Annotated in this window: 51 protein-coding genes and 1 riboswitch (1 of these 52 running past the window's edge); of the genes, 8 read left to right on the top strand and 43 right to left on the bottom strand. The window is 31.7% G+C overall.

Annotated features, from left to right (window positions below; genetic code table 11):
• From FYJ26_RS05955 to FYJ26_RS05940, 4 genes are all read right to left on the bottom strand, one after another.
• A protein-coding gene (locus tag FYJ26_RS05955) for a MalY/PatB family protein (protein WP_154540625.1) crosses the window boundary here: on the bottom strand, nt 1–379 show its start. The gene continues 830 nt to the left of window position 1, outside the view; only the first 379 of its 1,209 coding nucleotides appear in the window; the start codon lies at nt 377–379; its stop codon lies beyond the left edge, outside the window.
• The gene (locus FYJ26_RS05950) at nt 369–578 is read right to left on the bottom strand and encodes a hypothetical protein (RefSeq protein WP_154540623.1); all 210 of its coding nucleotides are present in this window, start codon (nt 576–578) and stop codon (nt 369–371) included. Before FYJ26_RS05950 ends, FYJ26_RS05955 begins: the two co-directional genes overlap by 11 nt.
• Before the next feature lie 319 nt (nt 579–897).
• Nucleotides 898–2,169, bottom strand: coding sequence for an amidohydrolase family protein (locus FYJ26_RS05945; RefSeq protein ID WP_154540621.1), 1,272 nt, complete (start codon nt 2,167–2,169; stop codon nt 898–900).
• Between the two features lie 8 nt (nt 2,170–2,177).
• Nucleotides 2,178–3,599, bottom strand: coding sequence for an NCS2 family permease (locus tag FYJ26_RS05940; RefSeq protein WP_154540619.1), 1,422 nt, complete (start codon nt 3,597–3,599; stop codon nt 2,178–2,180).
• Between the two features lie 52 nt (nt 3,600–3,651).
• A riboswitch (purine riboswitch) is annotated at nt 3,652–3,749 on the bottom strand.
• 176 nt (nt 3,750–3,925) lie between these two features.
• Here FYJ26_RS05940 and FYJ26_RS05935 point away from each other — a divergent pair.
• Nucleotides 3,926–4,744, top strand: a complete 819-nt coding sequence (locus FYJ26_RS05935; RefSeq protein ID WP_195837851.1) for a tryptophan-rich sensory protein — start codon at nt 3,926–3,928, stop codon at nt 4,742–4,744.
• Between the two features lie 102 nt (nt 4,745–4,846).
• On the opposite strand, the gene FYJ26_RS05930 is transcribed toward FYJ26_RS05935, so the two are convergent.
• Genes FYJ26_RS05930 through deoC form a run of 4 tightly spaced genes read right to left on the bottom strand, consistent with a single transcriptional unit; the run spans nt 4,847 to nt 9,211 of the window.
• Nucleotides 4,847–6,148, bottom strand: a complete 1,302-nt coding sequence (locus FYJ26_RS05930; RefSeq protein WP_154540615.1) for a pyrimidine-nucleoside phosphorylase — start codon at nt 6,146–6,148, stop codon at nt 4,847–4,849.
• Nucleotides 6,149–6,157: 9 nt separating this feature from the next.
• The gene (locus FYJ26_RS05925) at nt 6,158–7,360 is read right to left on the bottom strand and encodes a NupC/NupG family nucleoside CNT transporter (protein ID WP_154540614.1); all 1,203 of its coding nucleotides are present in this window, start codon (nt 7,358–7,360) and stop codon (nt 6,158–6,160) included.
• A 4-nt stretch (nt 7,361–7,364) separates the two neighbouring features.
• Nucleotides 7,365–8,549 carry a phosphopentomutase gene (locus FYJ26_RS05920; protein ID WP_229771218.1) on the bottom strand — a complete coding sequence of 395 codons (1,185 nt, stop codon included), beginning with the start codon at nt 8,547–8,549 and terminating at the stop codon, nt 7,365–7,367.
• 11 nt (nt 8,550–8,560) lie between these two features.
• Nucleotides 8,561–9,211, bottom strand: coding sequence for a deoxyribose-phosphate aldolase (gene deoC, locus FYJ26_RS05915; RefSeq protein WP_154540613.1), 651 nt, complete (start codon nt 9,209–9,211; stop codon nt 8,561–8,563).
• 214 nt (nt 9,212–9,425) lie between these two features.
• Here deoC and FYJ26_RS05910 point away from each other — a divergent pair, with 214 nt between their 5' ends.
• Nucleotides 9,426–10,202, top strand: a complete 777-nt coding sequence (locus tag FYJ26_RS05910; RefSeq protein ID WP_154540612.1) for a DeoR/GlpR family DNA-binding transcription regulator — start codon at nt 9,426–9,428, stop codon at nt 10,200–10,202.
• A gap of 263 nt (nt 10,203–10,465) precedes the next feature.
• Here the strand turns inward: FYJ26_RS05910 and FYJ26_RS05905 are convergent, their stop codons facing one another.
• Nucleotides 10,466–13,186 (bottom strand): lamin tail domain-containing protein, encoded by a 2,721-nt coding sequence (locus tag FYJ26_RS05905; protein ID WP_154540610.1) that lies wholly within the window; start codon nt 13,184–13,186, stop codon nt 10,466–10,468.
• 186 nt (nt 13,187–13,372) lie between these two features.
• Here FYJ26_RS05905 and FYJ26_RS05900 point away from each other — a divergent pair, with 186 nt between their 5' ends.
• Nucleotides 13,373–14,224 (top strand): pirin family protein, encoded by an 852-nt coding sequence (locus FYJ26_RS05900; RefSeq protein WP_154540608.1) that lies wholly within the window; start codon nt 13,373–13,375, stop codon nt 14,222–14,224.
• A 553-nt stretch (nt 14,225–14,777) separates the two neighbouring features.
• Here FYJ26_RS05900 and FYJ26_RS05895 read toward each other — a convergent pair.
• Both FYJ26_RS05895 and FYJ26_RS05890 read right to left on the bottom strand, forming a co-directional pair.
• On the bottom strand, nt 14,778–16,019 hold the full coding sequence (locus FYJ26_RS05895) for an MFS transporter (RefSeq protein WP_154540606.1): 1,242 nt from the start codon (nt 16,017–16,019) through the stop codon (nt 14,778–14,780).
• A 74-nt stretch (nt 16,020–16,093) separates the two neighbouring features.
• A complete protein-coding gene (locus FYJ26_RS05890; RefSeq protein WP_154540604.1) occupies nt 16,094–16,522 on the bottom strand; it encodes an ArsR/SmtB family transcription factor in 429 nt (142 codons plus the stop codon).
• 571 nt (nt 16,523–17,093) lie between these two features.
• Between FYJ26_RS05890 and FYJ26_RS05885 the strand changes: the two genes are divergently transcribed.
• Nucleotides 17,094–17,237: a hypothetical protein gene (locus tag FYJ26_RS05885; RefSeq protein WP_154540602.1), complete on the top strand. Its 144-nt coding sequence runs from the start codon at nt 17,094–17,096 to the stop codon at nt 17,235–17,237.
• A gap of 430 nt (nt 17,238–17,667) precedes the next feature.
• Here FYJ26_RS05885 and FYJ26_RS05880 read toward each other — a convergent pair whose 3' ends face one another.
• The 29 genes from FYJ26_RS05880 to dpaL form a co-directional block, all read right to left on the bottom strand.
• Nucleotides 17,668–17,988 (bottom strand): PTS sugar transporter subunit IIB, encoded by a 321-nt coding sequence (locus FYJ26_RS05880; protein ID WP_154540600.1) that lies wholly within the window; start codon nt 17,986–17,988, stop codon nt 17,668–17,670.
• Between the two features lies 1 nt (nt 17,989).
• Nucleotides 17,990–19,084: a DUF871 domain-containing protein gene (locus FYJ26_RS05875; RefSeq protein ID WP_154540598.1), complete on the bottom strand. Its 1,095-nt coding sequence runs from the start codon at nt 19,082–19,084 to the stop codon at nt 17,990–17,992.
• A complete protein-coding gene (locus FYJ26_RS05870; protein WP_154540596.1) occupies nt 19,081–20,412 on the bottom strand; it encodes a PTS sugar transporter subunit IIC in 1,332 nt (443 codons plus the stop codon). Before FYJ26_RS05870 ends, FYJ26_RS05875 begins: the two co-directional genes overlap by 4 nt.
• Nucleotides 20,412–20,744 (bottom strand): PTS lactose/cellobiose transporter subunit IIA, encoded by a 333-nt coding sequence (locus tag FYJ26_RS05865; RefSeq protein ID WP_154540594.1) that lies wholly within the window; start codon nt 20,742–20,744, stop codon nt 20,412–20,414. The genes FYJ26_RS05870 and FYJ26_RS05865 overlap by 1 nt, the downstream gene beginning before the upstream one ends.
• A gap of 16 nt (nt 20,745–20,760) precedes the next feature.
• Entirely contained in the window at nt 20,761–22,722 is a 1,962-nt protein-coding gene (locus FYJ26_RS05860; RefSeq protein ID WP_154540592.1) for a BglG family transcription antiterminator, read from the bottom strand.
• 367 nt (nt 22,723–23,089) lie between these two features.
• Complete coding sequence (locus FYJ26_RS11445) at nt 23,090–23,272, bottom strand: transposase (protein ID WP_176270147.1); 183 nt, start codon at nt 23,270–23,272, stop codon at nt 23,090–23,092.
• A gap of 634 nt (nt 23,273–23,906) precedes the next feature.
• Nucleotides 23,907–24,047, bottom strand: coding sequence for a hypothetical protein (locus tag FYJ26_RS11035; RefSeq protein ID WP_229771217.1), 141 nt, complete (start codon nt 24,045–24,047; stop codon nt 23,907–23,909).
• 33 nt (nt 24,048–24,080) lie between these two features.
• A complete protein-coding gene (locus FYJ26_RS11030; RefSeq protein WP_229771216.1) occupies nt 24,081–24,350 on the bottom strand; it encodes a hypothetical protein in 270 nt (89 codons plus the stop codon).
• A gap of 8 nt (nt 24,351–24,358) precedes the next feature.
• Nucleotides 24,359–25,531, bottom strand: coding sequence for a M20 metallopeptidase family protein (locus FYJ26_RS05845; protein WP_154540590.1), 1,173 nt, complete (start codon nt 25,529–25,531; stop codon nt 24,359–24,361).
• Nucleotides 25,525–26,517, bottom strand: coding sequence for a molybdopterin-binding protein (locus FYJ26_RS05840; protein WP_154540588.1), 993 nt, complete (start codon nt 26,515–26,517; stop codon nt 25,525–25,527). The genes FYJ26_RS05845 and FYJ26_RS05840 overlap by 7 nt, the downstream gene beginning before the upstream one ends.
• An 8-nt stretch (nt 26,518–26,525) precedes the next feature.
• Nucleotides 26,526–27,302, bottom strand: a complete 777-nt coding sequence (locus FYJ26_RS05835) for an XdhC family protein (RefSeq protein WP_154540586.1) — start codon at nt 27,300–27,302, stop codon at nt 26,526–26,528.
• Nucleotides 27,283–28,104: a selenium-dependent molybdenum cofactor biosynthesis protein YqeB gene (yqeB, locus tag FYJ26_RS05830; protein ID WP_154540584.1), complete on the bottom strand. Its 822-nt coding sequence runs from the start codon at nt 28,102–28,104 to the stop codon at nt 27,283–27,285. The genes FYJ26_RS05835 and yqeB overlap by 20 nt, the downstream gene beginning before the upstream one ends.
• A complete protein-coding gene (locus FYJ26_RS05825; RefSeq protein WP_154540582.1) occupies nt 28,091–28,663 on the bottom strand; it encodes a nucleotidyltransferase family protein in 573 nt (190 codons plus the stop codon). Before FYJ26_RS05825 ends, yqeB begins: the two co-directional genes overlap by 14 nt.
• A complete protein-coding gene (yqeC, locus tag FYJ26_RS05820) occupies nt 28,653–29,366 on the bottom strand; it encodes a selenium cofactor biosynthesis protein YqeC (RefSeq protein ID WP_154540580.1) in 714 nt (237 codons plus the stop codon). The genes FYJ26_RS05825 and yqeC overlap by 11 nt, the downstream gene beginning before the upstream one ends.
• A 43-nt stretch (nt 29,367–29,409) precedes the next feature.
• Nucleotides 29,410–32,028 carry a selenium-dependent xanthine dehydrogenase gene (xdh, locus tag FYJ26_RS05815; RefSeq protein WP_154540578.1) on the bottom strand — a complete coding sequence of 873 codons (2,619 nt, stop codon included), beginning with the start codon at nt 32,026–32,028 and terminating at the stop codon, nt 29,410–29,412.
• 3 nt (nt 32,029–32,031) lie between these two features.
• Nucleotides 32,032–33,411 (bottom strand): dihydropyrimidinase, encoded by a 1,380-nt coding sequence (hydA, locus tag FYJ26_RS05810; RefSeq protein WP_154540576.1) that lies wholly within the window; start codon nt 33,409–33,411, stop codon nt 32,032–32,034.
• A 224-nt stretch (nt 33,412–33,635) separates the two neighbouring features.
• On the bottom strand, nt 33,636–34,235 hold the full coding sequence (xdhC, locus tag FYJ26_RS05805) for a xanthine dehydrogenase subunit XdhC (protein WP_154540574.1): 600 nt from the start codon (nt 34,233–34,235) through the stop codon (nt 33,636–33,638).
• Complete coding sequence (gene xdhB, locus FYJ26_RS05800) at nt 34,228–35,109, bottom strand: xanthine dehydrogenase subunit XdhB (RefSeq protein ID WP_154540572.1); 882 nt, start codon at nt 35,107–35,109, stop codon at nt 34,228–34,230. The genes xdhC and xdhB overlap by 8 nt, the downstream gene beginning before the upstream one ends.
• Nucleotides 35,102–37,441, bottom strand: a complete 2,340-nt coding sequence (gene xdhA, locus FYJ26_RS05795) for a xanthine dehydrogenase subunit XdhA (protein ID WP_154540570.1) — start codon at nt 37,439–37,441, stop codon at nt 35,102–35,104. Before xdhA ends, xdhB begins: the two co-directional genes overlap by 8 nt.
• Before the next feature lie 129 nt (nt 37,442–37,570).
• Nucleotides 37,571–38,974 (bottom strand): uracil-xanthine permease family protein, encoded by a 1,404-nt coding sequence (locus FYJ26_RS05790; protein WP_154540568.1) that lies wholly within the window; start codon nt 38,972–38,974, stop codon nt 37,571–37,573.
• Between the two features lie 91 nt (nt 38,975–39,065).
• Nucleotides 39,066–40,439 carry a uracil-xanthine permease family protein gene (locus FYJ26_RS05785; RefSeq protein ID WP_154540566.1) on the bottom strand — a complete coding sequence of 458 codons (1,374 nt, stop codon included), beginning with the start codon at nt 40,437–40,439 and terminating at the stop codon, nt 39,066–39,068.
• A 426-nt stretch (nt 40,440–40,865) separates the two neighbouring features.
• Nucleotides 40,866–41,372 (bottom strand): hypothetical protein, encoded by a 507-nt coding sequence (locus FYJ26_RS05780; protein ID WP_154540564.1) that lies wholly within the window; start codon nt 41,370–41,372, stop codon nt 40,866–40,868.
• Nucleotides 41,373–41,378: 6 nt separating this feature from the next.
• The gene (locus tag FYJ26_RS05775) at nt 41,379–42,101 is read right to left on the bottom strand and encodes a hypothetical protein (RefSeq protein WP_154540562.1); all 723 of its coding nucleotides are present in this window, start codon (nt 42,099–42,101) and stop codon (nt 41,379–41,381) included.
• A 108-nt stretch (nt 42,102–42,209) separates the two neighbouring features.
• The gene (gene ssnA / locus FYJ26_RS05770; RefSeq protein ID WP_154540560.1) at nt 42,210–43,532 is read right to left on the bottom strand and encodes a putative aminohydrolase SsnA; all 1,323 of its coding nucleotides are present in this window, start codon (nt 43,530–43,532) and stop codon (nt 42,210–42,212) included.
• 12 nt (nt 43,533–43,544) lie between these two features.
• The gene (ygfK, locus tag FYJ26_RS05765) at nt 43,545–46,586 is read right to left on the bottom strand and encodes a putative selenate reductase subunit YgfK (RefSeq protein WP_154540558.1); all 3,042 of its coding nucleotides are present in this window, start codon (nt 46,584–46,586) and stop codon (nt 43,545–43,547) included.
• A 278-nt stretch (nt 46,587–46,864) separates the two neighbouring features.
• A complete protein-coding gene (arcC, locus tag FYJ26_RS05760) occupies nt 46,865–47,797 on the bottom strand; it encodes a carbamate kinase (RefSeq protein ID WP_154540556.1) in 933 nt (310 codons plus the stop codon).
• Between the two features lie 91 nt (nt 47,798–47,888).
• Nucleotides 47,889–49,208 carry a YgeY family selenium metabolism-linked hydrolase gene (locus tag FYJ26_RS05755; RefSeq protein WP_154540553.1) on the bottom strand — a complete coding sequence of 440 codons (1,320 nt, stop codon included), beginning with the start codon at nt 49,206–49,208 and terminating at the stop codon, nt 47,889–47,891.
• Nucleotides 49,209–49,239: 31 nt separating this feature from the next.
• A complete protein-coding gene (ygeW, locus tag FYJ26_RS05750) occupies nt 49,240–50,451 on the bottom strand; it encodes a knotted carbamoyltransferase YgeW (protein ID WP_154540551.1) in 1,212 nt (403 codons plus the stop codon).
• A 10-nt stretch (nt 50,452–50,461) separates the two neighbouring features.
• Entirely contained in the window at nt 50,462–51,706 is a 1,245-nt protein-coding gene (gene dpaL, locus FYJ26_RS05745) for a diaminopropionate ammonia-lyase (protein ID WP_154540549.1), read from the bottom strand.
• 187 nt (nt 51,707–51,893) lie between these two features.
• Here dpaL and selD point away from each other — a divergent pair, with 187 nt between their 5' ends.
• The 4 genes from selD to FYJ26_RS05725 are packed head-to-tail and all read left to right on the top strand — an operon-like array spanning nt 51,894 to nt 54,889.
• Nucleotides 51,894–52,913: a selenide, water dikinase SelD gene (gene selD, locus FYJ26_RS05740; RefSeq protein WP_154540547.1), complete on the top strand. Its 1,020-nt coding sequence runs from the start codon at nt 51,894–51,896 to the stop codon at nt 52,911–52,913.
• A gap of 11 nt (nt 52,914–52,924) precedes the next feature.
• A complete protein-coding gene (gene yedF, locus FYJ26_RS05735; protein WP_154540545.1) occupies nt 52,925–53,509 on the top strand; it encodes a sulfurtransferase-like selenium metabolism protein YedF in 585 nt (194 codons plus the stop codon).
• Nucleotides 53,509–53,772 carry a DUF3343 domain-containing protein gene (locus FYJ26_RS05730; protein ID WP_154540543.1) on the top strand — a complete coding sequence of 88 codons (264 nt, stop codon included), beginning with the start codon at nt 53,509–53,511 and terminating at the stop codon, nt 53,770–53,772. The genes yedF and FYJ26_RS05730 overlap by 1 nt, the downstream gene beginning before the upstream one ends.
• Nucleotides 53,759–54,889: an aminotransferase class V-fold PLP-dependent enzyme gene (locus FYJ26_RS05725; RefSeq protein WP_154540541.1), complete on the top strand. Its 1,131-nt coding sequence runs from the start codon at nt 53,759–53,761 to the stop codon at nt 54,887–54,889. The genes FYJ26_RS05730 and FYJ26_RS05725 overlap by 14 nt, the downstream gene beginning before the upstream one ends.
• Nucleotides 54,890–54,946: 57 nt before the next feature.
• Here the strand turns inward: FYJ26_RS05725 and FYJ26_RS05720 are convergent, their stop codons facing one another.
• Genes FYJ26_RS05720 through modA form a run of 3 tightly spaced genes read right to left on the bottom strand, consistent with a single transcriptional unit; the run spans nt 54,947 to nt 57,513 of the window.
• The gene (locus tag FYJ26_RS05720; RefSeq protein ID WP_154540539.1) at nt 54,947–55,990 is read right to left on the bottom strand and encodes a sulfate/molybdate ABC transporter ATP-binding protein; all 1,044 of its coding nucleotides are present in this window, start codon (nt 55,988–55,990) and stop codon (nt 54,947–54,949) included.
• Complete coding sequence (gene modB / locus FYJ26_RS05715) at nt 55,983–56,663, bottom strand: molybdate ABC transporter permease subunit (protein WP_154540537.1); 681 nt, start codon at nt 56,661–56,663, stop codon at nt 55,983–55,985. Before modB ends, FYJ26_RS05720 begins: the two co-directional genes overlap by 8 nt.
• Nucleotide 56,664: 1 nt before the next feature.
• A complete protein-coding gene (modA, locus tag FYJ26_RS05710; RefSeq protein ID WP_154540535.1) occupies nt 56,665–57,513 on the bottom strand; it encodes a molybdate ABC transporter substrate-binding protein in 849 nt (282 codons plus the stop codon).
• Nucleotides 57,514–57,671: the final 158 nt, after the last annotated feature.

Genomic DNA, 57,671 nt, shown 5'->3' with positions numbered 1-57,671 from the left:
AATGAACTAGAACCTTATCTCCTTTTGAACAAAATACATTTAGAGCAGAAATAACACCACCTAAAACTCCATTTTCATATCCTATATGCTCTTTTTTAATATTCTCAATACCTTTTCTATCCTTATGCCAATTTATGATAGAGTTATAATATTGCTTAGATGGAGCAAAATACCCAAAAGCGGGATGCTTTACTCTTTCAATAATTGCATCTTGAATAGAAGGAGCTGTAGCAAAATTCATATCAGCAACCCACATAGGAATTGCATCAAATCCTTCTTTTGGAAGATCAGGACTCATATTAGGTATTGTTCCAAGTCCATCAACAGCCATAGCGTCTTTTCCATGTCTTTCAAGCATTTCATCAAATTTAAATTTCATAATTTCCTCCTAATGTATTTTCAGCTTCTAAGGCTTTTTTAACTACATCTCTTTTATTTTCTTCTAATTTTTCTTTACTTACTGCGCCTTGTTTTAATCTTAACCAAGACAAGAAGAACATAAGCACTAGCATAATAACAGCTATTATAGTTTCTCTAAGATTTAAATCTTTAAATAAATTAAAGGCTACAATATTCAATAAGTTAAACTTGCTTATAAAACATATTTAATATGATATTTGAATAGTTAAGATATTTAATTATTAAAGTATAATTTATGATATCGTTTTTGTCAAATTAATTTTTTACATAAAAAAGGACTATTGCAGAATGAATTAGTCGTTCCAAAATCATTACAAGCTCCCCACAACAATTTGACCTACTTAAGCGTTAGCTATTTCAAATTGTCTATGAGTAACTTGTAATGATAGAACATTAGAAATTCATAATTTTGCAACAGTCCTTATAAGAACTTTTAATATTATCTATTTGTTATATCAAAACAAAATAAATTTTTCTTTAAAATAATCTTTCCCCTCTTACAAACTTAGAAACTACATCTCTATCTTCAGAAATATATATTATCCTTTCAAGTCTTTGTCTGAGTGTGAGTTCATCTTCTTCTAATAAATAGGAATCATCTATTACTATAGCATCAAATTCGTAGTCTTTTTCAAAAGAACCTACTTTTCCAAAGAATTCTCCCCCTCCTAATGTTGCCATATAGAAGGCTTCTTCTATACTTAGGGGTTTTATACTTTCATCAACTAGTCTATATCTTAATTTTGAAACTTTTATGGCATCTGCCATAGCCTTAAATATTGATGAATGAACTCCTCCTGCTATATCTGAACCAAGTCCTATTTTTTGACCATTTCTTAGATATTTCCCTGCTGGAGCTATACCTGATGTTAGGTTGGTATTTGAATCAGGACAGTGTGCTATAAAGACACCATTGTCTTTCATTAGTTTTTGTTCTTTGTCATTTGAATAAACACAATGGGCCATTATTGTTTTATTTTCCTTGCCAAAAAGATCAAAAAGTTCGTAAGCTTCACCATAGAAGTCTGATTTAGGTACTAGGTCTTTTACCCAGTCTATCTCACCCAAGTTTTCTGATAGGTGAGATTGGATTGGAAGTTTGTATTCATTTTTTACTTTTCTTAATTTATTCAAAAGCTCATCACTACAAGATGGGATAAATCTTGGAGTGATAATAGGGTAGGTGTTTTTATATTTTCCTTTTATTTTATCAAGCCAAGATATAGTCGTTTTTATTGACTCATCAGCATCTTTTTCTTCCAATTCAGCTCCACCATTTCTATCCATATTGACCTTTCCTATAAAGGAAACAAGACCTGACTCTTCCATCATATCCATTAGGATAATAGTTGGATCAAGATGAAGAGTTGCAAAAATTGCAAATCTTGTATTAGGTCCTCTTCTTATATAGTCTACAAATCTCTTATAGGATCTTTTAGCATAAGATAGGTCTTTAAATTTTGCCTCAGCTTTAAAGGTATAGGTGTTTAACCAATCTAATAATTCTAAATCAAGTCCCATACCCCTAAAATTGTATTGAGGGGCATGGATATGGAGATCAACTAGACCTGGCATTATTATCTTATCTTCGAAATCAATTATTTCATAATTTATAAATTCTTCAGGAATCCTATTATATACTCCTTGGCTTTTACCATCTTTTACAACTAGGTAAGAAGCTTCGTAAAAATTTATTTCATTTTCATTTTTGCTATAGATTATATTTCCTTTTAGGATAAATTTGTTCATATTTTCTCCTAACCGAGTGTTATAAAGGCATACCTAAAAGCGAAGGTTAGTGCTATTATTAAGGTAAGTGGTTTTATTTCTTTAGCTTGTCCTGTAAAAGCCTTAACTATGCAATAGATTATTAAACCTATGGCTATACCATTTGCTATAGAGTAGGTAAATGGCATAAACACTATTGTACAAAATGCTGGTAAAGCATTTGTAACATCAGCAAAGTCAACTTCTTTTATTCCAGCAAGCATAAGTACTCCAACAAATATCAAGGCTGGAGCTGTAGCTTGAGCTGGAATAATTGATATTATTGGGACAAAGATTATTGATAGTAAGAAGAGTAAGGCTGTAGTTAAGGAAGTAAGTCCTGTTCTACCACCTGCAGCAATACCTGCTGATGATTCTACTACTGTTGTAACTGTACTTGTTCCAACCAAAGCTCCTGCTGCTGTTGATATTGCATCACTCATAAGAGCTTGTTTAAGATTTATAACTTCACCATTTTTATCTACTAAACCAGATTGTTTAGCTGCTGCAAGTAGAGTTCCAAGTGAATCAAACATATTTACTAAAGAAAAGCTTAAAACAAGCATGGTTACAGTAAATATGGAAGACCATAAATTTGGACCTTGGAAAAGACCTGCAAAATCAAGGTTGAAAAATGACACTTCAAAAAAGTCACTAAGCTTTGGACCTATATTTAAGCTAAGGTTTGAAATCTTTGTAAGTCCCATTGGAATACCAATTATAGTTGATGATATTATTGATATAAGGATTGCTCCTTTTACATTTTTATATGTAAGGATTGCTATAATGCAAAGTCCTATAAGGGCAAGAACTGCTCCTAGAATCATCTCAATATTACCATCTGCTCCTCTCCAATTGGCAAAGTCAATTAGAGAAACAAGAGTTGCATCATTTCTTACGACAAGACCTGCATTTTTAAGACCAATTATAGTTATAAATAATCCTATACCAGGTGTCATTGCAAGTTTAATTGAATCAGGTATAGCCCTTATTATTGCCTCTCTTATACCTAGGGCAGTAATTACTATAAATAAAATACCTGATATGAATACTATGACTAAGGCTTGAGAGTAACTATATCCCATGCCAAGCATAGTAGTATAGGCGAAAAATGCTGACAGTCCCATACCTGGGGCTTGTGCAAAAGGTAGTTTAGCATAAAAAGCTACAAGAATTGTACCAATAAAGGCACCTAAACATGTTCCTATAAAAACACCATTTGAAATTTTTTCAGCCATTTGGCCATCTCCCATAATCTCAAAAGGGCTTGATAGAACCTGTGGGTTAATGATCAAAACATATGCAATAGTAATAAATGTTGTGATACCAGCGATAACTTCTGTCTTTACATTAGTATTATTTTCATCAAGATGAAAAAACCTACTTAGAAAACCATTTGTTTTTGAGTCCATACGGATCCTCCTTCATAATATTTTTCTAACTTAAGTAGTTAAGATATAAATTGATTTACATCAACTAAAGAATAGCCACTTATTTACGGTAAGTTGTAGAGACTCTCATCCAGATTATGAGATTATATTACTTTAGTAAAAACATATCAAAGCCGGCTTTTATGATAACGTTTTTATTATTATAACATTTTGCTTCTTCTTAGTCAATAATTTTATATCAAATGTTTCATGTGATATATCATAGAATATATAAGAATATTTTATTACAATAGGTAAGATTTTGGGTAAATATATTACAATAATTATAAAGTTTATATTTTTGATTTATGAAAAATAAGGAGAATAAAATAAAGAAAAAATTTAAAAATAGAGCCTATATTATAGCTTGGATTAGTTTTCTCTTAGTTATAATGCTAAATTATATGGCATATATGGGGATTTTGTTTAAATACAGTCAAATAGAAACCTCAAATATGTATACAAACCTCCTTTCACCACCATCATTTGTTTTTTCAATATGGGTTGTAATATATATTGGTATGATCTTATTCTTAATCATGCCATTGGGTAAAAAGTTATCAATGTCAGATGATGAATTTTATTATGATAAACTCATACCTATTTTTATAGGATCTTCTATTTGTAATGTTTTGTGGACTATAACTTGGAATAATGATTTGATTATGCCAGCACTTATAGCCATAATGGCTTATACTGTTACCCTTGTTCACTTGGTTAAAGCAATTGATAGAAATAAAAAATTTAGTGAAAAATACAAAATCTTTGTCACCATTCCTTCAGGACTTCATGCAGGTTGGCTTTTATTTTCAACATTTACCAATGTCATCACCATTTTAGTAAAAGAAGGAAACAATCCATTTGGAATATTTGGACTTTTTATAACATTAGTATTACTGATAATCTCTTGGACACTTATATTTTACGTCTATAAAGAAAATCCAAATATAGGACTTGTAATACCACTGATATGGGCACTTTTTGGACTTGTTATAAAGCATAAACCAGGTTCAAGCTTTTCAAATCCAAGTCTTGTGGTACTTTTTCTATCAATAATACTATTAATCCTATCTGTAATATGTGTATATATGTTAAAAAGAAACAAACAATTTGTTAAATTCTTCTAAGTTTTTTAAGATTTTTATACATATCCAACTATAAAATTAAACTGAACTTCCTATCCAGATTATGAATTAGGAGGTTCAGTTATAGTAACCATAAATTTCTTATTATTCTAATATTTCTTCAACTATTGGAATTGGTTCAACTTTTTTGTCTGTATAGGTGAATGTATCATAGAAGCTTTCAATCCATTCATCTGTAAGTTCTTTATCATGATATACTGTGCAAAGTAGATCACCTTTTTCTACCTTATCACCTTTTTTGACCTTCATTTCAAGTCCTACTGCATAATTTATTTTATCTTCTTTTCTCTCACGTCCTCCACCTAGCTTCATTGATAGGATTCCAAGGTTCATGGAGTGAATATGGTCAAGATATCCTGCCTCTTTTGATTTCATTTCAGTTTTATATTTTGCTTGTGGAAGTAGACTTGTATCTTCAATTTGTGCAACATTTCCACCTTGATATTCTACCATTTTCTTAAGTTGGTCAAAAGCCCTTCCTGAAGATATAGCTTCTTCTAGAAGTTTTCTTGCGTCTACTTTATTATTTGCTTTTCCAGCTTGGATTAACATAATTTCTCCTGCTACCATTACAAGTTCTGTAAAGTCTTTTGGTCCTTCACCTTTTACTGTTTCTACAGCTTCTCTTACCTCTAGGGCATTTCCTATAGTATTTCCTAAAGGTTGGTTCATATCTGTAATCATAGCCCTTGTGTCACGACCTAGTTTTTTTCCTATGGATATCATTGCACTTGCTAGTTTTTTGGCATCTTCAATGGTGTGCATGAAAGCACCTTCACCATATTTTACATCAAGTAGAATTGTATCTGATCCAGATGCTAGTTTTTTACTCATTATCGATGATGCTATTAGTGGTATAGAATCAACTGTTGCTGTAACATCTCTTAGAGCATAAAGTTTTTTGTCAGCTGGAACTAACTCTCCTGTTTGACCAATTATCGCAAGACCTATATCTCTAACTTGTTTTTTGAACTCTTTTTCTGTTAGAAATACATTAAATCCTTCGATTGATTCAAGTTTATCGAGTGTTCCACCAGTATGTCCTAATCCCCTACCACTCATTTTAGCAAGTTTTAAGCCACAGGCTGAAACTATAGCTCCAAGAGCTATTGATGTTTTATCTCCCACCCCACCTGTTGAGTGTTTGTCAGATTTTACTCCTTCGATATCTGATAAATCCATTACATCTCCAGATTTCATCATAGCTTCTGCAAGTTTAGCAGTTTCATGGCTAGTCATTCCATTTAAGACTATGGCCATAAGAAGGGCTGATGTTTGGTAATCAGGAATACTATCATCTGTAACTCCATCTATCCAATATTGGATTTCAGCATCTGTTAATTCTTCTTTATTTTTCTTTTTTTCAATTATATCTACTATTCTCATATTATCCTCCTAAAATAGCATCCATATTCCAACTATCATTGCTGATAGTAAGCTTACACAAAATCCTCCAATCATCGCCTTAACTGCAAGTTTGGCAAGGGTTGGTCTTTTTTCCGGACAAAGTACCGATATACCTGATATACAAATTCCTATTGATGATACATTAGCAAATCCTGCAAGAGATATTGCAAGCATAAGTCCTGTTCTAGGACTCATTGATGCAAGTTCTGGAGCAAGTTTACCAAAAGCTACAAATTCATTAAGTATAAGTTTAGAGCCTAAAAGTTCTCCTGCTTTGAATATTTCACTCCCTTCTAGTCCCATTAAATATCCTATTGGTGCAAAAAGATATGATAAAACCAATTCAAATGATATGCCAAATATTCCAAGTATACCATTTAAAAGGGCAACTATAGATATGATTGCTATAAGTGATGCACCTATAGCCATCGCCATATTCATACCATCCATAGCTCCTGCTGAAAGGGCATCTAATACATTCTCATTATTACCCTTATTATCCATCTTAATCTCACCTAATTCTTTAACTTCTTCGGTTTGTGGACATATAATTTTGGATATTATAATTGAGCCTACTGGAACAAGAGTTGATGCTATAAGTAAGGACTCCATTGGAATCCCAAGAGCAGTGTATCCCGCTATAATTGATACTGACATAGAACCCATTCCTGATACTAGAACAAGCATAACTTCTGAGTCCGTCATCATCTTTAGGTATTTAGCAACCAAAATTGGTGAATCTGTTTGACCTAAAAACATATTCGCTACCGCTACAAATGATTCCACTTCACTTGTTTTAAATATTTTTCCTATAAGCCAACCTATCTTTGAAACTACAAAGCCTAAAACTCCTGTGTAGTATAAAACTGCAACTAGGGCTGATATAAAAATAATGTTTGTTAGGGTTTGAAAAGCAAAAATCATACCAGTTGGAGCTGTTGGATTTCCCAACGAGCCAAACACAAAACCTATACCCTCAGAACCATATGAAAGCACCCTTTCGACTGCCTTTGATACAGCCGCTATTGCCGCTCTTCCTGCAGGAAGTTTTATCAAAAGTCCTGCCAGAAAAAATTGAACTACTATTGCAAGTCCTACAGTTTTAAAGTTTACTGCCTTTCTATTAATAGATATAAGCCACATTATTCCTAAAACTACTAGGATTCCTATTATATTTAATATTAATTTCATAATATCACCTATCTTTTATTTCCTTATAAAAGCTTTTTCCTTCCGTATTTGCCTTTATTTCAAATATATCTGCTATTGTCTGTGATATATCTGCAAATGTTTTTCTTGTGCCTAAATTCATACCTTTTCTTATGCTTTTCCCATAGGCAAGCATTGGAACATATTCTCTAGAGTGATCTGTAGATGGAGTTGAAGGATCACATCCGTGATCTGCTGTAATTATTACTATATCATTATCCCCTAACTTTTTAAGCATAACTCCAAGCTTTTGGTCAAATTCTGTCATGGCATTGGCATAGCCGTCAACATCATTTCTATGACCATAAATCATATCAAAATCAACTAAATTAACAAAGCATAACCCTTTAAATTTCTTATCCATAAGCTTTATTGTTATATCCATTCCCTCGTTATTATCTTTCATAGGATAGTGTTCTTTTATGGATTCTCCTGCAAAAATATCATAAATCTTTCCTACACCGATTGAATCATAGTTATTTTTCAAAAGTTCATCCATAATTGTAGTGCCTTGTGGCTTTAGAGAAAAGTCGTGTCTGTTTCTAGTTCTTTCAAATGAGCCAAGCTCTCCTACAAAAGGTCTTGCTATAACTCTTCCTACTGCCATATCTCCAATAAGCATTTCTCTTGCAATCTTGCAATATTCATATAGCTTTTCTAAAGGAACTATATCTTCATGAGCTGCTATTTGAAATACTGAGTCAGCCGATGTATAAACTATAAGCGCTCCTGTTTCTAGATGTTCTTTACCATAATCTTCTATAACCTTTGTACCAGAGTAAGGTTTATTACAAAGAATCTTTCTTCCAGTTCTTTTTGAAAATTCATATAAGAAATCTTTTGGGAAACCATTTGGAAAGGTTGGAAATGGAGTTTCTGATATAATTCCTGCCATCTCCCAGTGACCTGTAGTTGTATCTTTTCCATTTGAAGCCTCTTTCATTTTAGCAAAAGATCCTATAGGATTTTCCATCTTTTCTATAAAATCAATCCCATCTATATTAAAAAGACCTAATTTTTTAAGGTTTGGTGTCTTGAATTTTGGACTTTGACAGATAGCTTTGAGGGTATTTGAACCCTCATCCCCATAATTTTTACTATCAGGCATCTCACCTATTCCAAATGAATCCAATACTATTAAAAATACCCTTTTATCTACCATATTTTCCATCTACTTCCTAATTAATGTTTATTTGTTAACATTTTTACAGCTGAAGATGTTCCTATTCTATCACACCCTGCTTCTATGAAAGCTATAAGGTCATCTTTAGTTTTTACTCCACCTGCTGCTTTTATTTTCACATTTTCTCCAATATATTCTTTAAATATAAGAATATCTTCCATTCTTGCTCCATCTGTCCCAAAACCAGTACTTGTCTTAATATAATCAGCACCAGCATTTGTTACAGCCTCACACATGGCAATTTTTTCATTCTTACTAAGATAACATGTTTCTATAATAACCTTGAGAACCTTATCACCGCAGGCCTTTTTAATCTCCCTAATTTCATCTTCTACTTTCTTATAGTTTCCATTTTTAACATCTGAGATATTAACTACCATATCAATCTCATTGGCACCATCAATAATTGCCTCTTTAGTTTCAACAATTTTAGATTTTGTCGAGTTATATCCTAGAGGAAATCCTATAACTGTGCAGATATTTAGGCTAGGGTAGTTTTCCTTGATTCTTTTTATATATGTTTGAGGAACACATACTGATGCTGTTTCATATTCTACTGCTTCATCACAAAGCAACTTGATAGAATCCCATGTTGAGTATGCTTTAAGTAAGGTATGATCAATGTGCTTTAATATTTCTTTATTATCCATATTTACTCCTTTAAATCTTGCAAATATTTTTCAAAATACACGTGTAGTTTTTTATCTACTTATATTTTAACATGATTTGATAATTTGTCAACATTATTTTGTTGTATTTTTATAAAATGTTGTTATTTTACCTTGCATTTTTTGCTTGTTTCGAAGATTTCAAACATATTTATATAAATTATGATACAATAAATGTAAGCGAAAGGGTTTAATTATGAGTAAAAAAGAAGATAGAAGAAATAAGATAATTTCGATAATTAAAGAAAATAATGGAGCCTCAGTAAAGGAACTTGCTACAAAGCTTGATGTCTCTGATATGACTATAAGACGTGATATTAGAATATTAGAAGAGCAAAATATAGTAGAAACTTTCCATGGAGCCATTGTTTACAATTCAAAAATTGATAATCCTATAAATGAAGATAAGTACAGCCTTGACTCCCATTTATTAATTAAGGACAGGGAAAAATTTCTTATCGGACAAAAAGCTGCTTCTATGATAAAAGAAGATGATATAATAATTATAGATACGGGTACAACAACAGAAAAGCTAAGCCAAGCCATGGATGATATAAAATGTACTGCCCTAGTTTTCTCATCAAATAACCTTATCAATCTCTTATTTAAGAAAAATATCGACTTGATTATAGGAGGTGGAAACTTACATAGGGATTCAGGTATGATGGAATCAAACCAAAGTATAGAAATGATGAAAAATATTAGGGCATCTAAGTTATTCCTATCAGCAGCAGGAGTTCACAAAGATTTAGGAATTACTTGTGAGAATTCCTATGAATTAAACAGCAAAAAAATAATAATAAGAAACTCTCTAGAAGTAATACTTTTAGCTGATTCATCAAAGTTTGGAGCAGTAAAATCAACCCACTTTGCAGACTTATCTGAAATTGATACTATAATAAGTGATAAAAATCTAAGCGATGAATGGCAAGATTACCTAAAGGAGATGGATATCAAGTTAATTTTGGTATAAAAATTGGCTCTTTTAAGAGATTATCTTAAAAGAGCCATATCTTTATTTTTCTAAAAGTTTTTCTATATTTTTACTTAGTCTATCAAGTTGTCTAATCATTATATAGTTTTGTAAAACTATACCTTGGATTCCACCTTTTGAATCAATGGAATTATTATAAAAAATTTCTAAGTCTTCTTTGTTTAAGTCTTCAAGACCATAGTCTTTTAAAACTTGTTCGAATACTTTATCATTATTTTTTACCCAAATAAGGAAGATTTTTATTATTTTCTCTTTTTTAATAGTCCAAGTCCTAATATTGAGCCAAGTCCTGTAAGAATGATACTTGATAAAGAAGTAACTCCTGTTTTTGGTGCTTTGTTATCACTTGTTGAAGAAGATTTTTTAATCTTTTTAGCACTTTGTTTTCTTGAAGCTGTTGGAGATTCTTTTTCTTCTTTTTTGTTTTTTGAATCTGATTCTTTTTTATCGTCTTTTTTAGAATCTGAATCAGGGTCTATTTTACTTTTTTCATCTTTAGATTCTTCTGTTTTATTCTTATCATCTTTTGGCTCTTCACTAGAGTTTTCATATATTGGATTTTCTTCTTTTTCGTCTGCTATATCTATTTTTTCAAGTCCTAAGTCAATCATATAAGCCTTGTTTAAAGAAGCTAGTCTTATATCTTCTTTGTTTGTTCCATCCATAAAGTATAGAACATCTCTTGTGTCTTTTTCACTTGATGGAAGAATTACAAAACCTTCGTTGTTAAGTCTTTTATTCATCTCACTTGGAGCAGATACATTTATAACTTTTGGCTTATCTGTTCCATCAAATTGGATAGCTGTGTGGATGTTGTCAAATCCGTCATCTGCTAGAGCCCAAAGTATGTCATTTTCTCTATCATAGTCAAGTCCCATAACTCCACCAAGGTTAGTTGAAAGCTCATTTATAACTTTAGCGCTTCCATCATCTTGAAGAATTAGGGCATAGATATTTCCATTTGCCTCAAGTCCTACGAAAAATACTCCATCTTGGTAGGCGTTTTTATAGTCATTTTTATCAAATGTTTTATTTAAAGATTGGTCAAATAGTCTCTTGTTGATGTGGTCAAATCCAACCCACTCAATTGTTTCAATTCCAAGGTTCGCCCCAACATCTGGTAGGATATTTGTAATATCCCATTCCTTATCTGCAACAAACTTATCTTTTTTATCAAATGGATTTTGAACTTGTAAAATCATATTTTTATTTACGTTCTTATCTCCATTGTCTCTTTCAACTGCAAGATAGATAAATCCATCCTTATCTACTGTTATTCCTTCAGAATCTGGACCTTCAGCTTCTGGATTGTCCTTATCTTTTATGAAAGCTACACTCTTACCCTTGTTGGTAAAGCCTGGAGCAAGTTTTATTTCTCCATTTTCAAGTTTAAAGATTAAGAAGCGCCCTTCTTTATTATTTACTCCATAAATCCACTCGCCATCTTGATCAATTCCTGATAAGTCTGTTAGGTCAAATACAGTCTCATTGTCAAGGATTTTAATATCACCATTTCCAGGAAAGTTTGCTGTTTCAATATCTATAGTTTTTGGAGTAAAAGCTGTGTTTTTTCTTCCCTTACTTGGATTTGTATCTGTAAATTGTCCAAATCCGTCTTTAAGTCTTCCATAAGTTCCTGGTGCATGACTTGTCCATGCGAACTTATCAACTAGATTTCCATCTTTATCATATAGGTTTACTTCATCATTTGAACCAAGGCCAAAGTCAAAGTCTACCCCTTCTTCAAATACGAAAAATCCTAAAGGTTCAATTATTGTTCCTTCTTTTAGTGGGCTTTTTTCGTGGTCTGGGTCATTGTCTAGAATGTACCATCCTGAAATGTCTACTGGATTATCAGAAATATTATAGATTTCTGCATAATCTTTTCCGCCACCTTCTGCTGATGATTCAACCTCATTAATTACAACAGGTTTTTCATCTTTCATCTTTTCTTCATCAATATTATTAGAATATCCCTTAGAAGCTTCACTATCAACAAAGTCTCCCTTGCCATCTTCACCTCTTGCAAGAACACCTTCAGCATGTCCATCCCAAGCAAAAGAATCTATAAGTTCTTTGTCTTTGTTAAATAGGTTAACTTGGTCATTTTTTCCAAGTCCAAAGGAGAAATGTATACCATTTTCAAAAACAAAAAATCCCTTAGCTTTTATAACAGACCCATCAGGAAGTACTTCATGCTCTCTTGTTAGATTATCATCTAGGATAAAGTATCCTGAAATGTCCTTATCTTCATCAGAATCATTGTAAATTTCAACATAGTCAGGGCCATCATTTGGGTCACTTGATTCAATTTCATTAATCTTTATTGATGAATCAGCTTCTTTTATTTCTGTATCGTCTTCTTTATTATTTGGAGCATTTTTAGAAACTTCTCCATCTACAAATTCTCCCACTCCATCAGGATATCTTCCGTAAGAGCCAAATGGATGTGAATCCCATGAGAACTTATCTCTTATATTTCCATCCTTGTCGTATAAAACAACTTGGTCGTTTTTACCAAGACCAAAAGAAAAGTCCTTGCCATTTTCAAGGGTGTGGAAATTTTTACTTTCTATAAAGGTTCCTTCCTTTATTCTTTCAATTTCCCTATCTTCTTTATCATCTTTTATATACCAACCAGAAATATCTTTTCTCTCATCTGCATTGTTATAAAGTTCAACATAATCTTGCTCTGTGTCTACCTCATTTATAACAACATCAGATTCTTCCTTTACTTCGGAATTTTCTGACTCATGAACATTTATATCTGTTGAAACTTCAGTCTTTGTATCAGTTTGTCCAGCATAAGTCGAAATCTCTTTAGCTTCTGTTAAACTTACCTCTTCAATACTTTCTTCTATTTTTATATCTTCATCTAGATTTACAGCTTCATCTGCCTTAGCATTTGAAGGTAGGCTTAAGATAAAACTTGCTGATAGTGCCAATAATAATGTTTTTTTCATTTATATCTCCTCTTATTTTTTTTACATTTGATGTAATCATACCTAAGTACTTTAAGAGCCTTATTAAATGAATGTAAAAGAAATGATAAATATATTATTTAAAAACTAAATTTGTTTATTAATTTAAATTTAGGGAATAAGTTAAATAAGTTAGATTGAATAGTTTTAAAAAAAGAAAGGAATTTTATGAGAAAGATAATAGATATAGTAAAACCTGAAAAGGGCATTGATGGAGCAGGTGTCCACCTTTATCACGTCCTAAGTAGAGAAACAATGCTTGATACAGACCCACTTTTACTTTTAGATGCCTTTGATTCAACTGATCCAAAACAATATGAAGCAGGTTTCCCATTGCATCCACATAGAGGGATTGAGACAATTTCCTATGTATATAAGGGTACTATGGTCCACAAAGACTCTTTGGGAAATGAAGATGCTGTAAATGATGGTGAGGTTCAATGGATGACGGCAGGAAGTGGAATATTTCACGAAGAAATGATGCCTCCTGTAGAAAAACTTTATGGTGTTCAATTATGGCTTAACTTAAAAAGTGATGATAAATTCACAGTTCCTGAGTATTTTGCTATTTCAAAAGATAAAATAGAAGAGATAAAATTTGATAATGGTTACCTTAGACTTCTTGCAGGAAATTATAAAGACCATCAAGGATTTATTTCAAAACATCAGCCTGTAAACTACTACGATATCCACATTAATCCAAATTCTTCCTTTGAACTTGACCTTGAAGATGATGATTCTATAACACTTTTTGCCCTAATTGGAAATTTTACAGTTGGAGATAAGACAGTAGAGAAATTCCATGCAGGATTAGTTGAAAGAAAGGGTGAGAAAATTCTTATAGAAAATAATACAGATAAAGAAATTGCAGTCCTAGCCTTTATTTCAAAAAGAATAGATGAGCCTATAGCATGGACACCAGGCCCAATTGTAATGAATACTCAAGAAGAGTTAGATAAGGCTTACGAAGAAGTAAGAAATGGTACTTTTATAAAAGATGATATTGATATGAATAAGTAAATATAAAAAGGAACGGTCTATAAATAATTTTGTATATCGACCTAAATCCTGATACGATATATACCCCTTTAATGCTTTATCCAGCAAGGGGTATATATCTTATTATTTCTATCTATATCTCTTTTATTAACAAAATATCTAATAAATGTTTTACCATTTTTATCAATTTCTCTAATCTAATAGATCCTAATCCTTGATTTAATGGGGATATAATAATATTCCTAATTAGCAGATATTTTTATCAATTTCTCTAATCTAATAGATCCTAATCCTTGATTTAATGGGGATATAATAATATTCCTAATTAGCAGATATTTTTTTCATAATCAACATAATATATTATTCCAATCCCAATATTTACATCATTTATTGAAATGATAAGTAAATAATTTTCAGTACTACTAAAATATTCTATCGTTTTTAGAATTGAATCAATCTCAATTTTGCTTTCCTTATTTACAGCATTACTATTACAATTGATTCATTATATAAATTATATAAAAACTTAGCATGACTTTTGTCTACATTCGTAAATGAAATTACAACTTTATCATTAATCATAATTAAACGCCTCATTAAAGTTATTAATAGCTGGTAATTTCCTTATGTTTTTATTTATTGTCCAATAAATTGCTACCAAAAGTATGATTACACTTGCTATAAAAATGGCTTTTGAACTTGATAGATATTCCCCTAAATATCCACCCAATAATGCTCCTAGTGGTGCCATAAAGGTAGAAATACCAACCATAGCTGCCATTGCAGAACCAATTCTTTCTGCTGGTACTATAATCTGTACCATTGTTTGAGCATATACATTTACAATTCCTACAACAAACCATCCTAGACCATATAATCCTACTGCAATTTTTATATTAAAATGATAGAAGGATACTCCCATCCAAGATGCAGCTACAATTATTATTCCATAAATATAAAGTTTGCCTAAAGATATATCTTTTAGTTTAGGAAAACCTGCAAATAAGGATCCAATCAAAACTCCAGCACCCATTGTCGCAAGCATTAGACTATAAAATATTTCATCCTTTGCAAATGCAGGCAAGACTGCACTTATCGATGTTGCTGAAAAGTTGATAAATACAACTCCAAAAACTAAAGCAAAGATTCTAGAATCCTTAAATAAGCTAAGCCCCTCTTTAAGGCTATCAAAATGATTTTTAATTACATTTTCTTTGCTAGTTTTTTCACTTTTATTATATTGACTAAGTTTTTTGGACAAGAAACAAAATAAAATCCCAGTTAATAAAAAAGTAACACTATCAACATAAAAAACCATCATAAATCCAAAGGCTGATATTACAAATCCTGCAAGTGTATCAAAAATCGCATTTGAACCTTGGTATGCCATAGTCATTAAAGAATTACCTGTCACTAGCTCATCTTTTGATAAGATTTTTGGCAATAATGATATCTGACCAGGATAAACAAGTTGGTTAATCAAAGAAATTATTGGCATTATTATCATAATATGATAGAAAGTAAGTCTTTCCAAATAATACAAGGCTGGAATAATTAATATTAAGATAGCTTGTATAAGTTGGGAAAGAATCAAAAACTTCTTCATATTAATCTTATCTAAGATTGGACTTAGAAGTAATTGAACAATAGCTGTTGACGAAGTTAGAAATAGGGTTATACCAGAATAGACAGTAGACCCACTCATCTGATAAACCAAGAGAGTAGAGGCTATAGCATATAGACTATCACCAAAATTTGTTATTAATCGTCCTAAGAGTAGAACATAGAAATCTTTATTTTTAATCATTTTAAACATACTCCTTTTATTTAACGTTTTGTTTTATTTGACTGTTGTATATTTTTTTACCAGCAAGGATTAACTTACTGGTTTTAAGATAATTTATATATTTGTACTTGATAGCTTTCATTATCATCGTCAGATTCGCTATATTTTTTTATTAATCCATTTAGTTCTTTTTCAAATGAATCATAATTCTTACTAGGAATTTTGAAAGTAAAGAGTTTTTCTTCTAAGTTTTTATTAAATATTTCGCTATTTGGTATAAAAGCTTTGGCTACTGGCAAGAAATATTTTTGTGTTATGCCATTTATTAATTCTGTATCAACAACTTCTATTATCCCATTTTGTTCAAGTATCTTAAGGTGGTAGTGAATTTTAGACCTACTAACTCCTAAAACATCTGATAAATCTTGGGCTGTTTTTGGCGTAGTTCCTAATGTCATTATTATTTTAAGCCTTGTTGGATCACTTACTATATTTATTTCTTCTAATGAGTTTAGTATATGAACTTCTTTCAAACCACTCGTCCCTTTCTGTTTTATTTAATTATACTATAGCATAAATTTTTTATTCGGTCAATCTTTTTTTAACGTTAAATTAATTGTTTTGTTTTGATTCCATTTTACAATATATAATTAACCTTATCTTATCCTAATGACTAGATATTCAAAATATTGTAAAATAAAATATGAAAACACTAATAATAAAAAAGAAATAGAAAAATTAGATGTTTCAACTAAATCCATACCAAATTGGATAAAAAATATAAGATTTCTTTGATTTCAGGACTTATGAATAAGAAGAGAACTGTAAATAGAGGAATATGAGTTTTGAAGAGAGAAAGAATTTTTAAAACAATTTGAAAAATAGCACAAAGAGTGCAAATAATAACATCTAAGGAAATTGAAAAAGCATATATAGAACTGTTGGTCATTTATTGTAGGAAGTAAGATATATTATGCCCTAAAAAACATGGCTTTAGAAAAATACATCCCAAAAAGGCAAATGAAGAGGCAACAGAATCCTCAAAAAATTAAATCTAAGGCATAAGAGATAGGAAACATTAACGTAAATAGAAAAGCAATAATAATGTTTCAAGATGAAGCAGAATTTGGTCGTATAAATGAGCCTAAATACTGTTGGTGTAATGACAAAATAAGACCATCTGTACCATGGCATCTTATTAGAGAATATAGATATACCTATGGAGCAGCAGATCCAAAAACAGAATAAATTTCCTTTTTAGTACTACCTTTTGTATGAACGTATTCTTAGAAAAGTTATCCAAAGAGTATAAATAAGATAAAATACTAATAGTATGTGATAGAGCAACATGGCACAAATCAAGGAAATTAAAAATCCCAGAAAATATAGAAATAATCCATATTCCACCTTACAACCCATAAATGAATCTCATAGAATAAATTTGGAAGCAAATAAGGTCTATAGGATTTAAGAATGAGCTTTTTAATTCATTATCTAATGTTGTCGATAGACTATATGCAACAATAAATAAATTAACTAAAAAATTGTTAAAAATATTACTCGTAGGGATTGGTTGTGTGAGTAGTGTTTAGTATTAGCCATTGTTTTGAGATTATAGTCTATGTATAATTAATTGAAAATAGCCATTTAATCATCCGATTAAATGGCTATTTTCATATTAGTCTAATAATTTTAAAGCGTCATCTAATATTTTAGCTCCGTTTACCATTCCGTAATCCATCATGTCAATTACACTTACCACTGTTTTTTTATTTTCATAAGTTTGTTTAAGCTCATTAAGTTTAAATCTAACTTGTGGTCCTAATAGTAAAACATCTATACTTTCATCTTCATGAATTTCTTCTACACTTGAGACTGGAACAGCTTTTATATTAACATCGATTCCTTTTTCATAAGCTGATTGTTGCATTTTTTCTACAACTAAGCTTGTACTCATTCCTGCTGAACAACATAGAACTATATTTAATTGTTCACTCATATTATTCTCCTTTAATAATTCTAAATGGATTTTGTTCACATAGCATATTTAATATTAATTGTTCATTCTCATCTAAATAACCTAATAAATTTCTTTCTCCTGTATTTTTAATTTGTTTTTTAACAATTTGGATTTCTCCTTTATAATGAGCTAACTTGTTATTAACAATAAGCACATCACCCCTTTCAAAGAATTCTTTATCTACATTCTTTGCGGGTATGTCACTATCCTTTGCGAAAATTCTTGTAGAGCTACTTCTAATAAAATATTCAGATGAATCGATTCTATCAGCATGAACAAAATCAAATAGTATATTTTCTTCAATATCCATTATATCATTATTTAAATTGATTTTTAAGCTAGGTATAGATAAATCTATTTGACTTAATACTTTAAGTTCATCTTCTGAAGCAAATGCATTTCCAATAATAATATCATTTATTCTTCTATCAGCTATTAAATGTCTTAATTGGTAGTCAATTGCTTTGTACCTATGCTCTTCTAGTGTGCATAACCCCTTGAAAACTGGCCAAGGACCAAAAGTATTCTCATTATTGCTAGAGATGAAAGAATGTACTGGCAAACCCATTTGATAATATTTATCTGTAAAATAATCAAACCTTTTCTTAGATAAGCCTGTATATTCTTGAGGATAGAAGTTATGACATGTAGACATGGCATTTCTATTAGCCCCCTTTTTTATAAGCAAATCTAAAGATATATCAGAAGATGCATTAAATTCAACAGCGATACCATATGGGTTATTTGTCATTAGTATATTTTCCGAGTCTGAAAGAGGCCAGTCTAATCTAATAATGTCTACACCCATTTGTGAAAATACAGAAAGATTATCTGCTTTTGCTCCTAAAAACTCAAATACATGTCCATTTGTGTCTACAGATACAGTGTAACCAAGATTATGAGCTTGACTTATAAAATTTGAAAAATTAGATATAGTTTCTTCTTTACTTTCTTCAACTGACAGTAAGCAAGTAAATATTCTTGTAAAACCGTATTTTGCTGCCATCTTCATATATGCTAAATCATTTTCTTTTGTAGAATGTTCGGGATATATTGATATTCCTAAATTTCTCATTTTACTTCTTCGCTTTCTAGACTTTCTTCTTGAATTAGGTTGTTTTTATCAACTGCTGCTATAAATGGATAGTAAATTAAGCATCCAATTGCAATTAATAATATTTGCAAAACTGCTCCTTGCCAGTTACTTGATAAGAATCCAGATATAATTGGAGGTGTTGTCCAAGGCATGATTATTCCGTTAGTAATAGGTACTAAACCAATACTCATTGTTATATAAGTAATAATGATATTAACAGTAGGAACTAGCAAGAAAGGAATGAATAATAGTGGGTTAAGTACTATTGGAAGTCCGTAAATTACTGGTTCATTAATTCCAAATACTGCTGGAAGTATTGAAAGTCTTGATAATTGTTTTAATCTCTTTGATTTAGAAATTAATACAGCTACTATTAACAGAGATAATGTGGAACCTGCACCGCCAAATGTAGCAAATAAGTTTTGGAATTGTACGTTAATTATATTTTCAGGCATTTGCCCTGCTGTTACTTTTGCTAAGTTTTCTGCTGATAGAGCATATAAAACTGGAAGAAACATAGAGTCTGTAATATTTGTTCCGTGGATTCCTAAAAACCATAAAGCATGAGCAAACAGATATACTAAAATCATAGCTGGAAGTGATCCACCTATATGCTGTAGTGGAAGTTGTAGGACACTATATACAAATGTAAATGCATTCCCCCATTGTGTTAATGAGAATATAAATCTGATTAATACAAAAGTAGTCATTACAAATGCTGTAGGGAATAAAGACGCAAATGATTGACCTACTGTAGGGGGTACACCTGCAGGCATTTTGATAACTAAACCTTTATCAACTATGATTTTATATATTCTTACAGCTAAGAAAGCTGAAATTATACCGATAAATACACCCTTTGAGCCTAGCCAATCTAATGATAATCCGCTAACAGTGAAAGCATCTTCGCTTCCTTCAGGAGTGAAATCAAATTTGAATGGCATTAAAATAAACCAGCCAACTAGCGATACAACCCCACCAAATAGAGGATTTACGCCAAGTCTTGTCGCATAAGCATGGCCAATTCCTATAACTACAAATATTGACATTATTGTAAATGAAGCACTAGTAGCAGCAGAAAAATATGATGAAATAGTATTACCATTAATTTCTGCACTATTAAGTAAATCAATCCATGATTGTATAGGGAAATTAGATATTAACATGAATATTGACCCTATAATTAAAAGTGGCATTGCTAGAGCAAAACCATCTCTTATTGATTGTAAATGTGCATTAGCACTTATCTTTGCCGCTATGGGCATCATTTTTTCTTCGATTTTATCCATAAAACTTTGTTTTTTCATTAGCTTTCTCCTTTATTTTCTAAATTAATAATCCTTTCATATGATTTTATAATTTCTTCGGCTAAAATACATATGGTTTCGCTTGCCATCATTTGATCTTCAGCATGAACCAATAATATAGTTTTCATCGATTCATCTAAATTAAAATTTTCAGTAAACATTTGTTGATGAATTTCATGACATTTAGAATAAGCGTCTTTTCCTTTTGATATTAGATCTCTTGCCCTATCGAGTTCACCGTATCTTGCTTGAGTCATAGCTTCAATATAAGAAGACTTAGCAGAACCAGCAAAAGTTATTAATTGCATGCAAATTTCTTCTAAATTATTCATTTGTATCTCCTTTCATTTATATCAAATTAATCATAACATTTTTGAAATCATCAAAGCTTTTAACATTTATTAGTGATGTAAGAATATCTTCATCTTTAATTATTTTAGTAAACAATCCTAATAAATACTCATAACTTGGAGCAGGCTTTGAAGATGGAGAAATATATATTATTATTCTTACTTTTGTATTATTCTCATCCCAAAATATATCCTTTTTTGAAATATATATGAAAATTTTGGTTTCTTTTTCTATCGGATTTACAGGATGGGGAAGAGCTACCAAATTATTAAAAACAACACTTCCAAAGCTTTCTCTAAGAATTGTTTCAGATCTATATTTTTCTATATCTTTTTTATTATTTGTTAAACTATGATATATAAAATCAAGTATTTGTTCTTTTTTCTTAGATTCATTACTTATACAAAATCTATCAAATAAAAAATATTTATCAATCAGTTTATTTGAATAAGTGTTACTTTTTGTAGATTTCTGAATATCTTCACTAAGTTTTAATTTTTCATCTATAATTTTACAATCATTTTCATCTAAAAATATGCTAACCTTAACATATGGAACAGGAATAACTAAATAATCTAAATCAACAGTTGAAATAATAAAATCTATATTATTTAGATTTTGAGATCCTATTTCATAATAACCTATAACTTCTTTTATATTTATGTTATTTCCATATTCGTTTTCTATTCTGCTTTTTAGCATAAGACCAGTAGATAAGCCCGAAGCACAAACGACTAGAACATTACGTTTAATGTTAGATTTTTTTCTTTCTATAGCTGAAAGAATATATATAACTATATAAGACCATTCATCTTCAGTTAATGAATCGTTTTCAAATATAGAAAACTTTCTGAAACTTTCAACCACTAAATTATAATAATATTTATATTGGTTAGTAATCTTTTTTGTTAATGGATTTGTCACAAATAATCCTGAATAAATCCTATTTTCAAGACTAGATAAATGCTCCATAAAATTATTAATAAATACTTTATCATCTAATAAATTTATGCCTAATTTTTTTGATAGGTAACTAAGCAGTTGTATTATTTTTTTATTAGTAATCAATACAGAATTATATTGCGACTTAGTTTTTGATATTAATTGTAAATAAATATATTCTTGTTCATTTTCAGGCAAAGATATGTCAAAACTTTTTGATATTCTATTTATGATGTTTGATGCAAATCGGTAAATTTTAGGGTTATCTTTTTTTATTAAACTAACATCAGGATTTTCATAATCTTTAATAATACAATTATCTTCAACTCTTTCTATTAGTAAAGCAAGATGAATAACGAGATTTTGAATTGTGTAATCATTAACCGAAATTTTAAATTCTCGAATCTCATCTAGAAGAATAATTAGTATCTGAGATATAGAAGATCTATTAAACAATTCTAGTTCATTTAAATCTTTTATAAAATTATTAGAATATAAGTCTGAAAAGAAATAATCTAGTATAAAATGTCTTTTATTAACCTCCTTGCCAACAACAGATATAATAGAATCTTGATTTTTATCTATATAAAGACCATAATCTTTTAACTTATCTCTTATATTATATATATCTCTATTTAGCGTTGATTCGCTAATATATAGAATGTCTAAGACTTTATAAAAATCTAAATTATTATTCTTTAAGAGTAAATTTTCAAGAATAAACTTCTCTCTACCTTCTTTATCATATATTTGATTAATATTAGAAATAGCATTTTTGTAATTATAGATAAAATCAATATAATCATCGTTGTTAATTATACTGATTTTAAAGCCACTTCCTTTTTTTGATATAATTTTAAATGAATTATGATTAGGTTTTTCAATTATATTATTAATTGATGTCCTTATAGTTTTTTCTGAAACTCCTACATTTTCACCAATTTCTTGGCTTGTACAAAATCGGTGTCTATTACTATATAAAAACTTAATTATTTTTATTTCTCTATCAGATAACATAGCTTTTCCTCATTACTATTATACATAAAAAAGTATATAAACTCCTTTAATTATTTTCCGTTGCCATAACGGAAATAGTGAAATTAAACTATTTGTGCAAATAATATTTATATTTATTAAAAACTTATTAGATTTATACATATATTTTAGCATAAAGGTAGTGTCAAATCATTTTGCAAACTCCCCTATAATATTTTGCTAACATCTACTACTTCTCCCTTTTAAGATAGAAAACTTTTTCATTTTTTTATTTTTCTAATTTATTAAATATTTCTTCTATTTTTATCTTGAATTTTTCCAAATCCTTTATTTATTCTATTATCAAATTTTTCATTGTATTCTAAACATATCATGCAGATTATGCAATCTAATGAGTCTTCATTATTTGATGAAATGTTTTTATATCTTTGTCAACTAGTTTAGATATATTTGATTTTGTGCTTGCTGAATAATAATGACCATACATTCTGGATATTAAAGAAGCTATTTCTCTAGTTGTTATACTATTTTTGTAAATTTTTACGATGGTTGTTTCTAAATCATCATTTATTCTTTTGTATTATAGTAGTGGACCTTAATAAACTCTCTGATTCTATCAGGTGATATTTCTATATTTAGTACTCATATGATGTATTTATTTTGCTATTGTAATACCAATTTATAAAATTTCTGGAAATTGTATCCTATAGGATTATATTTTTTATAATCTAAAAATACTATTAATTCATGCTTTAGTAGTTGACTATCTGATTTTTCAAGTTCACACCTAAAAAATTCTTTAATATTTTACTTTTGCTTGGTGTTTCTATTAATTTTATGGTAAAACATTTCATAATGACCTCCTATTATATGCCTTGCTAACAAATTTTTATAGGTTTTTGTCATTTTTTCTGCTTTTTAATTTGGATGTTTACACCTGATATTTTATATTATGATTTGATTATTACTTTGACTAATATATACAGGTCAAAGTTTTTAATATCCATATTAATTTCAGTACTAAGTATACTCATCGTGTAAATAATCTTAGTTTATATGAGATTGATGTAAATAAATTTGGTGATTTTAAGAGTTTTTCTTTTAACTTTTTTATCCTTATAGGAGGATATATAATTTCAATTTTAATAAAGAAAATAAGATATTTTTTTGATAAAAAATAAGAAGGAGATAAGCTACTAACCTTCTTATTTTTTCATTATATCAAGAGGATCTATTACATTGGGAGATACTGAAAATTTATTTTTGTTATTGTAAAATACAAAAAGTGGGAAGTTTGTTTTTCCTTCTTCTAGGTTTTCTATAAGTGTTTCTAGGAAAAATTTCATGGCTTTTTTGTCAATTTTGCCCTTTGAGTTCTCTTATTTTACTATCCAAAATGGTGATAGGGGCTTTAGCTTGTTTATATCAACTACTATTCCTACTTCTATATCCAAATAGTCAAAACTCGCCAAAAAGGCGTATATTCCCTTATCAAGGTCTGTTTTTTGGTCTATATTTTCTGGAGAATCTGTCACATCGATTTCCATTATTTTTGTAATCTTACCATTGACTTTTTCAAAGTTTTCTATGATGTTGTCTTTTTTAAGCTCAGATAGTATAAGTTTATAATATTCTTTACTTTTTAACATAAATCTCCTTAATTAAAGTAATCTTGTCCATCTATTACTGTATTTGCTATTACTTCTACAGCAGTTTTTATAGCCTTATCTGAGCAGTAAAATTTTCTACTGTGGAGGGCTTCTTTGTTATGACCTTCTTCTCCACTTCCAAACCAGTAGAAAAATCCTGGTACTTTTTTCATATAAAAAGCAAAATCTTCACTTGCCATAGTTTGACCATCTCTTATTATATTGGACTTGTCTAAAGTTTTTAGGACGGATTTTAAGACAAATTCATACATTTTTTCAGGATTATATACTAAGGGAATAAGATCCTCATATTCTATTTTATATTTGCATCGGTAGGATTTTGCAGTATATTCAACTATCTCTTCCATTCTTTTTATAGAATTTTCTAGGCTTTTTTCCGAAAGACTTCTAATAGTTGCACTTAAATCTACCCTATCTACCACAAGATTATCCTCACTTCCTCCATTTATGGAATTTACAGAAAGAACTGTATTATCAAAAGGATTTGTATTTCTTGAAATAATTGTTTGAAGGCTCATTACTATATTTGATGCACAAACTATAGGGTCAATATTAAGTTCTGGCATGGAACCATGTTGACCGTGACCTATTATTTTTATCTTAAAATTTGTCTTTGTAGACATCAAGGCTCCCTTTTTTACAATCACCTTTCCATAATCTATTAAAGGCCAATTGTGAAAACCAAATATATAGTCAATTTTTACTTTTTCAAAAAGACCTAAGTCTATAAGTTCCTTAGCACCTTTAGTAATCTCTTCTGATCTTTGGAAAATAAAAACCACATCGCCCTTTAATAGCTTCTTATTAGATGATAATAATTTTACAAGACCAAGGTTAACAGCGGTATGATAATCATGTCCACAAGCATGCATAAGTTTATCATCTAGGGACTTATAGTCTACTTCTGTTTCTTCCTTCTGTAAAAGAGCATCTATGTCAGATCTAATTGCTATGACCTTTCCATTTTTTCCAGTCTTTAGTCTTGCTACAAGACCTGTTTTTATAGGAAATTCTATTATTTCTATATCTTTAAATTGGGAAATATAATTCCTAATAATCTCTGTCGTTCTGAATTCTTCTCCTGATTTTTCTGGATGCTTGTGTATATCATGCCTTATGTCTGTTATAATTTTTAAATCTTGATTTGATATTCTTAACATTTTCTACCTGCCAAAAGACCACCCTCACCTAGTTCTGTGAAGTCTTCTTTTTTAAGATCAAGTTTTGCAAAAAATCTAGGGAGAAATATATCAAAGCTTGTAAATTTAGAATGTATGGATGCACCAGGAACTCCTACTAGATAAGTCTTATCTTTAATTCCTACTGTAAGCATATTACCTGGTTGAACTGGTATACCTTGTATTATCAACTTATCTGACATATCTTTTATTATTGTTGGTGTAATATCATCTGGGTCTACACTCATTCCACCAGAAAATACTATAAGATCAGCTTTTCTTTCAAGGTAGCCTTTTGCAACATTTTTTATATAATTCATATCATCAGGGCATTTCTCAATTCCTAAAATTTCATGGTCATAAAAAGATAGTTTTTCTCTTATAACCGGTTCAAATAAGTCATCTATCCTAGCTGTATAAATTTCATTTCCTGTAATTATAATTCCTACCCTAAGCTTATGAAATTTCTTTACTTCGAATATAGGTCTATACCTTTGTCCTATTCTCTTTATGTTTTCTACTTCTTCTCTCTTAGTAAAAAGCGGAACTATTCTTCCTCCAACTAGATTATCTCCACTAAAAACCTTAGTATAGGAAGGAATGGTAGCAAAGGTGTAATCACCTTCATTGTTTAATTCAAATAATCCCTTTCTATTTGTAACAAATATTCCATCGCTATTTGCCTTAAATGTGATTTTTCCCTCAGATGGATCTTTGTAGCATATATTTTCCCCAATTAAATCATCTGCAACTTCTTTTATTGCATCTTCTTCGTGAACAAAGCCATAATCAAGCTCCCCTACAAAGAGATTTTCCTTGCCTATATTCTTAAGCTTTTCTATGTCGCTTTCTTCTACTATGTGACCTCTTTTAAAAACAACTCCTTTGAAACCATCTGCCATTATTCCTGTCAAATCATGAAATAGAGGCTTTCCTATTGCTTCTTCAACCTTAACTTTCCTTAGCATATTCTCTCCTACTTATTGATTTCTTTATTGTTTTTTATGGATATTATTTGTGAAATTATTGATATGGCTATCTCTTCCACACTGCCATCATCAATAGGATAACCTACAGGAGCATGGACTTTATCTAGTAGTTTTTTATCCACACCCTTTTCTCTTAGATTATCAAAAACTCTCTTAACCTTTCTTTTTGATCCTATCATTCCCAAAAACTTGTAGTCTTTGTCTATAACATTTTCTAAAACTTCTTCATCATAGTCAGGAGTTGCTATTAATATATAGGTATTTTTATTAAAATCAAAATTTTCAGAAAACTCTTTTGGCTTTTTAAGGACAAATTGGTCTATATCTTCTAAATCTTTTTTGTTTTTAAAGTCTTCCCTTTGATCTATAACTACTACATTAAAACCTGTTTTTGTTGCAATTCTTGCAAGTTTTTGGCCGACATGACCTGCTCCAAATATTAAAAGCCTGGGATTTACCCTAAATATTTTTATATAACCTTTGTTTTGACCACCACAAAGCATTTTTACCTCTTGCTTCTCATTGAGAGTGTAGTCAAAAGATTTTTCTTTGTCTTCTTTAAGAGCTTTTAAGGCCTTTTTTGTCAAGTCATATTCAATAGGACCACCTCCTATAGTTCCAAAAGTTTTCCCATTTTCAAAAACAGCCATAGTAGAGTTATCCTTGCCTGGGGCTGACCCCTTTGTTTCTGTAAGTATAGCAAGAGCTACATTTCTTCCATTTTCTAATTCCTTAACAACTTCTCTAAGAATTTCTAAATCCATCTTCTATTCTCCTTTTACATATGAGGATTGCTTCAAGAGTTCCTCCACCTATAAGTCTTGCCTTATCAGATATGGTTTTTGTGTTTCTTTTATTTACTCTTGGATCTACATCTCCTATTTTAAGGTCTTTTGTAACCTTTGATTTATTTCCAATCATACCCCTTACCATACCATCAAGTTCTGATCTAACTTCTTTATCATTTACATAGGCTAAAACTTCTCCTTTTTTCACAATTGATCCTATATCTTTTATTACTTCAATTTCTCCATCATCAGGAGATCTTAGGATTCTTTCAGTTGTATATCCATTTATATTACCTGGAATACCTGTGTTTTTTTGAGCATTTCCTTCGAAGATTAGCCTTCCCAAATCATGCCCCCTATTTGTTTCTATAACTACATCTACATCTATCCCTGCCTCATATCCAGGACCTAAGGCTATAGTTATGTCTGCCATTTGCTTATTTGTCCCAATATTTTTCTTAGCTAGAGTTCCATCAACTAAAGCCATAGGTTTTAATTTTTTTATAATTTCAGCCTTTGGGTCAATATATACTGGAACTTTTCCATCCTTCCAGCACTCTTTTATTTCATCAATATTAGTTACCTTTTTAGCTATAAAGTCTTCTATTTGAATTTCACCATCGAATATTGCTTGGGCGCAAGATACATATCTTCTTATACAAAGAGGTTTCTCCATTTCAAGAACTAAAACTTTAAAACCAGTTCTATGAAGCTTCTGGATAGAACCTGTGGCTACATCTCCACCCCCTCTAAAAACTACTATATCATTTTCTAGCATCTTCAAACTCCTCTAGGTTTCTATAGGTATCTACATCCCATAGTTCTTTTATGTCATCTATATACACTTCATTTTTGTCATTATCTTTAACAAGAAGCATTCCGCCTTGATCAAATTCTAAGGCTAAAAGTCCTTCCCTAAATTCGTTTGAAAATATAACAGGTGCTCCTCTTCTTTTTTCAGTCCTTGGATAGGTTACATACTCATTTTTCTTGTAAGCTTCTATGAGTTTATTTACAGTTTCAAGTGTGAGTAAAGGTTGATCTGCGACAAAAAACATCATAGCTGAGTCCTTATCACAATTTAGAACCCCATATTTTATAGATGCTGACTTGCCTACTTCATTTTTGTCATTAAATATTGCCTTGAATCCTCTTTTTTTAGCATCATTTAAGATTTCTTCATATGATGAAACTAAGATTACATCATAAAATCCAACTTTTTCTATCATATCAAAAGTCCATTGGTAAAGCTTTTTACCATTAAAATCTAGTAAAAGTTTGTTTTCACCCATTCTTTTTGAAAGACCAGATGCCATAATTATTGCACTAATTTTCATAATATTCCTCCTTTAAGATAGAACCATAAAAGACCATAACTTCATCCAAATTATCCTTAAGGTATTTGGCTAAGTCATAAGCTTTTTCTTTTTCTTCATTACTTTCTACTTGGTTTATATATATTATTTTTTTACCCTCAAAGCCTTTAAATATTCCAGGCTTTGATTTAATTAGTTTTAAGATTATTTCTTTGCTAATTATGTCCTTACCTATATTTCTAATATAGTCTTCATAGTTATAAATAAAGTCATTGTTAGGCTTTTTTCCAAGAACCTTTATTGGAAAAATCCCTATAGCCTTGGAAGTTTCTTTATAGATTACTGGTTCATAATCCTTCCAATATTTTAAGGGAAGATTTCTAGACCCATCTGCTTCTATTAGAGTAAAGTCAAAATCTTTGATTTTTTCTAAGAGAATATCCTTATCTATAGACTTAAGTTTATTTTTATCTTTTATAAGCTTACCTATTACTACAAGTTTATTATTTATTGGCCTTTTATAATCCTTTTTTGATGTATACAAAAAATCATATTCATCATTTTTAGGTACTTTTATCTTAGTTGATGTAGTTACTAAGACTTTCCCCTTATCTCTAAGTCTTTTTGCAAGGTAGAACATAAGACTTGTTTTTCCTGCTGATCCTGTAATGGATATTATGTCATTTTTTTTTATATCTAATATGTCTAATATATCTTTTTTCATAAAAAAAGCTGTAGCAATTTTTTGTCGCTACAGCTATAATCTCCTATTTTTCAATTTTTTTTGTCTTTTTATAGAAGGTATCCCTAAGTGGTAGTTCAAGTCTTAAGTCCCCATCAAGAGCATAGTAGGCTCCTTGAACTGCTGGAGCTGTAGGAATAGTCGCTATTTCTCCAATTCCCTTTGCCCCATAGGCAAGATCTAGTAATTCTTCTTTTTCTATCAAAATAGGGTGAATTCTAGGAGTATCTGTAGACCTCCAAAGTCCCATGTTACCATATTTTGCCTTTATAACAGAATCTTTTAATTTAAGATCTTCTGTTAGGGCATAGCCTAAGCTCATCACTACCCCACCTTCTATTTGACCTTCAATGGTGGTTGGGTTGACTACTTTTCCTGAATCATGGGCTGCATATACATCAGTAACTTTTCCATTATCATCAAGGACTACTACATGAGCTGCAAAACCATAGGCTAAGTGGGATTTTGGATTTGGCTTATCTGATCCTAATGGATCTGTTGGGTCATCATATTCATAGAAATATTCTTTTTTATCTAACTCTTCTAGACTATGATTTTCTAAGTCTTTTGCAAGTTTTTCTGCACATTTTTTGGCAGCTTCACCTGTTATCAAGGTGTGTCTTGATCCTGATGTAGTTCCAGAGTCAGGACTTGTTAGGGTATTTGGAGGCATAATTTTTATCTTATGATATGGAAGAGATGTTGCTTTTCCAATCATTTGAAGGATTATAGTTCCTACTCCTTGTCCTATGCAAGTTGCTCCAGAATAGACTTTTACCATATCACCATCTACTACTATTTTAACCCTTCCTATATCCTTTAATCCAACACCAACCCCTGCATTTTTCATAGCTACTGCTATACCTGCATGGTCTTTATTTTCTTCATATATGTCTTTTACTGCTTCAAGACATTCTACAAGAGCTGTAGATCTGTCTGCAATTTGTCCATTAGGTAGGACTTCTCCTGGTTTTATAGCATTTCTGTATCTTATCTCCCAAGGTGATATCCCTACTTTTTCAGCTAATATATTAATATTACTTTCCATTGCAAAATTTGATTGGCAAACTCCAAATCCTCTGAAAGCTCCTGATGGTGGATTGTTTGTATAATAACCAAATCCCTTTATATCTGTGTTTTGGTAGTTGTAAGGTCCTACCGAATGAGTACAGGCTCTTTCTAAAACTGGTCCACAAAGGGAAGCATAAGCTCCAGTATCAAAGTAGATTTCACATTCCATACCTTGGAAAATTCCATTCTCATCACAGCCAATGGTAAATCTTCCCTCCATAGGGTGACGTTTTGGATGCCATCTTAAAGACTCATCTCTGGTAAATTTATGTTTAACTGGTCTTTGATATAGGTAGGCTGCAAGGGCTGCTGGTGGTTGGACACTCATGTCTTCTTTTCCACCAAATGCTCCTCCTACAAAAGGATTGACTACAACAATCCTTTCTGGAGTATCTTCCCAATTAAACATTATAGATAACTCTCTTCTTGTATCGTATACTGATTGATCTGATGAATATACTCTTACCCCATCTTTATAAGGTTCTGCTACACAACATTCTGGTTCTAGGTAAGCATGCTCTCCTAAAGGAGTTTTGTAAGTAAAGCTTGCTATGTACTTAGAGTTTTCTAAGGCTTTCTTAGCATCTCCACGGCTTACATGTCTTTTTTGACAAAGATTTCCATCAGGATGAATTTTTGGAGCATCTTCTGCCATAGCTTCTTCAATAGTACTTACAGGTTTTAACTCCTCCAGCTCCACTTCTACAAGTTTTTTTGCCTTTTCTAAAGTTTTTTCATCTTCTGCCACTACAAAACAGAAAGCATCCGCAAGAGATTTTGTTTCCTCTCCCACATCTATAAAAACTGGCCAGTCTCTTTGGATATGTCCTATAAGATTTACTGGTACATCTTTTGCAGTTAAGACTCCAACTACTCCATCAAGCTCTAAAGCCTTACTTGGATCAAGTTTTAATAGCTTAGCCCTAGGATATTTTGTTCTTACACATGAGCCATAAAGCATATTATCTAATTCTATATCATCAGCATAAATACCAGTTCCTAGTATCTTATCGTGAGCATCAATCCTATCTGCCCTTGCCCCTACTAAGGCTTCTGATTCCTCATAATTTATTTTTTCATCTCCCCTAAGTATGGCACTTGCAAGCATTATTCCTTCTACAATTTTCTTATATCCTGTACACCTACAGATATTTCCTCTTATTCCTTTTCTTATATCATCTTCTGTAGGATTAGGGTTGGATCTTATAACACTTACTCCGCTCATCACCATACCAGGTATGCAAAATCCACATTGGACAGCTCCCGCCTTAGTAAAGGCATAAGTGAAAGCTTCTTTTTCTTCATCCTTGAGACCTTCACTTGTTATTACCTCTTGGTCATTTAATTTTGAAAGTCTAACTACACAGGCTTTTTTGGATGCATCTCCTACTAAAACTGTACATGTACCACAAGCTCCTTGACTACATCCATCCTTTACCGATGTTAGTTTTAAGTCATCTCTTAAAAATCTAAGAAGAGTCTTATCCTCATATGTTTCATAGACCTTACCATTTACCCTAACAAAAAGGGCTTTACTATCATTTTTATCACCTATTCGTATCGTTTCTGTCATAATTTATTCCTTACTTAAAATTCTTTTTATAAATTCTCCCATTCCAGCTTTTGCATAGTAACCTTTCTCATCCAATATTATTTTTCCCTTTGAGATTACTGTATCTACTTTAAAATCAGTATCGAATCCTTCATAGCTTGTATAATCACATCTTGAATGTCTATTTTCCTGTTTTATAGTATATCCATTCATAGTTAAGATAGCTAAATCAGCATCTGTTCCTTCTTCTATACTTCCCTTATTTGGATAAAATCCAAATATTTTTGAAGGATTTAAGGACAAGACTTCCATAAGTCTAACAAGACTTATCTTTCTTTGAAGACCAAGTGTTAATACAACTTCTATTCTTTCTTCAATTCCTGGTATTCCTCCTGGAGCCTTGATAAAATTATCGGCATATGGCTTTTTTTCACTTTCATATATAAATGGACAATGGTCTGTTGCAACAACATCAACATCTCCATTTCTTATCCCAGCCCACAAAGCTTCTATGTCATCTTTTTTTCTTAAAGGAGGAGCACAAATATATTTAACAGCCTCATCATTGGGGTTGTCCATATATTTTGACTCATCATAAGTTAAATATTGGGTACATGTTTCACAATAGAGGTTTTTCGCCCCTCTTTCTCTTGCTCTTTTTATCTCATCAAGCCCCTCTTTTGTTGAGGTATGAACAATATATAATTTAGGATATCCTGCAGTTTCTGAAAGATAGATTAACCTATTTATAGCCTCAGCTTCACTTTGGTTTGGTCTGGTTAGGGCATGGTATTTTGGGGAAAGCTTATTATCTCTTATGGCCTCATTTCTTAGCTCATATATAAGTCCATCATTTTCGCAGTGGACACAAACAATAGAGCCTGTTTTTTTTGCAGTCTTTAGAACCCTGAGTATTTGGTCATCGTTAAGTTTTCCCCCATATGTTGTATAAATTTTAATGGAAGGGATACCCTCATTTTTTAAGTCTTCAATTTCAGATAAAAGACTTTCATTTTCTTCATACATAGCTCCATGAAAGGAGTAGTCTATATAAGCTTTTCCATCTGCTATATCATGATAATGATCTATTAGACTATGAAGACTTGCACCTTTTCCTAAATCTCCAATATGGTCACAAATGGTGGTAGTAGCTCCAAAGCTTGCTGCATAAGTTCCACTAGCAAAATCATCACAAGCTATAAATTTACCTAAGTCAAGTGACATATGGGTATGCACATCAACACCACCTGGTATAACTAATTTATCTTTTGCATCTATTATTTTATCTACTTTCTCTTCTATGTTTTTTCCTATTTTTGATATTTTTCTTCCTTCTAATAAGATATCAAGAAAGTCTACCTTATCCTTTAAAACTACTTTGCCATTTTTTATAAGCGTTTTCATAATACCACCATCTTATTTATTTGTTTATAAGTGACTATTACAAAATAAGGGTTTTCTCTTTTTTATCATTTAAAACTTCTCCTATATAATTAAAGTCAGTTTAACGACTTCCAAAGATATATCTAACTGGTAATAAATCTTAACTTATCATTTAGAATTAGACATTTGATAAATCTTAAAATAATATTTTAAGGATTAATTTATTTTGCAATAGCCTCTTAAATTTACATATAGTCTTTTTTATTTTCTTGGCTAATCCTATTTACTACATGTTCTTCTTCAAGTTCAAATCCATTTTCTATATTATTGGCCTTTTGAACTGCTATAAGTATATTTTCATAACCTGTACATCTACACATATGATTTGCAAGTTCTTTTCTAAGCTCATCTATTGTGTAATATTTTCCCCTAGCTATAATTTCTGTTGCGGAAACTATAAAACCAGGTGTACAAAATCCACATTGGACTGCAGCTTCATCTACAAAGGCTTGTTGGATTATTGAAAGTGAACCATCACTTGCAGTTAGTCCTTCTGTTGTCCATATATCTTTTCCCTCAGCCCATATAGCAAGGTAAATACATGAGTTAAAACTTTCTCCATCTATTAATACTGCACAAGCTCCACATTCTCCAACTTCACATCCCTTTTTAACCGAAGTTAGACCAAAATCATTTCTTAGAAAGTCTGTAAGAGATGCTCTGACATCAGTCATTTTTGTAACTTTTATCCCATTTATCCAACAGCTTACTATCTTGTATTGAGGTTCATAGTGAAGTATATCTTCTTTTCTTGGGGCAAAAGGTCCAAATTCTTTACTATGCATAGACTGCCTCCTCATGTTCTTTTCTTATCTCTTTTAGACATCTTACTGTTATTTCATATAAAACTTGCTTTCTTAAAGCCTTTGTTGCTCTCCATGAATCTCTTGGTGAAAGTTCATCAAGGCACTTTTTGGCAAATACATTTATATTGTTATCTGTAAGTTTTAGACCTTTTAGACTCTCTTCTGCTTTTGGAGCTCTTACTGGGGTTGAACTTGCAACTCCGTAAGCTACTCTAACATCTTTTACAAAGCCATCTTCAAATTTCACATTGCATGAACAAGATGAAGTTGCTATATCCATAGCATTTCTCATTGCATATTTAAAGTAGTGTCCAAAATATCCTTCATAGGACTCTTTTTTTATTTTTACTGCAGTCATTACTTCAGTATCTTTTAGGTCAACTGTAGAAAAACCTACATAAAAATCTCTAACTGGAAGCTCTCTTATACCATCAACTCCCTTTAACTCAATTATGCAATCATAAGCAAATACTGTAGGTGCAGAGTCTGCTGATGGGGCACCATTACAAATATTTCCGCCAATTGTAGCTATATTTCTAAGTTGTGGTCCACCTGCTGTATCTACTGCCTCTCCTAGGGTCTTACAATATTTCTTTACTAAAGGATCAGCTGTTATATGGCTAAAACTTGTAAGAGCACCTATTCTTAAAGTTCCGTCATCTTCCATACTTACTCCCTTAAGTTCATCTATAAGTTGGAGAGAAATAAGCTCAAGTCCCGCCATTTTTCCTTCTCTTATCTTAACTAAAACATCAGATCCACCAGCTATGAAGCTTGCATCTGGGTGTTCTTGTTTTAGTTTTATGGCCTCATCTACTGTATATGCTTCATAAATATTTTTTATATCATACATTTTCTACACTCCAAGCCTTATTTTCATATTTCATCTCTTTTTCATAGTCATTTTCTATAAGTCCAGCCTCTTTAAATAATGGGAATAAGACATGTGGTGTCATAGGACATTGGTTTACTCTCACTCCTGTTGCATTTAAGATTGCATTTCTAATAGCTGGAGCTGGAGAACATGTTGGTGGTTCTCCTAGTGACTTAGTATTATATGGTGAAGTTGGTTCGGGATTCTCAATAAAGTAAACTTCAAAATTCGGATGATCCATTGTTGTTGAAAGTTTGTAATCAAGTAGGTTATTATTTAAGATTTTTCCCTTATCATTGTATTTTAACTCTTCTGATAAGGCAAATCCTACTGCCATGCTCATACCACCATGAGCTTGGGCTTCAGCAAGCCTTGGATTTATAAGTTTTCCGCAATCATGAACATTTACAAGCCTTAAGATTTTAACCTTACCTAGAGCAATATCTACTTCTACCTCTGCAAATGATGCACCAAAAGAGAAGGCGTTATTTCTAATAGTATAGGTTGATTCAGCTGATATATGATCACTATCCTTATTATCATAAAGAGCTATTGTAGCAAGTTCTCCTAAGCTCATTAACTGTCTGTTATCTGTTTTTCTAATTATCATGCCATCTACTAAGTCAAGGTTTTTTGGAGCAAATTCTAATTCTTTCCTTGCCCTGTCTATTATTTTTTCCTTAAATATCTTGGCAGTATTTGTTATTGAAAAACTTGCCATATAGGTTTGCCTTGATGCATAAGCACCTAATCCAAATGGTGTTACATCAGTATCTTGAGTTGATACTATATGTATATCATCTAAAGGAACTCCTATAGAGTCTGCTGCCATTTGTGAGAAAGCTGTGTCTCCACCTTGGCCAATTTCTGTTTCACCAAGTTGAACTTGAACTGATCCATCTTGATTTAGTACCATCCTACATGAAGATGTTTCAACTGATATTGGATAAACTCCTGTATTATACCAGAAGCATCCTAATCCTACTCCTCTTCTTATATTTCCACTTTGGTTTTTATACTCTTCTCTTTTCTTGTCATAGTCTATTGCACGTCTTCCAACTGCAATAGCTTCCCTAAATGAATCATAGTAGTTTTCATTTCTTGAAAATCCATCCTTAAAGCCCTTAGGCATAATATTTTGTATTCTAAGTTCTATTGGATCTAAGCCAAGTTTTAAGGCTACATCATCTAGATGAGATTCAAAAGCAAACATGGTTTGAGGTATACCATAACCTCTCATAGCTCCTGCTGTAGGAAGATTTGTATATACTGTATAGCCATCTGCCTCGATATTATCACATGGATATAGTTGGTGGAAGCAATTTGTCCCTTTTGCTGCTATAGAATGGCCATGGGATGCATACCCACCATTATTTGCATATAATTCTAGCTTTCTAGCTACAAAAGTTCCATCTGATCTAACATAAGATATAATATGGATTTTTTCGGAGTGTCGTGTTCTTGATGATACAAAAGTTTCTTCTCTTGTTGAGTCAAGTTTTACAGGATGCCCACCAACTTGTGTTGTAAGATAAGCTGCTAATGGCTCATATAAAGCATCTTGTTTGTTACCAAATCCACCTCCAATATATGGTTTAACTATTCTTATTTTCCCCAAAGAAATACCTAGAGCTTGTCCGCAAACACGCCTTACTATATGAGGAATTTGAGTTGAAGCTACTACAACAATCTTTCCTTGTTCCTCATAAGCATAAGCTATGTGATTTTCTATGTGAGAGTGTTGGACAATTGGTGTTTCATACCAAGTATCAATCTTTATAAGTCCCTTTTCTTTTATAGCCTCTTCATAATTTCCAAAACGATTTTTTGTATGTCCTATAATATTGTTAGGAGTCTGTTCATGAATTGGTATAGAATTTGAATTCATAGACTCTATAGGGTCAAAAACCGCTTCATATTCTTCATATTCAACTTCAATTAGTTTTAAAGCTTGTAAGGCTTGAACTTCATTTTCAGCTATAACAACTGCTATATCATCTCCATAATATCTTACATGCTCATTTAATAGTCTTCTATCTGCTATATCTTGATGGTTTTCATCTACTGACCAAGGATGACCTGCTGTTGGGAAAGAATGTTTTGGCACATCAAAACATGTGATTATTTTAATTATTCCCTCAAGCTTTTCAGCCTTGCTTGTGTCAATTGAGATAACCTTTCCATGAGCTATAGTCGAATGTAATATTTTTGCTGTATAGGAGCCGTTTCTGATAAAGTCTTCTGTATACTTTGCTCTGCCAGTTACCTTATCATAAGCATCTACTCTATTAACGCTTTTACCTACGTACATTTTAACCTCCTAAATGATTAAAAAGTCTTTTTATGTAATGCAATATTCCTGTATATTGTATATAATATATTACCACAAAACGCCTAACATTTACAAGGCTTTTGTAGTAAAAACGAATCTTTCTGTTTCTTATTTTTCTATCTCTATTAAGTCTTTTTCAAAGATGGAATCATCTTTTGGTCTATCTTCTTCTTTTTCAGGAATAATTAAATTCATCAAAACAGAAGATATAGTTGCAAGTACTACTGGTGATGAGCCTATTGCTATAGTTAAGGCTTCTGGCATAAAATTAACTCCAGAATTTTGGGCACTTGCTACAACTGATGTAAATCCTACGCCCAAAGCAACAGATACACCAACTATGGATGTATTTCTTCCTGTTAAAGGTTGGCTTGTTATCATTCTTATTCCATTCATAGTAATTGCTGCAAATACAGAAAGAGTAGCTCCTCCCAAAACTGGATATGGAATAGTTGTAAGTATAGATGATAGTTTTGGCACAAGACCTGAAATAAGAATTATAAGAGACGCTATGGTAAATACTTTCTTATTTACTACCTTATTTATTGAAACTATTCCTGCATTTTGTGAAAATGTAGCTGTTGGTAAGCATCCTAAAAATGCACCTATTACATTGGCTACACCATATCCTATAATTCCTCCCCTTAATTCTTTTTGTGTTGGGACCCTATCCATACCACCTACTGTTGTTGAGGTCATATCCCCAATTCCTTCAATTGCTGTAACTATAAAAATTATGCTTATAGAAACTATAGCTGATGGTTCAAAAGAAATACCAAAATGTAGTGGTTCAACTACTGATATCCATCCAGCATCTCTTACTGGGCTAAAGTCTACCATCCCAAAAAACATTGATATAATATAGCCTATAATCATTGCAAAAAGTACATTTGCAAGTTTAAACATTCCCTTGCCAAAATGGGTAAACCCTAATGATAAAATTAAAGTTATCCCTCCTACAAGCCAGTTTTGCCAAGCTCCCCAACCAGCCATATCTACTGATCCTGCTCCTCCCATATAATTCATAGCTACAGGATATAAGGATAGCCCTATTACTAGGACAACTGTTCCTGAAACAAGAGGTGGAAAAAGTGGCAAAATATACTTAAGCCCTAATCCAAATAATATAGAAAATATCCCTCCTATAAGTTGAGCTCCTAAAATAATTGCAACAACTTCCATTGGTCCTCTTGCTCCAAATTGTCCAGCAAGGGCAATCATCGTTGGAACATAGGCAAAGCTTACACCGAAAATCATAGGAAGTCTTGATCCAATAATTTTTATCGGATAAATCATAAGTAGTGATGTGAGAGCTGAACCTATAAGAGCAATTTGTATAAGTATAATTGTATTCTCAGGCGATAATCCTGTAGCTGCTGCAAGCATGATTGGAGGTGTAATACAACCTGCAATCATAGCTACAACGTGTTGAAATGCAAGAGGAAGTGCCTCTTTAAAAGTTACTTTTCCATCAAAATTGAATAATCCCTTAAATTTACTTTTTTCTGTCATTTTATTTCCTTTGTATTTTTATATAAAAAACAATCTTATTTAAAAAATAAAGTTAATACCCTAAGATATTAACTTTATAACTAATTATGCACTAATCATCCATTGCATTTCTTTCAGCTTCTTCTTCTGCCAATGTTTTTTTAGGTAAAACTATATTTAAAACAAATACTACAAGAGTAGCTAAAACTACCGGACTTGATGTAAATACCATTTTAAACCATTCAGGAAATTGTGCTAAGGCTTGATCTCCTAATTGAACTATTCCCATACCTAAAGCTATACCAAGTCCAACTATTGTAAGGTTTCTTGAACTCATTTCATCACTCATTATAAGTTTCATGCCACTCATTGTAATTTGAGCAAATACTGTTATTGTAGCTCCACCTATAACCGCTTGAGGAACAGATAGCATAACAGCCCCAAATTTTGGCATAAAGCCTGATACAAGAATTAATGCTGCTGTAATAGCAAATACCTTCCTTGCTACTACCTTTGTTAATGAAACTATACCAACGTTTTGGCTATAAGTTGCTGTAGGGAGTCCACCTATAAATGAGCCTATAACTGATGCAAGACCATTAGCTTTTATTCCACCTTCAAGCTCATCACCTGTTGGAACTCTTCCAAGTCCTCCAGCTGTGGTTGAAGATAAATCACCTACTGCTTGAATTGAGTTTACCACAAACATTACTGACATTGTAATAACAGCATCTACTGGAAATTCTAGTTTAAATGGCATTAACCTAGGTAGGGTAAACCATGCAGCTTGACCTACATTTTGAAAATTAACTATGCCAAAAAATACAGAAGCAATATATCCTACTGCTATACCTATAAGTATTGCTGCAAGCTTTATTAAACCCTTTCCAAACATATTACAAATTAAAGTTACTGCAAGTGTCAAAAAAGCAACTCCCCAATAAACCAAGTCTCCTTGATTAGGATTTCCATTTCCTCCTGCCATATAATTTAGGGCAACCGAGTAAAGGGATAGTCCTATTGTAAGTACTACTGTTCCTGAAACCATTGGTGGAAAGTATTTATAGATTCTTTTAATATTCATACCAACTATAAAGGCAACTACACCACCTACAAGTTGGGCTCCATACACTGCTCCAATTCCATATTTTATTCCAATTGATGTAAGTACAGGTATGTAGGCAAATGATACTCCCATTATTACTGGAAGCTTTGCTCCAACTTTAATTACTGGATATAGTTGTAAAAATGTTGCTATTGCTGCAATAAACATTCCTGCTTGAATTAGATAAACCGCATCAGTTGCACTTATGGCATGAGGCGTATTTGCAAGCTGACCTGTTAAAACAATAGCTGGTAGAGTATTTCCTACTATCATAGCCAAAAGATGTTGAAGTGCTATTGGAAACGCTCTTTTGATGTCTGGGTTTCCATCAATGTCAAAAAGTGACTTTGATACTCCCGCTTTTTCGTTAACGTCTGTCATATTTTTCTCCTTATTTTGTAGTTTTTAGTAACTGATATACTTTTTTTCTAGCTTTTTTATTAGTAAATTTTTATCACTATAAAGTGTTTTTTTCTTATATATGATTTTTCCATTTACAATTGTCTTATTTACTAGAAACTTAAAACCTCCACTTCATATTATATACTTTAATATCCAAATCAGCTCTAAAAAGTTTGATTTTTTTGAAATCAATCATATACAAATGATAATGCTTTCTTATCTTCATTACCAATATATTTTCAATATCATTTCCAACATATATTGATATCTTTAAAAGTCTAGTTCTTGTAAGCACAAGTCTTACAAATTCTTAAATATTTTTTATTAGAAATTAAATATTTTTAACTATTTTGTTAAAAAATAAATTATTTTTGTGTCAATAAGTATAGTATTTAAAGGATACTATTATTTTATTCGTTGAACTTCTTTACCAAAGAAAAACTCGTCAAGAGAATTCTTGTGATTATAGATAGACACATGTTTAGCTTTGCCACCATTGTTTATTACAAATACATGAAATTTTTTTCCTTTATAGCTTGTATAAAAGTGACTTATCAAATTTTCATGGGTGATAATATTTGATTTTACAAAAGGTGTATTTAAGATTATCTTATCTTTTTTAATTAAAAGTTCATAGCGATTGTAATAAAAGGCAACGAGTGTAAATACTACAAAACTTATAATAAAGAAGGCTATCAAAAATAAACCACTTTTCAGATTTGGAAGATATCCAGATTCTATTAAATAGAAAGTAATTAGAGCGTGTATAATACTCCATGCCCACATGAATCTAGCTTCAAATAATCTTGTCAAAGTACCACCAATTTTTCTTTTAGCAAATACCTTGGTCAAAAATAATGATCCAAAAAAAGCACACAGAATGCCAATAACTATACATACTAAAGTTTTCATATACACCTACCAATTATTGATACAATACATAGCCGCTAATCTGTTCTGCCTAACTAACGCTTTAGATAATCGTTCATACTCTTTTAGCAAGCCTTTCTCTGCAGCCTTTCCATAAGGATCATCATTCCAAGAACCCATCGCACCAAATACATCAGACTCTGAAGCAGCCAATAAAATATGCATATATTGTCTAGGAAAATCATTTCTATTCAAAGTATTTTTAGCATTGCTGAAAATTTTAGCAAAATTTTCAGCTCCTATGTCTGATGCAAATTTAGATATCTCATCTAATATACTGTCAAATTTGTATATATCAAAAGTAGTGCCATCTTCGTAAATCTTGGGATTATCTATTTTCTCTTCAACATAGCTTATGTCCCATTTTCTTATGTTTTCATCGAAATGCCATGTAGGTCTATATTCAATGATTTTGCCATTCAATAAATGCAATATAATTTTGATATCATTCGTATTTGAAAACCCTAGTAAACCTGGATCTTGAACATCTGGATTTATATATACCTTTACATCTTTATAGTTAAATTTTTGAATATGACGCACCCAATCCTTAAAAGACTTAAGCTGCTTAGTTTTTCCAAATATCCACTTTACTTCAAAACTAATACTATTTACATAATATTCTGGTGTATACTCTACCATTTCGTGATATTTCAATATTCTTTTCGTAGCAGCTGTCATCTTCATTATTTGAGATACTTGACCATTCACTTTCTCTCCTTAATATATTCCTCACAATAATATTAAATGTGTCCAAGATTTATATCTAATATTTATTATAAACTTACCTAGCTTAAAAAAAGCTAGATAAGTTTGTTTTTATAATTTAGACCAAATTTTTTCTGCTCTTTGTCTTGAATCAGCATGGATTTTTGCTTGGTCTACTTTTGTTATTATCTTATCTCTCATTACAAATTCACCATTTATAATGGTATCATTTACAAGTCTTCCTGTTAGACCAAATAGGCTATGTCCTCCCCAGTTGTTTTCATTAAGTGGGGTGTATGGATCATATTTAAAGCTTATAAGATCTGCATATGCTCCCTTTTTAATTCTTCCTACTTCGTGATTTAGAAAATGTGAAACTATTTCAGGGTTGTTCTTAAATTGCATATCCAAGGTTTCAGCAAATCCTTTTGTTGGATCTTGAGTATTGTGAGCTTGGATAATATTTGCAACCTTCATTGATTCAAACATATCATTTGTATAAGCATCTGTTCCAAGACCAACTTTTAGTCCTTTTTCTATAAAGCGGTTTACTGGTGGTACTCCAACAGCGTTGTTCATATTGCTTTCTGGATTAAAGATTACTGGAGTATTGTGTTCTTTTAGAATATCCATCTCACGTCCATTTATATGAACACAGTGAATAGCTAAGGTATTTTCTGTAATTATTCCAAAGTCTTCAAGTCTCTCAACTATTCTTTTACCATATTTTCTTTGGCAATCCCATTGGTCTTCTATGCCTTCAGCTATATGAACATGATAGCCGTCATAGACCCCATCCATGGCCTTAACTGCCTTTTCTAAACTTTCATCTGATAGGGTAAATGATGCATGAAGTCCAAAAAGACCCCTTAGCATATCATCATCTTCTTTTTGGCAATGTTTAATCCAATCAATATTTTCTTTTATTTCTTTATCTCTTATCTCTTTTCCATCCCTATCTGATAGCTCATAGCAAAGATTGGTTCTAATACCAACTTCTTTTGCAGCCTCTCCTAGGGTAAAGAGTGAGTTTTCAACAGAATTCGGACCTGAGTGATGATCTATTACTGTTGTTACACCATTCGCTATTGATTCCATATATGTTGTAAGAGCATTGAGCCTTACATCTTCTGTTGTAAGTTGCCTATCAAGAGCCCACCATTGGTTTTCTAATACGTTAAAGAAGTTATCTGTTGGCTTTGAAACTCCCATACCCCTAGCATAAGCAGAATAGATATGTGAGTGAGCACATATCATTCCTGGCATAAGAAGTTTACCTTCAAAGTCTATTACTTCTTCGTCTTCGTATTTATTTACGATATCACTTGAGTTTCCAACATCTTCTATTAGCTTATCTTTTATATAAACAGCTCCATTTTCATAAAATGAATTGTTTTCATCATTTGTTATTATAAGGCAATTTTTAATTATCATAATATCTCCTTATTATGCATTTATCGCTTCAGTTGGCTTTATATAGTAGTTGTAATCTTTTTCTATAGTTCTAACTAGTTTAAGAACTTTTTTTGATAAATCTTTTTCTAGATCTTTACTTTCTATTACTTTTCCATTTTCAAGTCTTACTAGGTAGTCATTTTCTCCTAGCTTTAAGAAACCTGTGTTAGTTGAATCTTCAAAGTCTTCACGAGTCCAAAATACTGTTAGTTTATCCTTATATGGACGACCTGAATGAGGACAATAGAAAGCACAGTTTCCGCATTCATTACACATGCCATCAAGATGGATAATTTGGTTAAGATTATCAAATCCCTCAACATTGATAGCTACATTTGCTCTATTTGGACAAACTTCAGTACATATTTCACAGATTTGATCACATTTTAAACATCTAAGACCTTCACTTTTATCATCTAAGGCTGGTGTAAGTTTTCCTCTCTTAGAAAAGATATTTTCCTTATCTTCTTTTTCTTCATATCTTACAAAGTCATTTGGAAGATTTTCTTTATCTAATATATCAAGGCAAACTGCTTTTGCTTCTCCCATAGCCTTAACTATAGTGCTAGCTCCAGCTCTACAGTCTCCTATAACATAAACATTGTCTATGTTTGTCTCATAAGTATCTGTAGTTTTTACATTACCCCAGTCATCAAGATTTATTTTATTTTCCTTAAAGGCTGTAGTATCTACTCTTGCTCCTGTAGCGCCTATTACTGTATCGAATTCTAGCTCAAGTTTTTCACCTGTTGTGTGTATTGACCTTCTTCCTGAATCATCAAATTCACCTAGTTGCATCTTGTCACACTTTAGAACTTTTCCATCATAAGCATATGGTGCTACAAGTTCATATATCTTATGACCTTCTTCTTTTACGTCATTTACCTCTTCTTGAGTTGCTGGCATATAAGCTTCTGTCCTTCTATAAACTAGAGCTACTTCTTCAACTCCATCAAGTCTTGCTGCAGTTCTTGTACAATCCATTGCAACATCTCCTGCACCAACTACTGCAACCTTTTTACCTACATTTGCACTACCTTTCATTCTTACATCCCATAAGAAGTCTAGAGCATCAAGAATATTCTCACTACCTTCTTTTACTGGAGATCTTCCCTTTTCCCAAGCTCCTGTGGCAGCAATTATATAGTCATAGTCTTTCTTTAGCTCTTCATATGATTCTGTAACTTCCGAATCAAAGATAAAATTTACACCTTGCTTTACTGCTATTTGGTAGTCTTTATCTATATCTTTATCTGAAATTCTAAACTCTGGAATAATATGGCTTACTATACCATAAGCTTTAGAAAGTTTTTCACGTACATCTACCTTGATTCCATTACGTCTTAAATATGATGCCACTGCAATTCCACCAGGACCTGCTCCAATTACCAAAACTTTCTTATCAGATTTTATTTCTGATTTTTCTATTTTTTCAAGATAAGCTTCTTGAGCATTTTCTGCTGCAATAAGTTTCATATTCCTTATTTGAAGGCTCTTTTCATAGTCAACTCTTGTACAGTGTTCTTGACAGTAGTGAGCACAAAGCTTACCAAGAATTGTTGGTGCTGTATTATCATTTGCTATAACTTCTATAGCCTTATCAAAATTTCCTTCTGCAACAAGTTTTAGATATTCTGGTATTTGTTGTTCTATAGGACAACCTCCATCCTTACAAGGTGCCTTGTAGCAGTCAGTAAGAGGAAGAACTGAGTCAGTTTTTCTTGAATGAACTTTTTCCCTATATAATTTGTTATTTTCCCAAGAAGCTATAGTATCATCTCTAAGTTTTACAATTTTTTCTACATCTACATCTCTTAATTCATCTTGTAAAAGATCTTCGGTTTCTTCTGCAAGTTGGTTAAACCTTAAATATCCACCTGGCTTAAGAATTGTTGTAGCAACTGTTATAGGTTGACCTAAAGCTTCGAATATATCTTTTATATTTCTAGCATCAGCTCCACCTGAGTATGACATTGGAAGTTTTCCATCAAACTTTTCTGAAAGCATAGCTGCCATAGAAAGAGTTAATGGTAGGAGAGATCTTCCTGACATATACATCTCTTCTGATGGAAGTTCTCCTCTCTTTGTATCAACTGGGAAGGTATTTGTGAGCTTTACACCAAAGGCTAGGTCTTTTTCTTTTGCAAGTTTCAATAATCTTTCAATCATTACAACTGCATCTTCATATTGAAGGTCATTTTTAAAGTGGTAATCTGTAAAAGATATATAATCAAATCCCATATCGTCCAAGGTTTTTCTAGCATAGTCATAACCTAACATTGTTGGATTACATTTGATAAAGGTTGACATATGCTTTTCTTCTATTAAGTAAGATGCTATTTTTTCAATTTCTTCTGCAGGACAACCATGTAATGTTGATAGGGTAATAGAATCACATACAATAGGATCAATGCTTTCGAGGTCTTTTTCGTTAAACTTTTCAAATTTTGAAATATTATCTAGAAGGTATGACTTGCATTCTTTGAATATATCAGTATTTTCTGCATTTTTAAGGCTTTCGATATATGTATCAACTTTCTCAGATTTTATACCTTCTAGATCATAACCTACTGACATATTGTAGGCAAAGTCTTTTTTATCAGAAATATCAAGCTCTTTTGCTATAGCAATAATTGCAAAGTATGCCTTAATATATTCATTAAAAGCTTCTTTTACAGTAAGCTCTGTTGACCATTCACAGTTATAGCACTCATCTTCTGAGTTTATACAAGGTTTTGCTACTGCTTTTTGTATATCTTCTCCATCAAGTTTTTGAACTGTCTTAAGTTCTATAAACCTTGCTCCTGTAAGATAGGAAACTAGGATATTTTGGGCAAGTTGAGACTGTGGACCTGCTGCAGGACCAACAGCTGATGATATCTCATCACCAAAAACCGTCTTAAGTTTTGTACCTTTTTTATTTATATAAAATTTTTCTTTTTTAATTCCAAATATAGAACCCTCATTATTATATTCTTTTAAAGACCACTCAATTAGGTCTTTAAAGGGAATTGGTCTCATAAATTCGCTCATTTTTTACTCCTTTAATTAAATTTATTTTTTGATCAGGTTCGGATACTAATAATGAGTATCGTTTTCATGTTATATAATTTTGTTAAACTTTTCGATAAGGGTAGGAGTTCTTCCCTCTCTTTTTCACGTTTTTAAATTATATAATATTTAGTTTTATCTATAGCTAAAAATCTTTCCATCAAAGGTGCGACTTTCCTCCTTATAAAAGTGAAAATAGTCTAAATCTTTATTGACCTATTGATTTTAAGCTATAGAAAAAATTTAGTTTTTAATTATTATTACTCTATCCAAGTACCAGTCTTACCACTCATTGCATCTAAGGCCTTTTCAAGTGAAGTAATTACTGCCTTTCTACCAGACTTTCCTTTTACAAATTGCATAGCTGCCTCAACCTTTGGTAGCATAGAACCTGGTGCAAATTGTCCTTGTTCAATATATTTATTGCAATCATCAATTGTCATCTTATCTAGCCACTTTTCATCTTCTTTTCCGAAGTTTATAGCTACTTTTTCAACTGCTGTAAGTATTAGTAGGACATCTGCCTCCATTAAATCTGCAAGTAGGGCACATGAAAAATCTTTATCTATAACAGCATCTACTCCCTTATATTTTAGACCATCTTTTATAAGTGGAATACCACCGCCTCCGCAAGCTATTATTACATTTCTTGCATCATAAAGTGATTTTAGGGAATCTTTTTCTACAATATCTTTTGGGAAAGGACTTGCTACAACTCTTCTATATCCTCTTCCTGAATCTTCTTTAAATTGATAGCCTGTTTTTTTAGCTATCTCTTCTGCTTCTTCTTTTGTGTAAAAAGAGCCGATTGGTTTGGTTGGATTTTTGAAAGCTTCATCATTTTCATCAACTATAACTTGAGTTATAACTGTAACTACTGGAACTTCCCTTCCTCTTTCCTTAAATTCATAGTGAATAGCATTTTGTAGGTGATAACCAATGTATCCTTGACTCATTGCCCCACATTCTGGAAATGGCATGAGAGGAATCTTATCTGTATTTTTATGTCCTTCTTCCATAGCAAGGTTTATCATTCCAACTTGTGGACCATTACCATGACCTACTATAATTTTATTTCCATTCATAACTAGGTCTACTAAATGTTCAGAAGTCTTTTTTACTGCCTCTTTTTGTTCTTCAACATTTGAACCTAGGGCATTACCTCCTAGGGCAATTACTATTTTATATGACATATTCTTCTCCTTAAAAAAATTATATCAAGGGAAGCTTGTGAAACTATTAGCTTTTAAGTTTGTTAGCTATCCCTTGATACATTAGTTTTTCTTATTTAATATATTCTAATGGAAGTACTGCATATGTTGCGGCACATGTTACTAAATCTTGTTTGAATGTAACTTCGTTTGGTGCATGAGCTTGGTCTTCTGCTCCTGGACCAAATCCAATTGTTGGGATATTGTGTCTACCCATTATAGCAACACCATTTGTTGAGAAAGTCCATTTATCTGTTAATGGAAGGTCCGCTCTCTTGGCTTGTTCTTTTTCTACATTTGGAGCAATTCTCTTATCTCCATAAAGTCCCTTGTAAGCTCTTTCTAAGGCTTGTGTTACTTCATGATCTTCTGGAATTACCCATGTTGGGAAATAACATTCTTGTTTTTTGCTTACTCCTGTCCATGATTCTCTTTCATAATCATACATAGTAACTTTTGCACCAAATTTTTTAGCTGATGGTAGATCTTCTATTTCTTTTATACAAGATTGCCATGTTTCTCCAGCTGTCATTCTTCTATCAAGTGAAATTGCACATGAGTCTGCAACTGCACATCTTGATGGTGATGTAAAGAAGATTTGGCTTGTTGTAACTGTTCCACGTCCTAAGAAGTTTGCTTCTTTATATTCAGGATTGTATTTTTCATCAAGCATCTTTACAAGACCTTTTATTTCTACTGAATCATCTGCTGGGTTTTCGTTAAGTTGTTCTATTTCATTAAGGATTTTTGCCATCTTATAGATTGCGTTATCTCCTCTTTCTGGAGCTGAACCGTGGCATGATACTCCTTCAACTTCTACACGAATTTCCATTCTTCCTCTTTGTCCTCTGTAGATTCCACCATCTGTTGGTTCAGTTGATACTACAAAGTCAGGTTTTATTCCTTCTTCTTCTATCATATATAACCAGCAGTTACCATCACAGTCTTCTTCTTGAACTGTTCCTGTAACCAATACTCTAAATTCATCATTTAAAAATCCTAGGTCTTTCATGATTTTTGCACCATATACAGCAGATACTATTCCACCTAATTGGTCAGAACCACCACGTCCTCCTATAAGATTTTCATCTTCGAATCCTTCATATGGGTCAAAGTCCCAGTTATCTCTATTTCCTATACCAACTGTGTCAATATGTCCATCAAAGGCAATTTGTTTTTTACCTGTACCCATTTCACCAAGTACATTTCCTTGTCCATCAATCCAAGCCTTATCAAATCCAAGTTTTTCCATCTCTTCTTTGATTCTTTTAGCTTTTGGACCTTCTTCACATGATTCACCATGTTTTAAGATTAAATCTCTTAAAAAGGCATTCATATCTTCTGAATATTTTTGAGCTGTTTCTTTAACTAAATCATAATTTATATTTGTCATTTATTCTATAATCTCCTTCTATTATCCTAGCTTATTTATTTTCTTCTTTATCTAATAATCTTTCCTTATTAGCTTCTAATAGTTTTTTGATTGTGGCTTGTGGATCTTTTACTTTTTGTAAGAAAATCATAGCTGCAATTATATATGGTTTGTAGCTTGCTTCTTTGTAAAGTGGATCTCTATATCTATCAAATACAGATTCATCAACTTCTCCATCTTCACAAGAAAGTCCTGTTATATCTGCTGGTAGACAATGCATATATAAAGCTTTTCCATCTTTTGTAAGCTTCATCATCTCTTCTGTAGCAGCCCAATCCATGTGTTCTTTGTTTTGTTCTAGAAGTCTTTTTTCAAGTTCATCTATTCCTTTTTGATCACCCTTACCATAAAGTTCTGTTCTTTCTTCCATAGCAGCAAATGGAGCCCAAGATTTAGGATAAACTATATCAGCATCCTTAAATGCTTCCTCCATTGAGTTTGTTTTTGTGAAAGAACCACCATATTTCTTAGCATTTTCTTTTGCTATTTCCTCAACTTCTGGCATTATTTCATATCCTTCTGGGTGAGCTAGTACAACATCCATTCCAAATCTTGTAAATAGTCCTGAGATTCCTTGAGGAACTGAAAGTGGTTTACCATATGATGGTGAATAAGCCCATGTCATAGCTACTTTTTTACCTTTAAGGTTTTCTACTCCACCAAATTCGTGGATTACATGTAAAAGGTCAGCCATTGATTGAGTTGGATGGTCAATATCACATTGAAGATTAACAAGGTGTGGTCTTTGTTCAAGTATACCGTGATCATATCCTTCTTGTACATATTCAGCAAAGTCTTTCATGTATTTGTAGCCTTTTCCGATATACATATCATCTCTTATACCAACAACATCAGCCATAAATGAAATCATGTTTGCTGTTTCTTTTACTGTTTCGCCGTGAGCTTGTTGTGATTTTCCTTCATCTAAATCTTGAACTTCAAGTCCTAGAAGGTTTGCTGCTGATGAGAAAGAGAATCTTGTTCTAGTTGAGTTATCTCTGAAAAGTGAGATTGCAAGACCAGAATCAAAAATCTTAGGAGAGATATTTTTTTCTCTCATTGCTCTTAAAGTATCTGCTACTGTAAAGATTGCTTCAAGCTCATCTTGTGACTTATCCCATGTATGAAAAAAATCATCTTGATAAAGGTTTTTAAAGTCTAAATTGTCTAATTTTTCTAATAGTTTGTTTATATCTTGTGTCATTTTTAATCTCCTATCTTATTATTTTTTTATATTCATATTCTTCATCGTTAGTATAGTATCCATCCCAACAAACTTGTCTATAATGCTTAAAGTCTGTATCACCTTCTGTTGATATAAAAAGTATTACGGAATTTTCGTCTAGTTTCAAATCTTTTTTCATATCTTTTAAGTCTTCTCTTTGAAGAATTTCACTTACAGCTCCGAGTGTTGCCGCTCCTGACTCTCCAGATATTACTCTTTCGTCATTTCCAAGTGGGTTTCCTAATATTCTCATACCCCTTGCCGCAGATGAATCTGGAACTGAAAGGAAAGCATCTACGTATGATTTTAAGATAGGATAACCAACTGTTACAGGTTCACCACAAGCAAGTCCTGCCATAATGGTGTCCATCTCACCTTCAACATTATGAATTTTTCCATCATTAATCTTTGCTGTTAAATAATTGCAGTTAGCTTTTTCTGGTTCTATAAGTCCTATAAAAGGCTTCTCATCTGCCTTATATTCATCTGAGAAAAATCCAGTAACTCCTGTAGCAAAAGAACCTACTCCTGCTTGAAGAAATATATGGGTTGGCTTACTATTTACTTCTTGTAGTTGGTCATAAGCTTCTTTTGCAAGAGTTGAATAACCTTGAATAATCCAAGTTGGTATTTCTTCATATCCTTCCCATGCTGTGTCTTGGACCATAATATATCCCTTTTCATCAGCATATTTACTTGCAAGCCTTACACAAGCGTCATAGTTAAGTCCATCCATTATGTCACATTTTGCGCCAGTCTTCCTTATATTGTCACGTCTTTCAAGTGCTGAACCATCAGGCATTAATACTACACAATTTTGTTCAAGTTGTTGACAAGTCCAAGCTACACCCCTACCATGATTGCCGTCTGTAGCTGTTATAAAGGTGAGCTTACCTAATTTCTTTTTAATATCATCTGATACCAATTTCTCATAAGGCAAGTCATCTATATCCATATCTAATTTTTGAGCTATGTATTTGGCCATTGCATAAGATCCTCCCAATACTTTGAAGGCATTTAAGCCAAATCTAAATGACTCATCTTTCACAAAAATATCCTTAACACCAAAAAGATCAGCTAAATTGCTAAGCCTTCTAAGAGGTGTTACTGAATATTGAGGAAAGCTAGCATGAAATTTTTGAGCCTTTGAAGATTCTTCTTCATTAATGAAACTTAAATCAGCTAATTCGTTTTTGTTTGGCTGATTTAAAACAATGTTAAAACTTTCTTTCAACTTTTTCTCCTTTCTAGAACTTATTCTAGTATTATAGTAACATATCACATATCGAAAAGCAAGGCTTAAAAAAATGTTTTCTAAAAAATTTTTTTATTTTCTTCTGTTTGTTTTTTCATTGAATTTGATACTATTTTAAGTATAATTAAAATAATTGTTAATTTTGCAACATTTAGAAAGGATAATTATGACAAATATTAAACTAGAAGTTTGTGGAGGATGTAACGCCAAAATTCCCCAAGAAAGTCTTGAAACCACCCTTTCTTCAATTAATAATTATAAAAGAGATGATATCCTAGTAGGTTTTGATACCATGGATGATGCTGCAGTTATAAAAATAGACGAGGAAAATGGAGTGGTTTCTACTATGGATTTTTTCCCACCTATGGTAGAAGATGCTTTTAGCTTTGGTCAGATAGCTTGTGCAAACGCTTTAAGTGATATATATGCTATGGGAGCCGAGCCAATTGCAGGCTTAAATATTGTACTTTTTCCAGAAGATTATAATCTTGAAATCCTAAGAGAGATTTTAAGAGGAGGTGCAGATAAGATGATTGAGGCTAAAGCAAGCCTTGTCGGAGGGCACTCAATCCATGATCCCAAAATCAAGTATGGACTATCTATTACAGGAAGAGTAGATATTAAAAAACTTTGGAGAAATAATACCGTTAAAAAGAATGATGTTTTAATTCTTACCAAGCCTTTAGGGGTTACCCTTGTTACCAATGCCTATTCTGTGGGTATATTAGGAAAGGACGAACTTAATAAGGCTATAGCTTCAATGACTTATTTAAATAAGTATGCTAAGGAAATTTTTGAAAAATATAGGATATCTGCTGCAACTGATGTTACAGGGTTTGGATTTTTGGGTCACTTAGGAGAGATGCTTTCTGATAAGTTTACCGCCATAATAGATTCATCAAAAATTCCAATACTTGATGGAGCCTATAAGGCAGCTAGTGAATTTATATTTACAAAGGGTGGACAAAGAAATAGGATGTATTTTGAGGATAGAGTTGAGTTTTTAAAAGATGATTTTGCTCTTGAAGAAATTCTCTTTGATCCTCAAACTTCAGGTGGACTTTTGGTAAGTATCAATGAAGATGATGCCAAGTATGCCATAAAAGAGCTTAGAGATTTTGGTATTGATGCAAATATTATTGGAAAAATTTATAATAAATATGATAAGAGCGTGTTTATAGAATAAAGGAGAAAGAAATGAAAGAAATAGATGCAAGAGGAATAGAATGTCCAATGCCAGTAATAATGGCAAAAAGAGTTATAAAAAGTGGTGAAGAAAGCTTTAAAGTTTTAGTTAATGAAGATATAGCTGTAGAAAATCTTAAGAAACTTGCCAGACAAACTGGTTTTGAAGCAGAACTAAAAGAACTTGAAAATGAAGATGTCGAGCTTACTTTCAATAAGTTAGATGAATTCAAAGATGAAAAACTAAGTAAAGATAGTCTATCTTCTTCCTATGTTGTAGTCTTTGATTCTGATAGGATAGGTGATGGAGATGAAGAATTTTCTAAGTCACTTCTTGAAAGTTTTTTAGTATCTCTTACTGAAGAAGATGTTCTTCCAGACTATGTAATCTGCTATAATAAAGGAGTTTTCCTATCTACTCAAAGAGAAAATACAATTGAAGATTTCAAAAAACTCGAAGAAAACGGAGTTGAGATTATCTCATGCGGCCTATGTCTTGACCACTACGGACTTAAGGAAGACTTAAAAGTTGGCAGGATTTCAAATATGTATGAAATCTGCTCCTTAATGAGAACCCACCACACTGTAAGACCATAATGGATTATATAATTTATACATTTGATTCTTCCAATATAGCCTACCTTGCCCTTGACTTAATAGAGAAAAATTCTGTAAGGGCAAGACTTGTCCCACTCTTAGCTGAAATTGATGCAGGATGTGGTCTTTGCCTTAGGTTTGAAGAAAAAGATAGAGAAAAAGTAGAAAATATAATTGAAAAGTCTAGTCTTTTATATAAGGAAAGATATAGACTTATTTATAAAGATAGAAAGCCTGAGGTTTTAAACTATGATTTATCTTGATAATGCTGCAACAACTATAGATAAGGACGAGTCTGTTGCAAAAGCAGTCTATAATGCAATTTATTCGAGAAATTTTGCAAATCCTTCAAGGGGTGCCTACATTCAAAGCTTAAATTCTTTGAAGCTTTTAATGGAAACAAGAAAGAATGTAGGAAGGCTTTTTGGTATGGATAATCCACTAAATGTAGTTTTAACTAGTAATGTAACTTTTGGTCTTAACTTTGTTATAAAGTCACTTTTTTCAAAATATGACCATATTATAACAAGCATTTCAGAACATAACTCTGTCCTAAGACCCCTATATGACCTAGAAGAAGATGGAATTTCCATATCCTATATAGGGCTTGACAATTTTAGCCTGAGACTTTCTGAAATAGAAAATAATATAAGAGATAATAGCAAAGCACTTATATTAACTGGAGCATCAAATATATCTGGTATGGTCACAGATATAGACAAAGCTTATGATATTTGTAAGAAAAATAATTTGATTTTAATCATAGATGGAGCTCAGCTTGCTGGATATGTTGACTTTGACATAAGTAAATATGATAATACTATATTTTTATTTACAGGCCATAAGGGACTTCACGCTCCCCAAGGAACTGGGGGTTTTGTTGTAAATGGGGATTTTGACTTTAAACAAGTCTTTTCAGGCGGGTCTGGTTTTAATTCTTTTTCAAAAAAACAACCCCAATCCCTTCCAGACCTTTTTGAGCCTGGTACAGAAAATGTTCATTCTTTTGCAGGATTAAACCAAGCTGTTAAGCTCTCCCTTAAAAATCCCCACTATAGAGAGCTTGATGAGCTTACAAGATATCTTTCTGATGGACTAAGAAATATAGATAATCTTATCTTTTACAAGGACTTTAGCAAAAAATCTGTTCCTATTATATCCTTTAATATAAAAAATTTGTCTGCAAATTATGTAGCTATGAAGCTATGGGATGACTACTCTATATGTACAAGGGCAGGAAGTCACTGTGCCCCACTTTTTCATAAAAATTATAAAACTGAAAAACAAGGCATAGTAAGGTTGAGTCTTTCATATTACAATACAAAAGACGAAATAAAAAAAGCCTTAAGCGCAATTGAAAAAATCAAAAAAAATAGCTAGAAAACAAACTTACTCCACTATTGTTTTAAAAGCAATTTGTAGGATAGTTTATCTATTCTAGCTATTTTTTTCTTTAAGAAACATTATGTCTTCTTTTCTTATAGAAAAATATAAGTTTTTTTCATTTTTTAATTTTTTCCAATCTTCTTTTTCTAAAAAAGCCGATAATATTCCCTTTCCAGATTTCTTCCTAAGAATAAGACACATATTAAAAGTCTGTTCAATTTCCTTTAAAAGCTCTAATTCGAAAGAATTTTCTCCTAATTTCTCGCTTGAAACTTTTATATTATGAGCTCTTATACCGATAAAGTCACGATTTTTGACATCTTCAATAGACAAGTCCAAGTCCCAATCTATAGCATAAATACCTTTTTCTGATTTTTTAATCTTTGAAAAATTTTTACAACCTGAAAGCTCTGCTGCAGCCATAGTTTTTGGATTGTGGAAAAGTTCTTTAGTTTCTTTCTTATCTTCACTTTTTCCCTTATCCATTATGACTATTTCATCACACATCCTATATATCTCATCCCTATCATGAGATACAAATAGGGTTGGTATCTTATACTCTTCTATTATATTTTTTATATCAAGTTCTATTGACCACTTCAAATAACCGTCTATGGCAGAATAAGGCTCATCCAATAGAAGAATTTCAGGCTCATTTACAAGAATTCTTGCAAGTGCTGCCCTTTGCTTTTCCCCTCCTGAAATCTCATCAGGAATCTTATCTTTGATATGGTATATGTGAAGTTCATCAAGCTTTTTATATATTATTTCTTGATAATTTTCCTTTTTTTCCCTAAAACCACATTTTATATTTTCATAGACTGTCATATTAGGAAATAGAGAATAATCTTGAAATAAATAGGCAACCTTCCTATCTTTAGTGGGAATATTTATCTTTTTATCAGAGTCAAATAAAACCCTATTATTTAAGATAATCTTTCCCTTATCAGGTTTTACAATCCCTGCTATAGCTTTTAGGCTAAGACTTTTTCCAGATCCAGATGCTCCTAGGATTCCCAAAACTCCTTTTTCACTTTCAAAGCTTATATCTAGTTTAAAATTTCCAAAATCTTTTCTAATATCTAATTTAAGCATGGGACATTTCCTTTTTTTCAGGTGTCTTATCTTCTAAGAAATTTATGGCAACTAATACTACAAATGATATCAATACATTTATTAAAACCCACTTATAGGCTAGTTCATCTTGTCCTATTCTCCAATATTGGTAAACCGAGGTTGAAATTGTAGCCGTCTTTCCTGGAGTATAACCTGAAACCATCGAAGTTGCACCATATTCTCCCAAAGCTCTAGCAAAGGATAAGACAAGTCCTGCCATAACTCCCTTCTTACAATTTGGAAGAATAACTTTCCAAAATATCCAAGTATTAGACTTTCCCAAGGTTTGAGCAGCAAAGGATAAGTTTTCATTGTAGGCTTCAAAAGCTCCTCTTGTTGTTCTATACATAAGGGGAAATGTTACTATAACTGTTGCAAAAATTGCTGAATACCAATTCATGATAAGAGGTAGGTTAAAATAATCTACAGCAATAGAGCCTAAGCTTGAATTAGGTCCTAAAATTTTAATTAGAAAAAAACCTACAACAGTAGGAGGCAAGACCAAGGGGAGGGTTAGTATTACATCAATTACCCCCTTTACTTTTGCAGGTAATTTCCTTATATAGTAAGCTGCAAAAATACCTAGAAAGAATATAATTACCGAAGATATTAAGGCTATTCTAACAGAGTTATATAAAGGAAATAAATCCATTTTATTTTCCTAATGGTTTAAAACCATATTTCTTGAAGATTTCAGATGCTTTTTCTGATTGTAAGAATTTAATATATTTCTTAGCCAATTCTTTATTTTGAGAATCTTTAAGAACTGCTGCAGGATATATTACCTTATTTTCAAGCATTGAATCATCTGCTACTGCTACTACATCAAGGTCGGCTATAATCGCATCTGTTTTATAAACTATTCCACAATCTACAGTTTTTTCACTTACCCATGTTGTAACTTCTCTTACATTTGAACCGAAAGTAATTTTGTCTTGGATTTCATCCCAGATTCCTAGTTTCTTTAGGATTTCTTCAGAATATTGTCCAACCGGTACATCAGAATTACCTAAGGCAATTTTATCTACCTTATCCGATGAAAGGTCTTTGAAATCTGTGATTTTTTTATCACTTCCCTTAGCTATTGCAAGAGTTACCTCATTTTCTAATAAATCTATTCTTGTATCATTTTCAAGTTTATTTTCCTCTTCAAGCCCATTCATTTGTTTTTGAGCTGCCGATATGAATACATCTGCCTTGGCCCCAGAATCAATTTGGGTTTTAAGTGTTCCTGAAGAATCGAAGTTAAATGTTAATTCACTACCAGGATTTTCTTTTTGGAATTCTGACTTTAATTCATCTAATACATCAGTCATTGATGCAGCTGCAAATATTGTCAAATTGCCAGTTTTTTTAGCTTCATTACTATTTTTATTTGATTCTGCCTTAGAAGCAGCAGCCTTGTTTGATTCTTTATTATTACTTTCATTATTTTGACAGCCTACTACTGTAAGGCATAAAGCTAATCCTAGTATTAACTTTCCTATATTTTTTAATTTCATAACTTTCTCCTTATATAATATAATTAGGTTGTAAAGGTAACCTATAACCCTTTAATTACTTAATATTATTCAGTTTAGCTGTATAATATTTGTATTAGATAGAGGCACTCGTTTTCTCCTTGAGATTTTATCTCGTAAAAAAGAGTGAGTCCTCTTAT

Source organism: Anaerococcus porci, assembly GCF_009696575.1.
Lineage (GTDB): Bacteria > Bacillota > Clostridia > Tissierellales > Peptoniphilaceae > Anaerococcus > Anaerococcus porci.
This window is presented reverse-complemented; position numbering and strand designations above follow the sequence as displayed.

What these genes read in the sequence shown, in the direction of transcription:
- FYJ26_RS05945 (WP_154540621.1), bottom strand. Translation starts at nt 2,169, where the DNA reads ATGAACAAATTTATCCTAAAAGGAAATATAATCTATAGCAAAAATGAA.
- FYJ26_RS05940 (WP_154540619.1), bottom strand. Translation starts at nt 3,599, where the DNA reads ATGGACTCAAAAACAAATGGTTTTCTAAGTAGGTTTTTTCATCTTGAT.
- FYJ26_RS05935 (WP_195837851.1), top strand. Translation starts at nt 3,926, where the DNA reads ATGAAAAATAAGGAGAATAAAATAAAGAAAAAATTTAAAAATAGAGCC.
- FYJ26_RS05930 (WP_154540615.1), bottom strand. Translation starts at nt 6,148, where the DNA reads ATGAGAATAGTAGATATAATTGAAAAAAAGAAAAATAAAGAAGAATTA.
- FYJ26_RS05925 (WP_154540614.1), bottom strand. Translation starts at nt 7,360, where the DNA reads ATGAAATTAATATTAAATATAATAGGAATCCTAGTAGTTTTAGGAATA.
- FYJ26_RS05920 (WP_229771218.1), bottom strand. Translation starts at nt 8,549, where the DNA reads ATGGAAAATATGGTAGATAAAAGGGTATTTTTAATAGTATTGGATTCA.
- deoC (WP_154540613.1), bottom strand. Translation starts at nt 9,211, where the DNA reads ATGGATAATAAAGAAATATTAAAGCACATTGATCATACCTTACTTAAA.
- FYJ26_RS05910 (WP_154540612.1), top strand. Translation starts at nt 9,426, where the DNA reads ATGAGTAAAAAAGAAGATAGAAGAAATAAGATAATTTCGATAATTAAA.
- FYJ26_RS05905 (WP_154540610.1), bottom strand. Translation starts at nt 13,186, where the DNA reads ATGAAAAAAACATTATTATTGGCACTATCAGCAAGTTTTATCTTAAGC.
- FYJ26_RS05900 (WP_154540608.1), top strand. Translation starts at nt 13,373, where the DNA reads ATGAGAAAGATAATAGATATAGTAAAACCTGAAAAGGGCATTGATGGA.
- FYJ26_RS05895 (WP_154540606.1), bottom strand. Translation starts at nt 16,019, where the DNA reads ATGTTTAAAATGATTAAAAATAAAGATTTCTATGTTCTACTCTTAGGA.
- FYJ26_RS05885 (WP_154540602.1), top strand. Translation starts at nt 17,094, where the DNA reads ATGTTTCAAGATGAAGCAGAATTTGGTCGTATAAATGAGCCTAAATAC.
- FYJ26_RS05880 (WP_154540600.1), bottom strand. Translation starts at nt 17,988, where the DNA reads ATGAGTGAACAATTAAATATAGTTCTATGTTGTTCAGCAGGAATGAGT.
- FYJ26_RS05875 (WP_154540598.1), bottom strand. Translation starts at nt 19,084, where the DNA reads ATGAGAAATTTAGGAATATCAATATATCCCGAACATTCTACAAAAGAA.
- FYJ26_RS05870 (WP_154540596.1), bottom strand. Translation starts at nt 20,412, where the DNA reads ATGAAAAAACAAAGTTTTATGGATAAAATCGAAGAAAAAATGATGCCC.
- FYJ26_RS05865 (WP_154540594.1), bottom strand. Translation starts at nt 20,744, where the DNA reads ATGAATAATTTAGAAGAAATTTGCATGCAATTAATAACTTTTGCTGGT.
- FYJ26_RS05860 (WP_154540592.1), bottom strand. Translation starts at nt 22,722, where the DNA reads ATGTTATCTGATAGAGAAATAAAAATAATTAAGTTTTTATATAGTAAT.
- FYJ26_RS11035 (WP_229771217.1), bottom strand. Translation starts at nt 24,047, where the DNA reads ATGAAATTTTTCCTAGAAACACTTATAGAAAACCTAGAAGAAGGAAAA.
- FYJ26_RS11030 (WP_229771216.1), bottom strand. Translation starts at nt 24,350, where the DNA reads ATGTTAAAAAGTAAAGAATATTATAAACTTATACTATCTGAGCTTAAA.
- FYJ26_RS05845 (WP_154540590.1), bottom strand. Translation starts at nt 25,531, where the DNA reads ATGTTAAGAATATCAAATCAAGATTTAAAAATTATAACAGACATAAGG.
- FYJ26_RS05840 (WP_154540588.1), bottom strand. Translation starts at nt 26,517, where the DNA reads ATGCTAAGGAAAGTTAAGGTTGAAGAAGCAATAGGAAAGCCTCTATTT.
- FYJ26_RS05835 (WP_154540586.1), bottom strand. Translation starts at nt 27,302, where the DNA reads ATGGATTTAGAAATTCTTAGAGAAGTTGTTAAGGAATTAGAAAATGGA.
- yqeB (WP_154540584.1), bottom strand. Translation starts at nt 28,104, where the DNA reads ATGCTAGAAAATGATATAGTAGTTTTTAGAGGGGGTGGAGATGTAGCC.
- FYJ26_RS05825 (WP_154540582.1), bottom strand. Translation starts at nt 28,663, where the DNA reads ATGAAAATTAGTGCAATAATTATGGCATCTGGTCTTTCAAAAAGAATG.
- yqeC (WP_154540580.1), bottom strand. Translation starts at nt 29,366, where the DNA reads ATGAAAAAAGATATATTAGACATATTAGATATAAAAAAAAATGACATA.
- xdh (WP_154540578.1), bottom strand. Translation starts at nt 32,028, where the DNA reads ATGACAGAAACGATACGAATAGGTGATAAAAATGATAGTAAAGCCCTT.
- hydA (WP_154540576.1), bottom strand. Translation starts at nt 33,411, where the DNA reads ATGAAAACGCTTATAAAAAATGGCAAAGTAGTTTTAAAGGATAAGGTA.
- xdhC (WP_154540574.1), bottom strand. Translation starts at nt 34,235, where the DNA reads ATGCATAGTAAAGAATTTGGACCTTTTGCCCCAAGAAAAGAAGATATA.
- xdhB (WP_154540572.1), bottom strand. Translation starts at nt 35,109, where the DNA reads ATGTATGATATAAAAAATATTTATGAAGCATATACAGTAGATGAGGCC.
- xdhA (WP_154540570.1), bottom strand. Translation starts at nt 37,441, where the DNA reads ATGTACGTAGGTAAAAGCGTTAATAGAGTAGATGCTTATGATAAGGTA.
- FYJ26_RS05790 (WP_154540568.1), bottom strand. Translation starts at nt 38,974, where the DNA reads ATGACAGAAAAAAGTAAATTTAAGGGATTATTCAATTTTGATGGAAAA.
- FYJ26_RS05785 (WP_154540566.1), bottom strand. Translation starts at nt 40,439, where the DNA reads ATGACAGACGTTAACGAAAAAGCGGGAGTATCAAAGTCACTTTTTGAC.
- FYJ26_RS05780 (WP_154540564.1), bottom strand. Translation starts at nt 41,372, where the DNA reads ATGAAAACTTTAGTATGTATAGTTATTGGCATTCTGTGTGCTTTTTTT.
- ssnA (WP_154540560.1), bottom strand. Translation starts at nt 43,532, where the DNA reads ATGATAATTAAAAATTGCCTTATAATAACAAATGATGAAAACAATTCA.
- ygfK (WP_154540558.1), bottom strand. Translation starts at nt 46,586, where the DNA reads ATGAGCGAATTTATGAGACCAATTCCCTTTAAAGACCTAATTGAGTGG.
- arcC (WP_154540556.1), bottom strand. Translation starts at nt 47,797, where the DNA reads ATGTCATATAAAATAGTAATTGCCCTAGGAGGTAATGCCCTAGGTTCA.
- FYJ26_RS05755 (WP_154540553.1), bottom strand. Translation starts at nt 49,208, where the DNA reads ATGACAAATATAAATTATGATTTAGTTAAAGAAACAGCTCAAAAATAT.
- ygeW (WP_154540551.1), bottom strand. Translation starts at nt 50,451, where the DNA reads ATGACACAAGATATAAACAAACTATTAGAAAAATTAGACAATTTAGAC.
- selD (WP_154540547.1), top strand. Translation starts at nt 51,894, where the DNA reads ATGACAAATATTAAACTAGAAGTTTGTGGAGGATGTAACGCCAAAATT.
- yedF (WP_154540545.1), top strand. Translation starts at nt 52,925, where the DNA reads ATGAAAGAAATAGATGCAAGAGGAATAGAATGTCCAATGCCAGTAATA.
- FYJ26_RS05730 (WP_154540543.1), top strand. Translation starts at nt 53,509, where the DNA reads ATGGATTATATAATTTATACATTTGATTCTTCCAATATAGCCTACCTT.
- FYJ26_RS05725 (WP_154540541.1), top strand. Translation starts at nt 53,759, where the DNA reads ATGATTTATCTTGATAATGCTGCAACAACTATAGATAAGGACGAGTCT.
- FYJ26_RS05720 (WP_154540539.1), bottom strand. Translation starts at nt 55,990, where the DNA reads ATGCTTAAATTAGATATTAGAAAAGATTTTGGAAATTTTAAACTAGAT.
- modB (WP_154540537.1), bottom strand. Translation starts at nt 56,663, where the DNA reads ATGGATTTATTTCCTTTATATAACTCTGTTAGAATAGCCTTAATATCT.
- modA (WP_154540535.1), bottom strand. Translation starts at nt 57,513, where the DNA reads ATGAAATTAAAAAATATAGGAAAGTTAATACTAGGATTAGCTTTATGC.